The organism is Streptomyces smaragdinus (genome assembly GCF_009604385.1).
Classification (GTDB): domain Bacteria; phylum Actinomycetota; class Actinomycetes; order Streptomycetales; family Streptomycetaceae; genus Streptomyces; species Streptomyces smaragdinus.
Map to the genome: position 1 here is coordinate 115,343 of NZ_WEGJ01000005.1, position 57,466 is coordinate 172,808.

Annotated in this window: 48 protein-coding genes and 2 pseudogenes (2 of these 50 cut by a window edge); 15 read left to right on the forward strand and 35 right to left on the reverse strand. The window is 71.9% G+C overall.

What is annotated here, in order from left to right; genetic code table 11:
- The 5 genes from SRB5_RS10940 to SRB5_RS10960 form a co-directional block, all read right to left on the reverse strand.
- A protein-coding gene (locus tag SRB5_RS10940) for a glycosyltransferase family 2 protein (protein ID WP_323377700.1) crosses the window boundary here: on the reverse strand, positions 1–545 show its beginning. 1,285 nt of this gene lie to the left of the window's left edge; 545 of the gene's 1,830 nt are visible here — the first part of the coding sequence; it begins with the start codon at positions 543–545; its stop codon lies off the left edge, out of view.
- A 156-nt stretch (positions 546–701) separates the two neighbouring features.
- Positions 702–1,901 (reverse strand): hypothetical protein, encoded by a 1,200-nt coding sequence (locus tag SRB5_RS10945; protein ID WP_153451398.1) that lies wholly within the window; start codon positions 1,899–1,901, stop codon positions 702–704.
- Complete coding sequence (locus SRB5_RS10950; protein ID WP_153451400.1) at positions 1,894–2,493, reverse strand: DUF6114 domain-containing protein; 600 nt, start codon at positions 2,491–2,493, stop codon at positions 1,894–1,896. The genes SRB5_RS10945 and SRB5_RS10950 overlap by 8 nt, the downstream gene beginning before the upstream one ends.
- Before the next feature lie 89 nt (positions 2,494–2,582).
- Entirely contained in the window at positions 2,583–3,215 is a 633-nt protein-coding gene (locus tag SRB5_RS10955) for a DUF6230 family protein (RefSeq protein WP_153451401.1), read from the reverse strand.
- 479 nt (positions 3,216–3,694) lie between these two features.
- Complete coding sequence (locus tag SRB5_RS10960; RefSeq protein WP_153451403.1) at positions 3,695–4,675, reverse strand: tetratricopeptide repeat protein; 981 nt, start codon at positions 4,673–4,675, stop codon at positions 3,695–3,697.
- A gap of 196 nt (positions 4,676–4,871) precedes the next feature.
- On the opposite strand from SRB5_RS10960, the gene SRB5_RS10965 reads away from it, so the two are divergent.
- On the forward strand, positions 4,872–5,495 hold the full coding sequence (locus SRB5_RS10965; protein ID WP_153451405.1) for a TetR/AcrR family transcriptional regulator: 624 nt from the start codon (positions 4,872–4,874) through the stop codon (positions 5,493–5,495).
- A 33-nt stretch (positions 5,496–5,528) separates the two neighbouring features.
- On the opposite strand, the gene SRB5_RS10970 is transcribed toward SRB5_RS10965, so the two are convergent.
- From SRB5_RS10970 to SRB5_RS10980, 3 genes are all read right to left on the reverse strand, one after another.
- Positions 5,529–7,229: an acyl-CoA mutase large subunit family protein gene (locus SRB5_RS10970; RefSeq protein ID WP_323377701.1), complete on the reverse strand. Its 1,701-nt coding sequence runs from the start codon at positions 7,227–7,229 to the stop codon at positions 5,529–5,531.
- Between the two features lie 162 nt (positions 7,230–7,391).
- Positions 7,392–8,393, reverse strand: a complete 1,002-nt coding sequence (locus SRB5_RS10975) for a PepSY domain-containing protein (protein ID WP_153451406.1) — start codon at positions 8,391–8,393, stop codon at positions 7,392–7,394.
- A 50-nt stretch (positions 8,394–8,443) separates the two neighbouring features.
- Positions 8,444–8,902, reverse strand: coding sequence for a PepSY domain-containing protein (locus SRB5_RS10980; protein WP_153451408.1), 459 nt, complete (start codon positions 8,900–8,902; stop codon positions 8,444–8,446).
- Between the two features lie 130 nt (positions 8,903–9,032).
- On the opposite strand from SRB5_RS10980, the pseudogene SRB5_RS10985 reads away from it, so the two are divergent.
- A pseudogene (locus SRB5_RS10985) lies at positions 9,033–9,212 on the forward strand (response regulator); the annotation flags it as partial.
- Between the two features lie 161 nt (positions 9,213–9,373).
- Complete coding sequence (locus SRB5_RS10990) at positions 9,374–9,682, forward strand: ATP-binding protein (RefSeq protein WP_407703905.1); 309 nt, start codon at positions 9,374–9,376, stop codon at positions 9,680–9,682.
- A 4-nt stretch (positions 9,683–9,686) separates the two neighbouring features.
- On the opposite strand, the gene SRB5_RS10995 is transcribed toward SRB5_RS10990, so the two are convergent.
- The 8 genes from SRB5_RS10995 to pta form a co-directional block, all read right to left on the reverse strand.
- Positions 9,687–10,169, reverse strand: a complete 483-nt coding sequence (locus SRB5_RS10995; RefSeq protein WP_153451410.1) for a MarR family winged helix-turn-helix transcriptional regulator — start codon at positions 10,167–10,169, stop codon at positions 9,687–9,689.
- Positions 10,170–10,274: 105 nt separating this feature from the next.
- Positions 10,275–11,030: an AIM24 family protein gene (locus tag SRB5_RS11000; protein WP_323377702.1), complete on the reverse strand. Its 756-nt coding sequence runs from the start codon at positions 11,028–11,030 to the stop codon at positions 10,275–10,277.
- A complete protein-coding gene (locus tag SRB5_RS11005; RefSeq protein ID WP_153451413.1) occupies positions 11,027–11,680 on the reverse strand; it encodes an AIM24 family protein in 654 nt (217 codons plus the stop codon). Before SRB5_RS11005 ends, SRB5_RS11000 begins: the two co-directional genes overlap by 4 nt.
- Positions 11,680–12,318 carry an AIM24 family protein gene (locus SRB5_RS11010; RefSeq protein WP_323377703.1) on the reverse strand — a complete coding sequence of 213 codons (639 nt, stop codon included), beginning with the start codon at positions 12,316–12,318 and terminating at the stop codon, positions 11,680–11,682. Before SRB5_RS11010 ends, SRB5_RS11005 begins: the two co-directional genes overlap by 1 nt.
- Positions 12,319–12,408: 90 nt before the next feature.
- Positions 12,409–12,756: a DUF3817 domain-containing protein gene (locus tag SRB5_RS11015; protein ID WP_323377704.1), complete on the reverse strand. Its 348-nt coding sequence runs from the start codon at positions 12,754–12,756 to the stop codon at positions 12,409–12,411.
- A 123-nt stretch (positions 12,757–12,879) separates the two neighbouring features.
- On the reverse strand, positions 12,880–14,304 hold the full coding sequence (pyk, locus tag SRB5_RS11020; protein WP_153451414.1) for a pyruvate kinase: 1,425 nt from the start codon (positions 14,302–14,304) through the stop codon (positions 12,880–12,882).
- A gap of 35 nt (positions 14,305–14,339) precedes the next feature.
- Entirely contained in the window at positions 14,340–15,503 is a 1,164-nt protein-coding gene (locus tag SRB5_RS11025) for an acetate kinase (protein ID WP_153451416.1), read from the reverse strand.
- Positions 15,504–15,519: 16 nt separating this feature from the next.
- Positions 15,520–17,643, reverse strand: a complete 2,124-nt coding sequence (gene pta, locus SRB5_RS11030) for a phosphate acetyltransferase (protein ID WP_323377705.1) — start codon at positions 17,641–17,643, stop codon at positions 15,520–15,522.
- 370 nt (positions 17,644–18,013) lie between these two features.
- On the opposite strand from pta, the gene SRB5_RS11035 reads away from it, so the two are divergent.
- Complete coding sequence (locus SRB5_RS11035; protein WP_153451417.1) at positions 18,014–19,039, forward strand: 6-phosphofructokinase; 1,026 nt, start codon at positions 18,014–18,016, stop codon at positions 19,037–19,039.
- Here SRB5_RS11035 and SRB5_RS11040 read toward each other — a convergent pair.
- The 5 genes from SRB5_RS11040 to SRB5_RS11060 all read right to left on the reverse strand — a co-directional run bounded on the left by SRB5_RS11040 (position 19,036) and on the right by SRB5_RS11060 (position 24,594).
- Positions 19,036–19,878 (reverse strand): carbohydrate ABC transporter permease, encoded by an 843-nt coding sequence (locus SRB5_RS11040; RefSeq protein WP_323377706.1) that lies wholly within the window; start codon positions 19,876–19,878, stop codon positions 19,036–19,038. The genes SRB5_RS11035 and SRB5_RS11040 overlap by 4 nt on opposite strands.
- Positions 19,879–20,805 carry a carbohydrate ABC transporter permease gene (locus tag SRB5_RS11045; RefSeq protein ID WP_407703899.1) on the reverse strand — a complete coding sequence of 309 codons (927 nt, stop codon included), beginning with the start codon at positions 20,803–20,805 and terminating at the stop codon, positions 19,879–19,881.
- Positions 20,802–22,160, reverse strand: a complete 1,359-nt coding sequence (locus SRB5_RS11050; RefSeq protein WP_153451419.1) for an extracellular solute-binding protein — start codon at positions 22,158–22,160, stop codon at positions 20,802–20,804. The genes SRB5_RS11045 and SRB5_RS11050 overlap by 4 nt, the downstream gene beginning before the upstream one ends.
- Before the next feature lie 134 nt (positions 22,161–22,294).
- Entirely contained in the window at positions 22,295–22,996 is a 702-nt protein-coding gene (locus SRB5_RS11055) for a response regulator (protein WP_153451421.1), read from the reverse strand.
- Entirely contained in the window at positions 22,993–24,594 is a 1,602-nt protein-coding gene (locus tag SRB5_RS11060) for an ATP-binding protein (RefSeq protein WP_153451422.1), read from the reverse strand. The genes SRB5_RS11055 and SRB5_RS11060 overlap by 4 nt, the downstream gene beginning before the upstream one ends.
- A 119-nt stretch (positions 24,595–24,713) precedes the next feature.
- Between SRB5_RS11060 and SRB5_RS11065 the strand changes: the two genes are divergently transcribed.
- The 4 genes from SRB5_RS11065 (at position 24,714) to SRB5_RS11080 (ending at position 29,685) form a co-directional block, all read left to right on the forward strand.
- Positions 24,714–26,096, forward strand: a complete 1,383-nt coding sequence (locus tag SRB5_RS11065; RefSeq protein ID WP_323377707.1) for a cation:dicarboxylate symporter family transporter — start codon at positions 24,714–24,716, stop codon at positions 26,094–26,096.
- A 96-nt stretch (positions 26,097–26,192) separates the two neighbouring features.
- Positions 26,193–27,290: a hypothetical protein gene (locus tag SRB5_RS11070; protein ID WP_153451424.1), complete on the forward strand. Its 1,098-nt coding sequence runs from the start codon at positions 26,193–26,195 to the stop codon at positions 27,288–27,290.
- Positions 27,291–27,356: 66 nt separating this feature from the next.
- Positions 27,357–27,785 carry a DUF4259 domain-containing protein gene (locus SRB5_RS11075; RefSeq protein ID WP_153451426.1) on the forward strand — a complete coding sequence of 143 codons (429 nt, stop codon included), beginning with the start codon at positions 27,357–27,359 and terminating at the stop codon, positions 27,783–27,785.
- A 283-nt stretch (positions 27,786–28,068) separates the two neighbouring features.
- Positions 28,069–29,685: an IS200/IS605 family accessory protein TnpB-related protein gene (locus tag SRB5_RS11080; protein ID WP_407703900.1), complete on the forward strand. Its 1,617-nt coding sequence runs from the start codon at positions 28,069–28,071 to the stop codon at positions 29,683–29,685.
- Between the two features lie 5 nt (positions 29,686–29,690).
- Here SRB5_RS11080 and SRB5_RS11085 read toward each other — a convergent pair.
- The 5 genes and pseudogenes from SRB5_RS11085 to SRB5_RS11105 form a co-directional block, all read right to left on the reverse strand.
- A pseudogene (locus tag SRB5_RS11085) lies at positions 29,691–30,731 on the reverse strand (maltotransferase domain-containing protein); the annotation flags it as partial.
- A 225-nt stretch (positions 30,732–30,956) separates the two neighbouring features.
- Entirely contained in the window at positions 30,957–31,574 is a 618-nt protein-coding gene (locus SRB5_RS11090) for a TetR/AcrR family transcriptional regulator (RefSeq protein ID WP_153451428.1), read from the reverse strand.
- 221 nt (positions 31,575–31,795) lie between these two features.
- A complete protein-coding gene (locus SRB5_RS11095) occupies positions 31,796–33,127 on the reverse strand; it encodes a hypothetical protein (RefSeq protein WP_153451429.1) in 1,332 nt (443 codons plus the stop codon).
- The gene (locus SRB5_RS11100) at positions 33,127–33,732 is read right to left on the reverse strand and encodes a hypothetical protein (RefSeq protein ID WP_228389951.1); all 606 of its coding nucleotides are present in this window, start codon (positions 33,730–33,732) and stop codon (positions 33,127–33,129) included. The genes SRB5_RS11095 and SRB5_RS11100 overlap by 1 nt, the downstream gene beginning before the upstream one ends.
- A complete protein-coding gene (locus SRB5_RS11105; RefSeq protein ID WP_153451431.1) occupies positions 33,729–35,885 on the reverse strand; it encodes a right-handed parallel beta-helix repeat-containing protein in 2,157 nt (718 codons plus the stop codon). The genes SRB5_RS11100 and SRB5_RS11105 overlap by 4 nt, the downstream gene beginning before the upstream one ends.
- A gap of 153 nt (positions 35,886–36,038) precedes the next feature.
- Between SRB5_RS11105 and SRB5_RS11110 the strand changes: the two genes are divergently transcribed.
- Entirely contained in the window at positions 36,039–36,662 is a 624-nt protein-coding gene (locus SRB5_RS11110) for a DUF4328 domain-containing protein (RefSeq protein ID WP_194292898.1), read from the forward strand.
- Between the two features lie 49 nt (positions 36,663–36,711).
- Here SRB5_RS11110 and SRB5_RS11115 read toward each other — a convergent pair whose 3' ends face one another.
- The 5 genes from SRB5_RS11115 to SRB5_RS11140 form a co-directional block, all read right to left on the reverse strand.
- A complete protein-coding gene (locus SRB5_RS11115; RefSeq protein ID WP_323377709.1) occupies positions 36,712–38,268 on the reverse strand; it encodes a M4 family metallopeptidase in 1,557 nt (518 codons plus the stop codon).
- Between the two features lie 178 nt (positions 38,269–38,446).
- On the reverse strand, positions 38,447–41,071 hold the full coding sequence (locus SRB5_RS11125; RefSeq protein WP_407703901.1) for a M4 family metallopeptidase: 2,625 nt from the start codon (positions 41,069–41,071) through the stop codon (positions 38,447–38,449).
- A 367-nt stretch (positions 41,072–41,438) separates the two neighbouring features.
- A complete protein-coding gene (locus tag SRB5_RS11130; protein WP_153451434.1) occupies positions 41,439–41,945 on the reverse strand; it encodes an ATP-binding protein in 507 nt (168 codons plus the stop codon).
- Positions 41,946–42,182: 237 nt separating this feature from the next.
- On the reverse strand, positions 42,183–42,950 hold the full coding sequence (locus SRB5_RS11135; RefSeq protein WP_153451436.1) for an enoyl-CoA hydratase/isomerase family protein: 768 nt from the start codon (positions 42,948–42,950) through the stop codon (positions 42,183–42,185).
- Positions 42,951–43,065: 115 nt separating this feature from the next.
- A complete protein-coding gene (locus SRB5_RS11140; RefSeq protein WP_153451438.1) occupies positions 43,066–44,271 on the reverse strand; it encodes a L,D-transpeptidase in 1,206 nt (401 codons plus the stop codon).
- Between the two features lie 436 nt (positions 44,272–44,707).
- Here SRB5_RS11140 and glgX point away from each other — a divergent pair, with 436 nt between their 5' ends.
- From glgX to SRB5_RS11160, 4 genes are all read left to right on the forward strand, one after another.
- Positions 44,708–46,897 (forward strand): glycogen debranching protein GlgX, encoded by a 2,190-nt coding sequence (glgX, locus tag SRB5_RS11145; protein WP_323377711.1) that lies wholly within the window; start codon positions 44,708–44,710, stop codon positions 46,895–46,897.
- Between the two features lie 110 nt (positions 46,898–47,007).
- Entirely contained in the window at positions 47,008–48,216 is a 1,209-nt protein-coding gene (locus SRB5_RS11150; RefSeq protein ID WP_228389967.1) for an MFS transporter, read from the forward strand.
- A gap of 67 nt (positions 48,217–48,283) precedes the next feature.
- Positions 48,284–50,089, forward strand: a complete 1,806-nt coding sequence (locus SRB5_RS11155) for an ABC transporter ATP-binding protein (RefSeq protein WP_153451441.1) — start codon at positions 48,284–48,286, stop codon at positions 50,087–50,089.
- A complete protein-coding gene (locus SRB5_RS11160; protein ID WP_153451442.1) occupies positions 50,086–51,936 on the forward strand; it encodes an ABC transporter ATP-binding protein in 1,851 nt (616 codons plus the stop codon). Before SRB5_RS11155 ends, SRB5_RS11160 begins: the two co-directional genes overlap by 4 nt.
- Positions 51,937–51,948: 12 nt before the next feature.
- On the opposite strand, the gene SRB5_RS11165 is transcribed toward SRB5_RS11160, so the two are convergent.
- Together SRB5_RS11165 and SRB5_RS11170 are read right to left on the reverse strand one after the other, a co-directional pair.
- The gene (locus SRB5_RS11165) at positions 51,949–52,617 is read right to left on the reverse strand and encodes a ribonuclease H family protein (RefSeq protein WP_153451444.1); all 669 of its coding nucleotides are present in this window, start codon (positions 52,615–52,617) and stop codon (positions 51,949–51,951) included.
- Positions 52,618–52,661: 44 nt separating this feature from the next.
- Positions 52,662–53,237 carry a TIGR03086 family metal-binding protein gene (locus SRB5_RS11170; protein ID WP_153451445.1) on the reverse strand — a complete coding sequence of 192 codons (576 nt, stop codon included), beginning with the start codon at positions 53,235–53,237 and terminating at the stop codon, positions 52,662–52,664.
- Between the two features lie 108 nt (positions 53,238–53,345).
- Here SRB5_RS11170 and SRB5_RS11175 point away from each other — a divergent pair, with 108 nt between their 5' ends.
- Complete coding sequence (locus SRB5_RS11175) at positions 53,346–55,085, forward strand: GAF domain-containing sensor histidine kinase (protein WP_153451447.1); 1,740 nt, start codon at positions 53,346–53,348, stop codon at positions 55,083–55,085.
- 6 nt (positions 55,086–55,091) lie between these two features.
- Here the strand turns inward: SRB5_RS11175 and SRB5_RS11180 are convergent, their stop codons facing one another.
- Positions 55,092–55,805 (reverse strand): response regulator transcription factor, encoded by a 714-nt coding sequence (locus tag SRB5_RS11180; RefSeq protein ID WP_323377712.1) that lies wholly within the window; start codon positions 55,803–55,805, stop codon positions 55,092–55,094.
- 276 nt (positions 55,806–56,081) lie between these two features.
- Here SRB5_RS11180 and SRB5_RS11185 point away from each other — a divergent pair, with 276 nt between their 5' ends.
- Positions 56,082–56,663: an Rv1733c family protein gene (locus tag SRB5_RS11185; RefSeq protein ID WP_153451449.1), complete on the forward strand. Its 582-nt coding sequence runs from the start codon at positions 56,082–56,084 to the stop codon at positions 56,661–56,663.
- A gap of 485 nt (positions 56,664–57,148) precedes the next feature.
- On the opposite strand, the gene SRB5_RS11190 is transcribed toward SRB5_RS11185, so the two are convergent.
- Positions 57,149–57,466, reverse strand: the 3' portion of a protein-coding gene (locus SRB5_RS11190; protein WP_153451450.1) for an LPXTG cell wall anchor domain-containing protein. 246 nt of this gene lie beyond the right edge of the window; 318 of the gene's 564 nt are visible here — the last part of the coding sequence; its start codon lies beyond the right edge, outside the window; it ends in the stop codon at positions 57,149–57,151.

Genomic DNA, 57,466 nt, shown 5'->3' on the forward strand with positions numbered 1-57,466 from the left:
ACGCCCAGCTCCGCGCAGAGGGCGCGGGCCCCGGCGTCGTCGCCCTCGTCCAGCAGCCAGACGTCGAGGGGGCCGTCGTGGGTGAGCCTCACCGCGGCCGTGAGGGTGGCCCGGACCATGGCGAGGGGTTCCTTGCCCGGGACGTACGTGGTCAGGAACGCGACGCGGGTGTCCTTCTCCGGGCGGACCGGGACGGGGTCGCAGGCGACCATGGTGGCGTGGGCGATCGAGACGACGTTGACGAGCCTGAAGGACTCGATCAGGAAGATCGAGACGAGCATCACGGCGTCGGCGACCAGGAGCCAGAGGGGGGCGCCCTCGCGGTCGGTCCAGTGGCTCGGCCACACCAGGTACAGCAGCAGCACCAGGGAGAGGCAGGGTGCCACCGCCATCAGGGCCACGGCTCGTATTCGGTGGGGCTCCTTGTCGAGCAGGCGGGTCGTCGCGACCCGGTAGCCGCCGATTGCGGGGCGGGGGTCCTGGAAGTCCCCGGCCAGGCGGCTGTATTTGCTGTAGTCGAAGCCCTCTGTGCCCTCCGGCCGCACGATCCCCTCCGGGGTAAGTACGATTCTGCGATCACGTCTTACCCAACGTGAGGAGCCGGGCTCGGGCGAATTGTGGGGGGCCGTTCGTGTTGTCCGGCGAACGCCGAAGGGCGCCACCCGGGTGGGTGGCGCCCTCCGACATCGCTTCGCGCGGGGTTACTCGATGCTCTGCAGCATGTGCAGGCTCAGCGTGCCGCCGAACTGGCCCGCCTGCTTCACCGTGACGTTGGTGAAGATCGCCAGGGGGACGTCCAGGGGCGGGGGAGCCTCGGGGCTGAAGGTGACCGGGATGAGGCCGAAGAGGTTGCCCTTCAGGGACTCCGTGTACATGGTCACCGTGCCGTTCCGGATGGTCGACGTGGTGCCCTTGGGAGTGCGGACGTGGGAGGTCTTGTCGCCGGGGCCGGTGACGGTCTGGTGCAGGTCCTTGATGTCCACGCCGTTGGAGGCCGTGAACTTCAGGACCTTCTTGACCTGGCCCGAGTACGTCTTGACCTCGACGATGCCGTGGTACTTCAGCCCCTTGAGGGTCAGCACGGAGCTGTTCAGCGTCCACGCCTCGTCGGGCAGCAGCGGGATGTCGGTCTCGAGCTTCGCGTTGGCCAGCGCCTCCGCGTCGAGCTCGGGGCACGGGAAGCGCGGCTTGCCGTCCTCGCCCGTGACGGCCCCGCCGGTCTCGTCGACCGGGTCGGTGGCCGTGGCCTTGGTCGCCTCGGAGAGCTCCTTGACCTCGGCGCCGGCCTCGGCCGCCGCCTCCCGGATGTCCGTCTCGGTCCCGGCCGACGCGGCGGCGGTGTCCGTCGTGTCGGCCGCGGGCTTCTCCGCGGTGGTGTCCGCGGCCGTCGTGTCCGTGGTGTCCGCCGCGGGCTCGTCCGGGCCGTCCAGGAGGTCCGTGATCGCCGGGACGATGCCCAGCGGGTCCAGGACGCTCTTCGACTCCGTCGGCTCGGGCGCCGGGGTCTCCGCGGGCGCCGCCGCCTCCGGCTCCGCCTGGGTCTCCGTCGCCTCCGGGGCGGGAGTCTCCGCCGCCGGCGCGTCGGCCTCCGGTGCCGTGGTCGCCGTCGGCGCGGGCTCCGGCTTCGCCGTGTCGTCCGGCGCCGGCGTCGGGTCCTCCTCCGGCGCCGCGTCGGGCGCCGTGACGCAGGGGCCCGGGGCGAAGGGGATGGCCGGGTTGTCCTCGGCCGCCGCCGGCTTCGGCGTCAGCGTCAGGCCCAGCAGCACCGCCGTCGGCATCGAGGCCAGCGCGGCGGCCTTGCCGGCGGGCAGCCGGTATCTGCTGAAGAGCGACTTGCGCACGGCCGCGTGCCGCGGGCCGCCTTGCACCGCGTCGTCGTGGCCGGTGTGCTCGCTACGCATACTTTCCCCCACCGGGAGCCTTGGTCACGGAGATGGTCGCGCTGCTGCGCACCGGGCCGGCCGGCGGCTCGGGACGCTCGTCGGCGGGCTCGGCCGGCTCGTCGGCGGTCGCACCGGGCGGCAGCTCCTCGCCGGGCCCGTACGTCTCGTCCGGACCGCCCGCGGCCGGACCCTCCGCCGCCGGCTCCTCGGCCGGCGCGGCGGGGGCCCAGGAGATGGCGAGCGCGCCGCCGATCATCGCCAGCAGGAAGCCGATGAAGTAGCCGCCGAGGTTGGTGGCCGGGAGTGACACGAGCGCCAGCACGATCGCGGCGACACCGGCGAAGACCCGGACGATGGCGTGGAACCAGAGGGTCAGCCCGAGGGTGATCAGCAGCACCCCGATGACCAGCGCGCTGGCCCCGGCGGGGGAGCCGATACGCACGCTCAGTGTCCCGAACTGCAGGTTGTGGTACGGCAGGTAACCGATCGGGATACCACCCAGCAGGGTGAAGAGTCCCGCCCAGAAGGGCCGACTGCCGCGCCAGGCGCGGAAACGCAGCCGCCAGTAGCGCAGCCAGTATTCGTCCTGACCGGGAGAATCGACGCTCATGGAAAAACAGCTCCCTGGAACGGCAAAGCAAAGAATGTGGGCGAGAGGCGGGGACGCGGACCGCGTCCCCGCCCTCGGGGTCTAGCGGATCAGTAGCACTCGTTCTTGCCCAGGTTCAGGCGAAGCTTGAGGCCGCTGAGCTTGAAGGTGCCCGCGCTGGTGGCCCAGGCGGTCTGCTTCACGTCGGTCAGGATGGCCCGGTCGGCCTCCTGCGCGAAGCCGCCCTTCTTCGCCATCTGGTCGCCGGACTGGATGCCCGGGCCCTTCGACGACTGGCCGGCCGCGACACCGATGTTGATGTTGCGGAACTCCGCGTCGGCGTCGAGCGCCGAGGAGTCGATGTAGATCTTCTTGGCGGCGACCGGGGTACCGCCGTCACCGGCGGTCAGCTTCATGGTGATGGCCCCGAGACCGGGGATCTCCGTCACCACGGACTGACACATGTTCGTGATCTCGGCCGAGTTGAAGCCGGAGACCGCGACCGGGTGGTGAGCGCCGGCCTTGCCCTCGAGGTCAGTACCGGCGTCCAGAGAGCCGTACTGCACCATGCCGTGGCCGTCGAGCTTGCCGGCCGTGACCTTGAACTCCTGACCGGACACGGCGAACGAAGCCGCGAGCGCGCCCTGCGCCAGGGCCACGCCTATCGCCGCGGTCGCGGCGACCGACGGGACCATGACGACGGCGAAGCGCTTCCATCTGGTCCCACCACGCACCTGGGACATACGTTCCTCCTTCTCGGACGTACGGGAAGGAGAACGCCGCAGACCGGCGCGGGCTTTCTTCCGCCCCAGCACCGGCGATCCACTCCCGAGCGACAACCGCCGGCCGTACGTTGCGTACGGCCTGAATGAAGACAGGCGCCGCCGGTTCGGGCGGCGACCCCCCTGTCCGCTCGGTGGGGTTCCCTCGCCTGGGTTCGCGGCGATGCCGGGCCGTGGTCGGGGGACCGAGCTCAGGCGATCGTGGTGCATGTTCCGGTGCCGCACAAGGGGTTCGTTACCAGCGAGTAACGCCCCCGTGTCGATTTACCGAGTCCGGTGCGGGGCGCGGGTACGGAACGTTGCGGGCCATGACGACAAATCGACGGGGCGGATTCGCCCAAGACCGGACAAGAGGGCCGGTGGTACTCACCGTGGGTAACGGCGGCCGAAATTATTAAGATTTGGCAAACTAGCGGCCGCCGTTATCCGGAAGTTATCCCTCAGAAGAGCACTCGCGAGAGCGCCGCGCGCGCCCGTACGACCCGCGGATCGTCGCCGCCGATCACCTCGAAGAGCTCCAGCAGCCGCACCCGCGCGGCCTGCCGGTCGTCCCCTGACGTGCGGGCCACCGTGTCCACGAGCCGCCCGAAGGCGTCCTCGACATGACCGCCCACCAGGTCCAGATCGGCCGCCTGGAGCTGGGCCGCGACGTCCTTCGGGTCGTCCGCCGCGGACTTGCGCACTTTCTGCGCGTCCAGGCCCTCGATCCGGCGCAGCAGCAGGGCCTGGGCGAGGCCCAGCTTCGCCTCCGTGTTGCCCGGGTCCTCCGCCAGGACGTTCTCGTACGCCTGGACCGCGCCGCCCAGGTCGCCGCGGTCCAGCGCCTGTGCGGCGGCCGTCAGCGGGCCGTCGTGCGGACCGGCCGGGGCCTCGCGCTCGGCGGGGGCCTCGCCGCCGGCGGCGGGCATGCCGACGATGCCGAACTGCTGCTCGGCGACCTCGATCAGCTGGTCCAGGACCTGGCGGATCTGCGGCTCCGGCGTGACACCGGTGAACAGCGGGACGGGCTGGCCCGCCACGATCGCGACGATCGCCGGGATGCCCTGGATGCCGAGCTGCTGGCTGAACGCCTGGAAGACCATCTGGTTGGCGTCGACGTCGATCTTCGCGAGCACGAAGCGGCCGGCGTACTCGTCGGCCAGCCGCTCCAGCACCGGGCTGAGCTGCTTGCACGGCTGGCACCACTCGGCCCAGAAGTCGATGACGACGGGGACCTCGGTGGAGCGCTGCATGACCTCCTGCTGGAAGGTCTCCTCGTCGACGTCGATGACCAGCGGGGCATTCCCCGCCGGTGCCCCGCCGGCCGCCTGCTGCCGCTCGCGCTCCGCGCGGGCGTGCTCGGCCTTCTCCCGGGCCTCGGCGGCCGCCTTCACCGCGGCGAGGTCGACGGCGCCGCTCATGGACATGTTGCGTGGCTGCATACGTCCATCCTCCCCGATGTCCGGCCCTGCCGGGCCCAGCCCCCGTCGGTTGGCGGGAACGCGGGCCGGACAAGGGGCGGTTTACGCCCATTTGTAGCTGAGCCGGGTCCCCACCCGGCGGCGTGCGGTTGTCGCTCGGTTTCGCTACGAGTCGTAGCGTATCTCATCCGGGCTACTCCGGGGTAAGGTCCGCGGCATGAGCCAGAGCACAGATCCGGGGGTCCCGGTCGAGGGGCGTCGTACGGGGCGGCCGCGCAGCGCCGCCGCGGACCGGGCGATCCTGGCCGCCACCCGGGCGGCGCTGGTCGAGCTGGGGTGGAGCCGGCTCACGCTGGGCGACGTGGCGTCGCGGGCGGGGGTGGCGAAGACGACGCTGTACCGGCGGTGGCCGGGGAAGAACGAGCTCGTGGTGGACGCGCTGGCGGAGCTCTTCGACGGGCTGGCGCTGCCGCCGGACGGGGGGAGTCTGGAGGCGGACATCGTGGGCGTCGTGCTGCGGTTCGCCGCGCTGCTGGAGCGGCCGGAGGTACGGTCCGCGCTGATGGCGCTCATCGCGGAGGGGGCGTACGACGCGGCGCTGCGCGACCGTATCCGGTCGGCGATCGTGAACCGTCAGAAGCGGCTGGTCCTCGAGGGCCGGGCGCGGGCGGTCCACCGCCGCGAGATCCCCCCGGCCCCGGAACCGGGTCCCCAGGCGGACCTGATCTTCGACGTGATCGCGGGCACGGTGGTCCACCGCGCGCTGGTCAGCGCGGAGCCGGTGGACGAGACGTGGGCATCGGCCCTGGCAGCGCTGGTGGCGGCGGGGCTGCGGGGTTAGCCGTGGGCGCGTGCACCCGTAACGCGACGGACGTCAGAAGCCCGCCGGCTCCGTGTAGACGCCCCACTCCGCGCGCAGCGCGTCGCAGATCTCGCCCAGCGTCGCCTCCGCGCGCACCGCGTCCAGCATCGGCTCGATCATGTTCGACCCGTCCCGGGCGGCGCCCAGCATCGCGTCCAGGGAGGCCTTGACCCGCGCCTCGTCACGAGCGGACTTCCGGGACCCCAGGGCCCGCACCTGCTCCCGCTCCACCTCGTGGCTGACCCGCAGGATCTCGAGGTCCCCCGTGACCGACCCGGTGTGGCAGTTGACGCCGACGACCTTCTTCTCGTCCTTCTCCAGCGCCTGCTGGTACCGGAACGCCGACTCCGCGATCTCCCCGGTGAACCACCCGTCCTCGATCCCCCGCAGGATCCCGGACGTGATCGGCCCGATCGGATGCCGCCCGTCGGGGTGCGCCCGCAGCCCCCGCTCCTTGATCTGCTCGAAGATCCGCTCCGCGTCCGCCTCGATCCGGTCCGTCAGCTGCTCCACGTACCACGAGCCGCCCAGTGGGTCGGCGACGTTGGCGACGCCGGTCTCCTCCATCAGCACCTGCTGCGTGCGCAGCGCGATCTCCGCCGCCTGCTCGGACGGCAGCGCGAGCGTCTCGTCGAGGGCGTTGGTGTGCAGCGAGTTCGTCCCGCCCAGGACCGCCGCGAGGGCCTCGACCGCGGTCCGTACGACGTTGTTGTACGGCTGCTGCGCGGTCAGCGAGACCCCGGCCGTCTGGGTGTGGAAGCGCAGCCACTGCGCCTTGTCCGTCCGCGCCCCGTACACGTCCCGCATCCAGCGCGCCCAGATCCGGCGCGCGGCGCGGAACTTGGCGATCTCCTCGAAGAAGTCGACGTGCGCGTCGAAGAAGAACGACAGCCCCGGCGCGAACGTGTCCACGTCCAGCCCGCGCGACAGGCCCAGCTCCACGTATCCGAAGCCGTCGGCGAGCGTGTACGCCAGCTCCTGCGCGGCCGTCGAGCCCGCCTCGCGGATGTGGTAGCCGGAGACCGAGAGCGGCTTGTACGCCGGGATCCTGACCGCGCAGTGCTCCATCAGGTCGCCGATCAGCCGCAGATGGGGCTCCGGCTCGAAGAGCCACTCCTTCTGCGCGATGTACTCCTTGAAGATGTCCGTCTGCAGCGTGCCGTTGAGCACCGCCGGGTCGACGCCCTGGCGCTCGGCGGCCACCAGGTACATGCAGAAGACCGGCACCGCCGGGCCGGAGATCGTCATCGACGTCGTGACGTCACCGAGGGGGATGTCCTTGAACAGGACCTCCATGTCGGCGGCCGAGTCGATCGCGACCCCGCAGTGGCCGACCTCGCCCAGCGAGCGCGGGTCGTCGGAGTCGCGGCCCATCAGGGTCGGCATGTCGAACGCCACGGACAGCCCGCCGCCGCCGGCGCCCAGGATCATCTTGTACCGCTCGTTGGTCTGCTCGGCGTTGCCGAAGCCCGCGAACTGGCGGATCGTCCAGGTACGCCCGCGGTAGCCGGTGGCGTACAGCCCGCGGGTGAAGGGGAACTCGCCGGGCCAGCCGATGCGCTCGAACCCGTCGTACGTGTCGCCGGGGCGCGGGCCGTACACCGGCTCGACGGGGTCGCCGGAGAGCGTGGTGAAGTCCGCTTCGCGGGTGCGGGCGGCGTCGAAACGCGCCTGCCAGCGGCTGCGACCTGCGTCGATGGCCTCGGGGTTCACGATCCGCCTCCTGAAGTACTTGGACGTCCTAGTAATTGTCGCTGGTTAACGCTCGCTTACGCAAGCGCCGTCCCGGGTGGCTCCGGACACGTCGCGGGGACACACGGGGCGGGGCGGGCCCGGACCGGACCCGCCCCGCCTGTGCCTGTGCCCGTACGCGGGTCAGCGGGCGCTCGCCTGGGGGACGAGGCGGCCGGTCGCGGCGGAGTAGTTCTGCTGGATGGAGTTGCCGCCGCTCCACGAGGTCGCGGCCCACTGCTTCGCGCCGGCGTCGTACACGATCTGCGAGGGGGTGCGGCCGGCGTCGGAGATCCGGTCGGACACCGCGGCGGCGCCGGTCCGGGAGGCCGCGGCGTTGCGCAGGTCCGTCATGTTGACCTGCGTGTTCACGGTGTCGCGCAGGATCTTGGCGTTGCCCGGGTCGACGACGACGCTGTGCAGCTTGCCGTCGTCGCCGAGGATGTCGACGTTCCAGCGGGCGTAGCCCATGTCCGACTCCAGGCTCTCGGAGACCATCGTGCCGTCGTGCCGCTTCAGCGCGGCGGTCCGCGCCTCGCGCGCGTTGACCTTGGCCGCGTTCACGGTGTGCCGGATCTCCGTCGGGTACGGCAGCTTCTCGTCGACCTTGACGGACGACTTCGCCCAGTCGCTGCTGTCGCCCTTCGAGGCGTACAGCCCCATGAAGATCGCCGCCAGCGCGGCGAGCGCGGCGGGCAGCAGCCAGCCCAGCCTGCGCTTCCTGGGCGGAGCGGCGGCGGCCTTGCCCGTGGTCCGCGCGGTGCCGGCGTACCGGGTCTCGCGCGGCGGTACGGTGCTCCGCCCCTCGTACACGGGCTCCTGCGCGGAATGCGCCGTGCGTTCCGGGCCGGCGGCCGGGGCCGCTCTCGCCCGCGCCTCGCGGTCGGCGGCGGCCTTCGCTCTCAGCTCGGCGGCCTCCTCCGCCCGCTGTTGTTCGGCCGCCGACGCGGCGCGCGGCGTTCCGGTGGACCGGACTTCGCGTACGGGCACCGTGGGTGCGTCGCTCGCGCGGCCGGAGACCGGCTTGGTGGTCGGGTCTTCGCTCGGCTGTTCGTACGGGTGGCTGCCCGGCGTGCCGGCCCGGCGGGACGTCGACTCGGGGTCGTCGCCCCGTCGGGAGGGGCTCGGGTTCTCAAAGCTGGTCATGCCTCCCAATGTCCGGGAAGAACGATCAACCGCAACCCGTGGCCCTACGCTCAGTGATGGCCGTGCCGGTCCGGGGCCGGAACAGCGGTCCCACGGGCGTCGACGGTCACCCTGTGCGACTTTCCGTCCCGTCCGGCGACCTCGATCTCCCACTGCCGGGCACCCTCGCCCTCGAACTCGAGGGACGTGATCCGGCCCGGTACGAGACGCAGAGCCGCCCGTGCCGCCTCGTCGGCGGTGACGGGGGCCTGCGGGGCGCCGGTGCGGCTGGAGCGGGGGGAGGGGGAGGCGGAGCGGCGGTCGTCCCGGCGGCGGCCGTCGTCGCGCCCGCGGTCGTCCCGTGCCCGGTCGTCGCGGACGTCGGTGCGCGGGCTGTCGCCCCGTACCGGCGCGGCGGCCCGCTGCCGCTGCGGCCCCGGTGACCCGTCGCCGGTGACGGCGACCGCGGTGACGGTGCCGGCCGTGAGCACGGCGGCGGTGACGGCGGCGAGCAGAATATTGCGGTTCATGGGGCTTCCTCCGGTCTGGCTGGTCTTCCACCGGTTCGCCGGTGACAAAGAACAGCGTGCGGAACAGTCGCTGAAGGCATGCTGAAGAACCCTGAAGACCGCTTCAGGAACGCCCTGTCACCCTGGGGTCATGCGCCTGCTACTGGTCGAGGACGAGCACCGCCTCGCCCGCTCCCTGGCCCGGGGGCTGACGGCCGAGGGATTCGCCGTGGACGTCGTCCACACCGGCACGGACGGGCTGCACCGGGCGACGACCCTCCCGTACGACCTGATCCTGCTCGACAACATGCTGCCCGGCCTCAACGGCTACGCGGCTCGCCGCGGACCTGCTGCTGGCCCGCCTCGACGCCGGCGAGCGCCCCGGTGGCACTGGACGCGCTGGTGCGCGAGGCGGCCGCCCGCCGGGAGGGGGTGAGCGCCGGGGAGCTGGAGGCGGTGTCCGTGCCGGGGTTGCGGGGGCAGCTGGCGCGGGTGCTGGGGAATCTGCTGGACAACGCCCGGCGGCACGCGGCCCGTACGGTCGAGGTGTCCCTGCGGCGTGACGGCCCCACGGCGGTGCTCGCGGTGTGCGACGACGGGCCGGGGGTGCCGCCGGAGCAGCGCGAGCGGGTGTTCGAGCGCTTCGTCCGGCTGGACGACGCCCGCAGCCGGGACGACGGCGGAGCCGGACTGGGGCTCGCCATCTGCCGCGACGTGGTCACCCGGCACGGCGGCACCGTCACGGCGGGCACCTCCGCCCTGGGAGGCGCCCGCTTCGAGGCCAGGCTGCCGGCCCCCTAGGCACCTAGGGCCGGGACCGCTGCCCGCGCAGATGACCCGCGACGGGCAGCAGCGCGTCGTGCAGGGCGTCCAGCTGCTCGGGGGTCAGTATGTCGATGAAGTGACGCCGCACCGAGGCCACATGGTGCGGGGCCACGCGCTGCATCAGATGCCAGCCGTCGTCCGTCAGCACCGCGAACAGCCCGCGCCGGTCGGACTCGCAGGCCGTACGGCGGACCAGCCCCGCGGCCTCCATCCGGGTCACCTGGTGGGACAGCCGGCTCTTGGACTGCAGCGTCGCCGCGGCGAGATCGCTCATCCGCATCCGCCGCTCGTCGGCCTCCGAGAGGTTGACCAGGATCTCGTAGTCGTTGTTGGTCAGGCCGAAGGGCTGCAGGTCCCGCTCCAGCTGGTACATCAGCAGGCGGCTGACCTCGAGATGGGTGCGCCAGGCACTCTGCTCACCGTCGGTGAGCCAACGGGTCTCGGTCAAGGACTCTGCGGTCATCTCGGTCGGGCACCAATCCCTCGGATCCGGCAACGGGCGTCAGCCGACACCCGGTCGAACGTGCTGTGCGCACGTTCGACCGGTCGTGTCATGGCTGAGTATGGCCTACAAACCGAACCGTCTCTGCAAGTCGCCGAGCTGACCCGGCAGTCGCGGAACGCCCGGTTGACCCCCGCCGGGCACCCCGGCCTGCTGCGGGGTGGCCCCCGTGGCCCGCTCGGCCATCAGCGTCTCGGTCGACTGCAGCAGCACCGTACCGGCGCCAATGAACTCGAACTGGTGCTCTTCGCCGGAGACCCCGCCGATGCCCGTGAGCTGGCGCAGTCCGCCCATCACACCGCGCAGGTACTGGTGGTCGTAGTGGTGGCACGGCGCCGGGCAGTCCGCCCAGCCGACCAGGGCCTGCGGATCGACCCGGATCGGCGGTTCCATGAAGACCACGGGCCCGTTGGACGCCGCGACGAACTTCCCGGTCCCGATCAGGGTGAGGAAACCGGGGATGATCGACTGCTTCAGGGAGAGCGTCGGCTCGAAGGCGAGCAGGTTACCCGAGCGGATCGTCAGATTGCCGTTGTCGAGATCGAACGAGTTGACGTCGAAGGCCCGATCGGCCAGCAGCATCTTGCCGTTGCCCTCGGCGACCACCCAGTCCGAGGCGTGCAGCGGGGAATGGAAGCTGGTGGCCACCAGACGGTCGAGCCGGCCGTGGCCGATCCCGTCGAAGCTGATCTGCCCGTAGTAGGCGATCATCTTCCCCTTCTGGAGGAACCACTGCCCCTTCACATCCACGCTAAAGGCGTAGTTGTTGACGTTGTCATTACTGGGCAGCGTGTTGACGTCGTGGACGACGGGACCGCTCACAGCTTCTCCTCCGACGCCTGGACGTACACCGTGCCGTTGCCCGACAGCTCGAGCTGGAAGGCCTCGCCGGAGCCGCGGCCCACCATGTCGCGCCAGCCGAGCGCGGTGGAGAGCTTGTTGCGTACGTCATCGCCGCGGTGCGCCACATACGCCTGCGGGTCGACGTGCACCGGCCGCTGCGGGGTGATCGGCAGCTCGAACACGCCGCCGTGCGCCATGACCGCGACCGAGCCCTTGCCCTTGAGGGTCGTGGTGAACAGTCCCTGGCCCGTGACCTGGCCGCGGACCATGCCCATCACGCCGCCCTGGGAGCCCATGAACATCGTCCCCTGCTGCAGCGAGCCGTCGAACGCCAGCAGCCGGTCGGCCTCGACGTACAGCGTCTCGCCGTTCAGGTCTATGACGTGCACGTGATGCCCGCCGTGGCCGAACATCACCGTGCCGCTGCCCTCGACGGTCATCAGCGGCGTCGCCTCGCCGGCCACCCGGCGGCCGATCATCGAGGCGATGCCGCCCTGGCCGCCCTGCATGTTCGGGGTGAAGTTGACGTCGCCCGTGTACGCGAGCATCGCGCCGCGCTGGCTGAACATCCGCTGTCCGGGTGTCACCTGGGCGCGGACCATCTTGGAGTTGACGGAGGTGAACGGCATCACACATCACCCCCGATGGTGTTGCGCTCGCTGGGCTGTACGTAGACGAGGCCGTCGCCCTCGAAGCGGATCTGGAACGCCTCGCCGCCGCCCTCGCCGATGATCGTCCGGAAGTTGATCCCGGACTGGAAGTTCTGCTGGAGGTTCCCCTGGTGCGCGACGTACGCGCCGGGGTCGACCTGGAGCGGCAGTCCGGGCGCCACCCGGAGCACCACGGCCGGGCCGTCCGACATGATCGCCGCCTGGCCGGTGCCCTCCACGGTCGTGGTGAAGAGTCCGTTGCCCTGCGCGGCGCCGCGCAGTCCCGTGAAGCTGGTCCCCGTACGCAGGGCGCCGTCGGTGCACAGCAGATTGCTGGACTCGACGTACAGCTTGTCGCCGTGCAGCTGGACGAGGTTGATCTCGCTCGCCCGGTCCGCGAAGAAGCAGGTCCCCTGCCCCTTCACCTCCATCATGACCATCTGCTCGCCGGTCAGCCGGCGGGTGACCATGCCCCGGACCCCCTCGCCCCCACCCGTGAGTTTCTTGAACGCCATCTGGCCGTCGTACGCGACCATGGCGCCGTTCTTCGCCTTGACGGTATCGCCGTGCAGATCGACGGCGAGCACCTTGCTCCCCTGGAGCCTGAACTGAGCCACGGTGTGACGCTAATGCCCGGTGGAGGGCTTGGCCAGGGACTTCGGGATGTTGTGGAGGGACTGGGTTATTCCGGGGACAACCCCAGGACCTCAGGCCTCGGCGGCGGCTTCCGCGCGGCCGCGGGCGGCGATGACGCTGTCGGCCTCGTAGCGCTTGAGGAGCTTGTCGCCGTACAGGCCGCCGAACGGCAGGACCGCGAGCAGGAAGAAGAAGGCGACGCGCTTGAACGGCCACTTGGCGCGGTTCCACACGTCCGCCAGCTGGACCAGGTAGAGCGTGAAGAGGATGCCGTGCAGCGCGCCCAGCGGCATCACGAGGTTGATGTCCGAGATCCGGCTGAGCAGCGAGCCGAAGATCAGCAGCGCGGGGAAGGAGAGCGCCTCCGGTACGGAGATGAGGCGCAGGCGGTGCAGGGCGGAGGCGGTCTTCGTGTCCACGATGAACCTTCGGTCGGGGGTCCGGCGGGGCTTGTGCGGCGTTTCACAAGCTCAGGCCATTGTCGCACGCGGCGGACCGGACCCCGTCCGGAGGGGGGCGGGCCGGAGCCCGCCCCCTCGGCGTCAGCCGTTCTCGCCCAGGTGGTGGACCCGGACCATGTTGGTCGTACCGGGGACACCGGGCGGGGAGCCCGCCGTGATGATCATGGTGTCGCCGTCGGTGAACCGGGAGAGGCCGCGCAGCTCCGCGTCCACCAGGTCGACCATGGCGTCGGTGTTGTCCACGTACCGCGTCAGGATCGGCTCGACGCCCCAGCTCAGCGTCAGCTGGTTGCGCGTCGAGGCGTCGGTGGTGAAGGCCAGGATCGGCTGGCAGGCGCGGTAGCGGGAGAGCCGCCGCGCGGTGTCGCCGGACTGGGTGAACGCCACCAGCGTCTTCGCGCCGAGGAAGTCCGCGATCTCGCAGGCCGCGCGGGCCACGGAGCCGCCCTGGGTGCGCGGCTTCTTGCCCGGCACCAGCGGCTGCAGACCGCGCGACAGCAGCTCCCCTTCGGCCGCCTCGACGATCCGCGACATGGTCTTGACGGTCTCGATCGGATACTTGCCGACCGACGACTCGGCGGACAGCATCACCGCGTCCGCGCCGTCCAGGATGGCGTTGGCCACGTCGGAGGCCTCGGCGCGGGTCGGCCGCGACGAGTTGATCATCGACTCCATCATCTGGGTCGCGACGATCACCGGCTTGGCGTTGCGCCGGCACATCTCGATCAGCCGCTTCTGGACGACCGGGACCTTCTCCAGCGGGTACTCCACCGCCAGGTCGCCGCGGGCGACCATGACGGCGTCGAAGGCCATGACGACCTCCTCCATGTTCTCCACGGCCTGCGGCTTCTCGACCTTGGCGATGACCGGGACCCGGCGGCCCACCTCGTCCATCACCCGGTGCACGTCGCGGATGTCGGAGGCGTCGCGGACGAAGGACAGGGCCACCATGTCGGCACCCAGCCGCAGCGCGAAGCGCAGGTCCTCGATGTCCTTCTCGGACAGCGCGGGGACGTTGACCGCGACACCGGGCAGGTTGATGCCCTTGTGGTCGGAGATCACCCCGCCCTCGATCACGATGCAGCGGACCTCGGGCCCGGCGACCTCGGTGACCTCCAGGGCCACCGCGCCGTCGTTGATCAGGATCCGCTCGCCCGGCGAGCAGTCGGCGGGCAGGCCCTTGTACGTGGTCCCGCAGATGTGCTTGTCACCGGGGACGTCCTCGGTGGTGATGGTGAACTCGTCGCCCCGCTCGAGCTCGACCGGGCCTTCGGCGAAGGTCTCCAGCCGGATCTTCGGGCCCTGCAGGTCGGCGAGGACACCCAGGGGCTTCCCGGTCTCCTCCGACGCCTTGCGGACACGGCGGTAACGCTCTTCGTGTTCGGCGTGGCTGCCGTGGCTGAAATTGAAACGTGCCACGTTCATGCCCGCTTCGACCAGCGACTTCAGCTGCTCGTAGGAGTCGACGGCGGGACCCAGGGTACAGACGATCTTGGCTCGGCGCATAACGACGATCCTATCGGTTTGTTCCGGCGCGAAATTTACTTGGGTCTGTTCTGTGCCGCGAGGGAGTACGCCTGGGTGGCGATCTCGAGTTCCTCGTCGGTCGGTACGACGGCCACGGCCACCCGGGAGCCCGCCGCCGACACGATCCTCGGTGATCGCGCACGGACGGCGTTCAAGACCGGGTCCAGCTCCACACCGAGCGCCCGCAGGTTCTGCGTGCTCGCCTCGCGGACCGCGGCGGAGTTCTCGCCGACCCCGGCGGTGAACGCGATGGCGTCGACCTCGCCGAGGACGGCGGTGTAGGCACCGACGTACTTGCGTATGCGGTGGCAGTAGACGTCGAACGCCAGCCGCGCGGACTCGTCGCCCTCGCCTATCCGGCGGGCGATCTCCCGCATGTCGTTGTCACCGCAGAGTCCGACGAGTCCGCTCCGCTTGTTCAGCAGGGTGTCGATCTCGTCGGTGGACATCCCGCCCGTTCGGGCGAGGTGGAAGACTACCGCGGGGTCGATGTCGCCGCTGCGGGTACCCATGACCAGGCCCTCCAGCGGGGTCAGGCCCATCGACGTCTCGACGCAGCGCCCGCGCTCCACGGCCGAGGCGCTGGCGCCGTTGCCCAGGTGCAGGACGATGACGTTCACCTCGTCCGGGGCCTTGCCCAGCAGCGCGGCGGTGGCCCGGGAGACGTACGCGTGCGAGGTGCCGTGGAAGCCGTAGCGCCGGATCCCGAACCGGTCCGCCGTCGCGGCGTCGACGGCGTAGCGGGCCGCGGCCTCCGGGATCGTGGCGTGGAAGGCGGTGTCGAAGACGGCGACCTGCGGCAGACCGGGGCGCAGGGTGCGGGCGACCTGGATGCCGGCGATGTTGGCCGGGTTGTGCAGCGGTGCCAGGGGGACGAGCTTCTCCAGCTCGGCGACGACCTCGTCGTCGATCAGGGTCGGCTCGGTGAACCGGGTGCCGCCGTGCACCACCCGGTGGCCGATGACCGCCAGCCGCTCGTCGTCCAGCCCGCTGCCGGCCGCGGCCAGCTCGCCGGAGACGATGCGCAGCGCCTCGCCGTGGTCGGCCACCGGGCCCTCGCCGATCCGCTCGACGATGCCGGAGGCCAGCCGGTCGTGACCGGCCATGTCGATCAGCTGGTACTTCAGGGACGAGGAGCCCGAGTTCAGCACGAGGGCCCGGGTGTCGGACGGCTTCATACGGATGTCCTCGCGCTCACTGCTCTCGGCCCCTGTCCTGGTCCTGTGCCTGGATCGCCGTGATGGCCACCGTGTTCACGATGTCCTGGACGAGCGCCCCGCGCGACAGGTCGTTCACGGGCTTGTTGAGTCCCTGCAGCACCGGCCCGACGGCGATCGCGCCCGCCGACCGCTGCACGGCCTTGTACGTGTTGTTGCCGGTGTTCAGATCGGGGAAGACCAGCACCGTGGCCTGCCCGGCGACCGGCGAGTCCGGCGCCTTCGTCCGCGCCACCGTGGGGTCCACGGCGGCGTCGTACTGGATCGGCCCCTCGATCAGCAGATCGGGGCGCCGGGAGCGGACGATCTCCGTGGCGGTACGGACCTTGTCGACGTCCGCGCCGGTGCCGGAGGTGCCGGTGGAGTACGACAGCATCGCCACCCGCGGCTCGACGCCGAACTTCGCCGCCGTGGCGGCCGACTGGATGGCGATGTCCGCCAGCTCCTCGGCGTTCGGGTCGGGGTTGACGGCGCAGTCGCCGTAGACCAGGACCTTGTCCGCCAGGCACATGAAGAAGACGGAGGAGACGATCGAGGCGCCCGGGGCCGTCTTGATCACCTCGAAGGCGGGGCGGATGGTCGCCGCGGTGGAGTGCACCGAGCCGGAGACCATGGCGTCGGCGAGCCCCTCCTGGACCATCAGCGTGCCGAAGTAGTTCACGTCCGCCACTACATCGTGCGCCAGCTCGACGGAGACACCCTTATGCGCCCGGTACTTCGCGTACACCTCGGCGAACCGGTCCCGCAGCGGGGACGTCACCGGGTCTATGACCTGCGCGTGCGCGGCCTGACCGGGGGCCTCGTCGGGGGCCAGGAGGGGGAGGCCGAGGCCCAGCTCGGCGATGTTCCGGCGGATCACGGCCTCGTCGCCCAGCAGCGTCAGATCGCACACCCCGCGGCGCAGGATCACCTCGGCCGCGCGCAGCACCCGCTCCTCGGCGCCCTCGGGGAGGACCACGCGGCGGCGCTGCGACTGGGCGCGTTCGATCAGCATGTGCTCGAACATCATCGGGGTGATCCGGCCGGTCGGCGCCACGCTGAGCCGGCTGGTCAGCCGGCTGCCGTCCACATGGCTCTCGAACAGTCCGACGGCGATGTCCGCCTTGCGCGGGGTGGCCGCCGTGAGCCGGCCCTCGAGGGTGGCCAGCTCGGCGGCCGTCCTGAACGAGCCGTCGTCCACCGCCAGCACCGGCGTCCCCGGGGCCAGCCGGGCGGCGAGCGCCATCGTCTCGTCCCCGGGCCGCTCGCCGAGGGTCAGCAGCACCCCGGCGATGGCGGGCGCGCCGGCCGAGTGGGCGGCCAGGGAGCCGATGATCAGGTCCGCCCGGTCGCCGGGGGTGATCACCAGCGCGCCCGGGGTCAGGGCGGGGAGGAAGGCGGGGAGCATCGCGCCGCCGAAGACGTAGTCCCGTACGTCACGGGCCATCCCGGAGTCGTCGCCCATCAGCACGCGCGCCCCCAGCGCCGTCCTGACCTGGGAGACCGTGGGCGCGGACAGCGCGGGGTCCTCCGGCAGCACGTACACCGGCACGGGCAGATGGCCGCCGAGCTCGCGGGCCGCCTGCTGGGCGTGGGCGTCGCCGACCCGGTTGACGACCATCGCGAGGACGTCGCAGCCCAGCGAGGTGAACGCGTGCAGGGCGTTGCGCACCTCGGGGACCAGCACGTCGGCGGTGTGACCCTGGCCGCCGACGACGGGGATGACGACGGCGCCGCACTCGTTGGCGAGCCGGGCGTTGAGGCTGAGCTCCGCGGGGATGCTGGTGTCGGCGTAGTCGCTGCCGAGGACGAGGACGACCTCGTAGTCGTCGGCGATGTCGTGGTAGCGCCGCACCAGCCGGGACACGAGCTCGTCGGTGCCGTGCTCGGCCTGGACGGCGGAGGCCTCCTCGTACCGCATCCCGAGCACGGACCCGGGCGCCTGCGACAGCCGGTACCGCGCGCGCATCAGGTCGAACACGGGGTCGGCCTCGTCATGCGCGAGCGGCCGGAACACCCCCACCCGCTCCACCTGCCGGGTGAGGAGCTCCATCATCCCGAGCTCAACCACCTGCCGCCCGTCACCCCGGCCCACCCCGGCAACGTAGACGCTGCGAGTCACGCTCTCTCCCGGTCACGTAGTGTCACGCAGAATGCACACAATCCCACCGCCGACGATACCTTCGCCCCGGGGGACGGTGCCCGGCGGGCTGCTTTGGGTGGGGGAGGAGTACGCCCACGGCGTGCGGTCGATGCACGGACGGAGAACCTTCACCGGCGGGGGCGGGAACAGGGGGTGAACGGACTGCCTCCCGGCACGTCCGCAAGGCGAGGCAGAGACGCAAAAGCACCCCATTACAGCCCGTCCGGCGCTTGAGGACGAGGCGCGCAGCGCCGACCGGGGTCCGGGGCGGAGCCCCGGGAGCGGTGCCCCCGCCGCCGTGGAAGAATCGACCTGACGTGCGGCGACCGACCCCCCGGAGAAAACCCACATGCGCATCGGAGTCCTGACCGCCGGCGGCGACTGCCCCGGCCTCAACGCCGTCATCCGCTCGGTCGTCCACCGAGCCGTGGCCGGCCACGGCGACGAGGTCATCGGCTTCGAGGACGGCTTCAAGGGCCTCCTGGAGGCCCGCTACCGCAAACTCGACCTCGACGCGGTCAGCGGCATCCTCGCACGGGGAGGCACCATCCTCGGCTCCTCCCGCCTGGAGCGGGCCCGCCTCCGCCAGGCCTGCGAGGAGACGGAGGACCTCAGCCGCGAGCTCGGCCTCGACGCCCTGATCCCGATCGGCGGCGAAGGCACCCTCACCGCCTCCAGCATGCTCGCGGCGGCCGGCCTCCCGGTCGTCGGCGTTCCCAAGACGATCGACAACGACATCTCCGCCACCGACCGCACCTTCGGCTTCGACACCGCCGTCGGCGTGGCCACCGAGGCGATAGACCGCCTGAAGACCACCGCGGAGTCCCACCAGCGCGTGATGGTCGTCGAGGTGATGGGCCGCCACGCCGGCTGGATCGCCCTGGAGTCGGGCATGGCCGGCGGCGCCCACGGCATCTGCCTCCCGGAGCGCCCGTTCTCCGTGGACGCCCTCTGCGCGATGGTCGAGGAGCGCTTCGCCCGCGGCAAGAAGTTCGCCGTGGTCTGCGTTGCCGAGGGAGCCCACCCGGCCGAGGGCCAGATGGACTACCGCAAGGGCGAGATCGACCAGTTCGGCCACGAACGCTTCCAGGGCATCGGCAACCGGCTGGCCGCCGAGCTGGAGGACCGCCTGGGCAAGGAGGCCAAGCCGGTGATCCTCGGCCACGTCCAGCGCGGCGGCACCCCGACCGCGTACGACAGGGTCCTGGCCACCCGCTTCGGCTGGCACGCCGTGGAGGCCGTGCACCGCGGCGACTTCGGCATGATGACGGCGCTGCGCGGCACCGACATCGTGATGGCCCCCCTGGCGGACGCCGTGACCGAGCTGAAGACGGTCCCGGCGAGCCGGATGGACGAGGCCGAATCGGTGTTCTAGCCCTTTACCGCCCCGCCCAGCGTGAACCCACCCCCCAGCCGGCGTGAGATCAGCACGTACAACAGCACCGCGGGCGACGTGTAGATGATGGAGAACGCCGCCAGCTGCCCGTAGATCACCGACCCGGTGTTCCCGAAGAACTCGAAGATGCTGACGGACGCCGGGAACTGGTCCGGCGTCAGCAGCAGCATGAAGGGGACGAAGAAGTTCCCCCACATCATGATGAACGAGAAGATCGTCACCACCACGATCCCCGGCCCCATCATCGGCAGGATGACCCGCACCAGCGCCTGCATGGCCGAGGCCCCGTCCGTCCAGGCGGCCTCCTCCAGCACCCGGGGCACCCCGTCCATGAAGTTCTTCATCAGCCAGATGGCGAACGGCAGCGACGACGCCGCCAGGAACAGCGCCGTCCCGTACATGGTGTCGATCAGATCGGTCTGTACGAACAGCCCGTACACCGGCACCATGATCGCGGTGATCGGCAGCGACGTCGTGAACAGGATGGTGAGCATGAACGGCCGGTTCAGCCGCCCCTGGAAGCGCGACAGCGGATACGCCGCCAGCGCCGCGCACACCACCGTCATCAGCGTCGCCCCGCCGCACAGCAGCAGGCTGTTGAGCAGCGGGGTGAACGTCATCTCGGGCGTCAGCACCTGGTCGAAGTTGTCCAGCGTGTAGTCGTCCGGCAGCTTCACCGTCAGCCCCGCGCCGGCGTCCAGCGACGACAGCACCAGCCAGAGCAGCGGCAGCGCGAACGCCGCCGCGGCGAGGAGCAGCGCGGCGTCGGCGGCGAGCCGGCGGGAGTTGCGGCGCACACGCGCCGTGATCCGGGGCACTCAGACCTCCGTGCGCAGCAGACGCAGATAGATCAGCGAGAACAGGGCACCGACGACGAGCAGCAGCAGGGCCACGGCGGTCCCGTAGCCGATCAGGTTGTTCTTGAACGCCTGCTCGTACATGAACAACGGCAGGGTCTGGCTGCGGTCGCCGGGCCCGCCGCGCGTCATCGCCCAGATGAGGCCGAAGACGGACAGTGTCTGCAGGGTGTTGAGCATCAGGTTGGTCCCGATGGAGCGGCGGATCATCGGCAGCGTGATGTGCCGGATCCGGCGCCAGCCGTTCGCGCCGTCGACCTCCGCGGCCTCGGTGATCTCCTTGGGGATCTCGGCGAGCGCCGCGTTGTAGACGAGCATCGAGAACGCCGTGCCGCGCCAGATGTTGGCGAACGACACCGCCAGGATCGGCAGCGTGTACAGCCAGTTCTGGTCGGGCAGATGGAGGTGGCCCAGGATCTCGTTGAGCGTGCCGTCGCGGCGGAAGTACGCGTACAGCAGGAAGCCCGCCACCACCTCCGGGACCACCCAGCAGGTGATCACGACGGCGCCCGTGACGGTCCGTACCGCCTTGGAGGCCCGGACCATCAGCCCCGCCAGCGCCAGCCCCAGGGTGTTCTGGCCGACGACCGACGAGACGAACGTGAAGACCAGGGTCAGCTTGACGGCGTTGACGAACCCGTCGTCGCCGAAGGCGGTACGGAAGTTCTCCAGCCCCACGAACGACGACTCCGCCTGCCCGCTGAGCTGCAGATCGGTGAACGCGATCCAGACGCAGTACGCGATCGGGCCGGCCAGGAACAGCAGCAGCAGGACCAGCGAGGGGCCGACGGGCAGCCCCCGCAGCAGGGCGCGCAGCACCGGGCGCGGCGCCCGCGCCCCGGGCGCCGCGCCGGCGGCGGCGCCCGGGGACCCGACCGTCGCGGTCACTGCCGGACTACCTGGCCCTCGGCGATGGACTCCAGCTGCTCGTCGTACGACTTCGCCGCGTCGTCCACTGCCGCGTCACCGGTGGTGACCTGCTCCATCGCCTCCTGGATCGCGGTGGAGACCTGCGGGTAGACGGGGAGCGCCGGACGGTAGTGGGTGTCGGCGACCAGGTCCGTGAAGAACTTGATGCCGGGCACGTAGTCCTGGTACTCCGGGTCCGCCGCGACGTCCTTGCGGACGGCGATCTGGCCGTTGGCCATGGTCAGCCGGGTGCAGTTCTTCTGCGACTGGGCGATCTTCATGAACTCGAACGCGAGGTCCGGGTTCCCGGCGTTGGACGGGATGGCCCAGGTCCAGCCGCCGGACATGGACACCCGGCCGGGTGCCTGGCCGTTCTGGGTGGGCATCGCGGTCTGGCCGAGCGCCTCGGTCCACTCGGGCCACGGCTTCGCGCCGGTCTCCTGCCAGTTGTTGCCCATCCAGGAGCCGTCGAGGTCGATGGCCAGCTTGCCCTGCGGGAACCATTCGGTGGCGACCTTGGTGCCGGCGTTCGGGTCGAGGGCGTCCTGCGGGTCGGGGCCGAGCTTCTCCTTGAACACCGTCTCGACGAATCCGAGGGCGTCCTTGAAGCCCTGGCTGCCGGCCACCCACTTCTTGGCGCTCTCGTCGTACAAGGTGTCCTCGGTGCCGTACAGCAGCATCTCGAAGCCCTGCATGGAGGCGGCCTCGCCGACGGCCTTGCCGGTGTAGATGTTCAGCGGGATGACGTCCGGGAGCTCCTGCTTGACCGTGCGGGCCGCGGACAGGACGTCGTCCCAGTTCTTCGGCTGCCAGTCGGCCGGCAGGCCCGCCTTCTCGAAGAGCTCCTTGCTGTACCACAGGCCGCGGGTGTCAGTGCCGTCCGGGACGCCGTAGGTCTTGCCGTCCTGGCCGCGGGCAGCCGTCTTCGCCGTGTCGATGTACTGGTCCCAGTCGGGCCACTTCTTCAGATAGCCGTCCAGGGGCGTGAGTAATCCGGCGGTGATGTCGGAGTTGATGAGGAAGGTGTCCTCGTACACCAGGTCGGGGGAGGTCTTCTTGGTCCGGATCATCTGCTGGACCTTGGTGTAGTACTGCTCGTCCGGCACCTTCAGCGGGACGAGCTCGACCTTCTTGTCCGGGAACTTCTCCTCGAACTCCTTCTTCACCGCCTCCAGTTCGCGGTCGAAGATCTTGTTCTTGGCGTCGGTGGAGCGCTTGTACTGGACCTTGACGGTGTCCTTGTCACTGCCGGAGTCGCTGCCGCAGGCGGTCAGCGCGGTGGTGGCGAGTGCGGCGGCCAGGATCAGAGGGATGGAGCGCGGGAGTGGGCGCATGGGAGCAAGACCTCCTGGGGCGGCTCGGGTTGAACGCTCGGAAGGCTGCGGGGAACGTAAGCGCGTACTACCGGTGGGTCAAGAGGGTTCGCAGGGGATTGCGACAACGTTGTACTGCCCTTTTACGCCCGCGGTCATGCCTGGTCGGGGCGTGATCCCGTCCAGCGGTAGCGCAGTTCGGGGCGGCCCACCTGGCCGTACTGCGGGGCCCGTTCGGCCCGGGCGGTGTCCACCAGATGCTCCAGATAGCGGCGGGCCGTGATCCGCGAGATGCCCAGCCCGGTGCCGGTCGCGGAGGCCGTCAGGCCCGTCGCGCCCGCGTCGCGCAGGGCCGTGGTCACGGCGGAGAGGGTGGGCGCGCTGAGGCCCTTGGGCAGGGCGGCCGGCTGCGGGGTACGGAGGGTGGCCAGCGCCCGGTCGACCTCGTCCTGGCCGCCGGCCTCGCCGCCCGCCGCCTCGCGGAAGTCCCGGTAGCGCTCGAGGCGGTCGCGCAGGGTGGCGAACGCGAACGGCTTGAGGACGTACTGGACCACCCCCAGCGACACCCCCTCGCGCACGACCTCCAGATCGCGCGCCGAGGTCACCGCGATGACGTCGGCGCGGTGTCCGGCGGCCCGCAGGGCGCGCAGCAGGCGCAGGCCGTGGCCGTCGGGGAGGTAGAGGTCGAGGAGGATCAGGTCGACGGCGGCGTCCGGTTCGGCGAGCGCCCGTACGGCCGCCGCGCGGGAGTGCGCGACCGCCGCCACGGTGAAGCCCGGGACGCGTTCGACGTACAGCCGGTGGGCGTCCGCCGCCACCGGGTCGTCCTCGACGACCAGCACCCGCAGCCCGGTCATCGCGCGGCCCCTTCCAGCGCGGCGGCGGGCCGCGGCACCCGTACGGTGAACTCCGCGCCGCCCCCCGCCGCCTCCGTCACGGTCACTGTCCCCCCGGCGCGGCGCACCGCCTGGCGGACCAGCGCGAGGCCCAGCCCCCGGCCGCCGCCCTTCGTCGAGAAGCCCCGGGTGAACACCTCGTCCGCCTCCGCTATCCCCGGCCCCGTGTCCGCCACCGCCAGCAGCAGCTCCCGCTCGTCCGCGCGCGCCGTCACCGTGACCCGCGCGCCCGCGCCGGACTGCTGGGCGGCGTCGAGGGCGTTGTCGATCAGATTCCCCAGCACGGTGACCAGGTCCCGGGCGGTCAGCGCCGGCGGCAGCACCCCGTCGTCGATCCGGCTGCCGGGGGCCAGCTCCAGCTCCACGCCGCGCTCACCGGCCTGCGCCGCCTTGCCCAGCAGCAGCGCCGCCAGCACCGGCTCGGCCACCGCGGCCACCACCTGGTCGGTCAGCGCCTGGGCCAGCGCCAGCTCCTGGGTGGCGAAGCCGACGGCCTCCTCCGTACGCCCGAGCTCGATCAGCGAGACGACGGTATGCAGCCGGTTCGCCGCCTCGTGCGCCTGCGAGCGCAGGGCCTCGGCCAGCCCGCGTACGGAGTCCAGCTCGCCGGCCAGCGCCTGGAGCTCGGTGTGGTCCCGCAGGGTGACGACGGTGCCGCGGCGGAGGCCGCCGGACACCGGCGAGGTGTTGACGACCAGGATCCGCTCCGCCGTCGGATGCAGCTCGTCCACCCGCGGCTCCGCCGCCAGCAGGGCGCCGGTGAGCGGCGGGGGGAGGGCGAGGTCCGTCACGTACCGGCCGACCGGGTCGTCCGGTACGCCCAGCAGCTCCCGGCCGGCGTCGTTGACCAGGGCGATCCGCCGCTGGCCGTCGAGCAGCAGCAGCCCCTCGCGGACACCGTGCAGCGCCGCCTGGTGGTACTCGTACAGCCGGCTGAGCTCGGCGGCGTTCATCCCGTGGGTGTGCCGGCGCAGCCGCGCGTTGATCACATACGTGCCCGCCCCGCCGAGCGCGACCGCCCCCAGCGCCACCCACAGCAGCGACACGACCTGCCGGCGCACCTCCTCGGTGATCCGCTCCAGCAGGATCCCGGCGCTGACCAGCCCGACGACCTTCCCGTCGGCGTCCGTCACCGGCGCGACGACCCGTACCGACGTGCCGAGCGTCCCGGGATACGTCTCGCCGAACGTCTCCCCGCGCAGCGCCCGCTCCCGGTGGCCGACGAACCGCTCGCCGATCCGGTCGGGGTTGGGGTGGGTGTAGCGGGTGCCGTCGGGCGCCATGATCGTGATGAACGTGACGCCCGCGTCGTGGCGTACCTCCTCCGCGTACGGCTGGAGCAGCGCGGAGGGATCGGGGTCCGCCAGCGCCGCCGTCACCACCGGCGAGTCCGCGACCGACACGGCCACCGCCCGGGCCCGCTCCTGCGCCGAGCGCTCGGCGCGGGCGTGCTCGCCGAAGTACACGTACACCGAGCAGCCCGCCACCACGGCGGTGATCAGGACCACCTGGATGACGAACAGCCGGCCGGCGAGGCTGCGGGGGAAGGGCACGCGCATGGTAGTCAGTCTGCCTTTGCTGTGCGCGGTGAACTCAATGAACGCAACAGTGACCCCACTCACACCTGGATGGATAGTCGCCGGGACCCCCGAAACGACGACCTCACCAGGAGGCCACCGTGTCCGCGCAGCCGTCCGGGACGACGCACGCGCCGCCGCCACACGCCAGGCGGGACCGTACCCACTATCTGTATCTGGCGGTGATCGCGGCGGTGCTCGCCGGCATCGCCGTCGGGTTCGCCGCGCCCGACTTCGCCAAGGAGCTCAAGCCCCTGGGCACCGGCTTCGTCAATCTGATCAAGATGATGATCTCGCCGATCATCTTCTGCACGATCGTGCTCGGCGTCGGATCGGTCCGCAAGGCCGCCAAGGTCGGCGCGGTGGGCGGCCTCGCCCTCGGCTACTTCATGGTCATGTCGACCGTCGCCCTCGCGATCGGCCTGGTCGTCGGCAATCTGATCGACCCGGGCTCCGGCCTGCACCTCACCGAGGCCACCAAGGGCGCGGGAGCGGAGCAGGCGGCGGGCGCCGCCGAGTCGACCACCGACTTCCTGCTGGGCATTGTGCCCACCACCCTGGTGTCCGCCTTCACCGAGGGCGAGGTGCTGCAGACGCTGCTGGTGGCGCTGCTGTGCGGGTTCGCGCTGCAGATGATGGGCAAGGCCGGGCAGCCGGTGCTGCGGGGCGTGGAGCACATCCAGCGGCTCGTCTTCCGGGTCCTCGCGATGATCATGTGGGCGGCGCCGGTCGGCGCGTTCGGCGCGATGGCCGCCGTCGTCGGCGAGACCGGTATGGACGCGCTGAAGTCCCTCGCCATGATCATGCTCGGCTTCTACGCCACCTGCGTGGTCTTCGTCTTCGGTGTGCTCGGGCTGCTGCTGCGGACGATCGCCGGGATCAGCCTGTGGCCGCTGCTCAAGTATCTGGGGCGCGAGTTCCTGCTCATCCTGTCCACGTCCTCCTCCGAGTCGGCCCTGCCGCGGCTGATCGCGAAGATGGAGCACCTGGGCGTGTCCAAGCCGGTCGCCGGCATCACCGTGCCGACCGGGTACTCCTTCAACCTCGACGGCACCGCGATCTATCTGACGATGGCCTCCCTGTTCATCGCCGAGGGGATGGGCGACCCGCTGAGCATCGGGGAGCAGGTCTCGCTGCTGCTGTTCATGATCGTGGCGTCCAAGGGCGCCGCCGGAGTCACCGGCGCCGGACTCGCCACGCTGGCCGGCGGGCTCCAGTCGCACCGGCCGGAACTGGTCGACGGCGTCGGGCTGATCGTCGGCATCGACCGCTTCATGAGCGAGGCCCGGGCGCTGACGAACTTCGCGGGCAACGCGGTGGCGTGTGTCCTGGTCGGTACCTGGACCAAGGAGATCGACCGGGCGCGGGTGGACGAGGTCCTCGCCGGACGGCTGCCGTTCGACGAGACGACCCTGCTGGACGACGTGCCGGCGGCCGGTGTGCCGGCGCAGGCGTCGTTGGAGAAACGGTCCGCGGACGCCTGATTCACCACCGGCCGAAATGCGTCGGGCCCCCTTGCCGAGCCGGGGGCCCGGCGTTTTACCCTCGCCGGGCAACCGATGATCAACGAGGGGAAGACGATGGAACTGTCACGCCGGGGACTGCTGAGGACGGGCGGCACCGTCGCCGCGGGGCTCGCGCTGACCGGTCTCACCGGACGGGCGCACGCCGCGGCCCAGGCGCTGCCCGCCACGCCGTCCTTCGATCTGGCCGACGGATCCGACGCGTTATTCATGCACAAGACGTCGTGGTGCCCGACCGTCATGCAGAGCGCCGGCTACGACCACCTCAACAAGCACTGGTACGTCGCCCAGGTGATGTACAACCCGGGCGACGGCGTGTCGCACGCCACCCGGCTGGCCCAGGGCGACATCGCGATCACCAAGCTGAGCGCCGACGGCTCCACGAAGCTCGGCCGGATGTATCTGCGCGGCTTCGGCCACGGAGCCCAGTTCGGCGTCGAACCGACGGCCGCCGGATCCGCCCCGTATCTGTGGATCGAGTACGACTCGCAGCTCAACGCCGCCGGCACCACCGGATTCGGCACGAAGGTCTGCCGCATCCGCTATCTGGGCCCGCCCACCGCCGAACCGCCGCGCAGCTTCCACTGGGACGACGCGCAGGACCGCGCCGACATGGACTTCCGCGACCGCACCCCCGACCCGCTGCAGCTGCCGGGGACGGGCAGCACGCTGTCCTCGCCGCGGGCGGTGGTGGACATGCAGCACCGGCGGCTGCTCGTACGCTTCGGCCGTAACGGGCAGACGCAGGCGGCCGTATGGGATCTGGCCAAGGCGGTCGCCGCGCCGCTCGGGGCGCCGCTGCTGCTGCGGCAGAACCTGCCCGCGCCGGTGTACGACTCGCAGGGGTTCTGTCTGTACGGGTCGTGGATGTACATGCTGGAGGGGGAGTCCTACAAGAGCGGCGGGCCGGCGGACACGACCGATGTGGGGACGACGTACATCACGAAGGTCGACCTCAACTCGGCGTACTCGGAGCGCGCGTTGACGCGGGCGCTGAAGAGCCTGGTCTTCCGGGAGCCGGAGGGGATGAACATCATGCTGGTCCCGGATCCGGCGGCGGCCGGTGCCTATCTGCCGCGGCTGAGTTTCGGGTTCGCGTCGGGGGACGAGGGGGACCGGCGGGTGAACATCGCGTACAAGGACGCACTGGTGTAGTCCCGCTGGAATTCGGTGTTTTGCCTGGTCAGGGTGATTGTCAGTGGCCCCTGTCAGCATGTGCGTATGGGTACGTGGGGCATGGGGCCATTCGACAACGATCACGCGGCGGACTTTGCCGGTGACCTCGACGAGCTGCCCGCCGACGAGCGGCTGGGGGCGATAGAGAAGGCGCTGCTGATGGCGGCCGAGGGGGAGGGCTATCTGGACGGCGATCTGGGGGACCACGCCGTCGCGGGCGCGGCGGTGATCGCCGCCGGGCTGCCGGGCGGGGATCCGCTGGGGGTGTACGGGCCGGAGGAGCCCATGGCGGAGATACCCGGGTGGATCCCGGCGCTGGCGGTGCGGGCGCTGGACCGGGTCGTGGGGGAGGAGTCGGAGCTGGCGGAGCTGTGGGACGAGAGCGGCCGGGGGCAGCAGTGGCGTGCGGTCGTACGCCGGCTGCGGGCGGTGCTCGACGGGCCGGGGCCCGAGCAGGAGGGGCTGTTCGGCTGATCGCCCCGGGCTCTTACCCCGGGCTCTCAGCTCGGGCGCAGCCATACCGTCGCCAGTGGGGGGAGGGTGAGGGTGAGGCTGGTGGGGTGGTCGTGCCACGGGACGTGGTCGGGCTTCAGCGGGCCGGGGTTGGAGCTGTTGGCTGATGAGTGTGTATGGGTGAGCGTGAGTGTGCCGGAGTGAGTGTGTGGCGTCTGTGGGTTTGTCTGATGGGGTGACTTTTGTGGTCCGGGGTCGTTGATCACGGGACTGGGCCGGGTTGATCTGGGTGGGGGGTGGTGTGGTGCGGGTGTTGGCGGAGTCGTTCGTGGTGGCGGGTCCGTCCGGGGTGTCGGTGCGTACCCGTCTGAAGCACCTCACGCCGGGGGACGTGGAGGTGCTGCGGCAGGTCGGCGCGCATCTGGGTTCGCTGGCGTCGGCGGACCTGAAGCAGCGTTGTGCGGACGGGACGGCGCATTCGGCGGAGTCGTGGGCGGTGCGTAAGCGGGCGCTGACCGGGAAGTCGTCGTCGCGGTGGGCGAGGTCGATCACGAAGGCGTCGCACGATCAGTGGGGACTGGCCCGGCGAGGGCAGCACGCACACATCCAGAACCTTCAGGCCGGCATCGCCACGATCTCGCACCGGCTGTCGCTGCCGATCGGCGCGAAGGGCAGCAAGCAGGCGCCGGGCGGTTACGGCTCCCAGCGGGAGTGGTTCGCCAAGTCACGCCGCCTGCGGGTCCTGCGGGACCGGCTCGACGCGCAGCGTGCCGATTACGAGGCGGGGCGGGTGCGGGTGGTACGCGGCGGAAAGGGACGCGCCCGCAACCGCCACCACCTGGAGCAGGCGGGACTGACCCGGGAGCAGTGGCGTGCGGGGTGGGAGGCGGCGCGCTGGTTCCTGTCGGCGGACGGGGAGAGTGGGAAGCGGTTCGGGAACGAGACCATCCGCGTCACACCGGGCGGGGACGTCAGCATCAGGCTGCCCGCCCCTTTGGCGCATCTGGCGAACGCCCCTCACGGCCGTTACACCCTCAGCGGTCCGGTCGCTTTCGCGCACCGGGGCGACGAGTGGGCCGACCGCGTCACCGCGAACCGGGCTGTCGCGTATCGCGTCCCCTTCGAGCCGTCGCGCGGACGCTGGTACGTGACCGCCGCCTGGACCCTCCCACCGGTGCAGGCGGTGCCGCTGGCGGCGGCGGTTGCCGGGGGTGTGGTGGGGGTGGACACCAACGCCGACCACCTTGCCGCCTGGCGCCTCGACCCGCACGGCAACCCCGTCGGCGAACCCCGCCGCTTCGCCTACGACCTCACCGGCCCGGCCACACACCGCGACGCACAGATCCGCCACGCGCTGACCCGGCTCCTGCACTGGGCCGACCGGCACCACCTGGCGGTCGCGGTCGAGGACCTGGACTTCACCGCCGAGACCACCCGGGAGAAACACGGCCGGCGCAAACGCTTCCGGCATCTGATCGCGGGGATGCCGGTGGCGCGGCTGCGGGCGCGGCTGGTGTCGATGGCCGCCGAACTCGGCATCCCGATCGTCGCGGTCGACCCGGCCTATACCTCACGCTGGGGCGCCCGGCACTGGCAGAAGCCCCTCACCACCAGCACACGTACACCGACTCGTCACGATGCCGCTGCGGTGGCGATCGGACGACGCGCCCTCGGGCACCGTATCCGGCGACGGACGGCACCGCCCCCTGCCCACCGGAGCGATGGACAGGGGCATCGGACCGCCCAGGCCGGACACGACACCCGACGGCGTGAGGAAACCCGCCCCCGGACCCCCGGACCACGGACACGATCCGTGCCACCGGACCCCGGGCGAAAGCAGGCGACCAGGACACCCAACACCGTTCGGGATGTCCGCAGCGAGCAGGAATGGATCCAACACCCACTCCTGCTCACTGAATAGGAACGGTAGATGTCCTGGTACTTCTTCGGCGGGTTCTCGGCGTACGCGACGGAGCCGTCCGGGCGGCGGCGGAACCAGTCGGGGTGCTTCTCCACCCACGGGTGGTCGGGGGAGCACTGCAGCGCGAAGTCCAGCGCCACCTCGAGGCCGTGGGTACGGGCGGTCGCCACGAAGTGGTCGAAGTCGCCGAGGGTGCCCAGCTCCGGGTGCACCGCGTCGTGCCCGCCCGCCGCCGAGCCGATCGCCCACGGGCTGCCGGGGTCGTCCGGGCCGGGGGAGAGACTGCCGCCGGGGCCCTTGCGGTACGCGGACCCGATGGGGTGGACGGGCGGGAGATACACCACGTCGAAGCCCATCGCCGCGACGCCCGCCAGCCGTTCGGCGGCGGTGCGCAGGGTGCCGCCGGTGGTCCCCGCCGCGCCCTCGGAGCGGGGGAACAGCTTGTACCACGCGCCGTACAGCGCCCGTTCGCGCTCCACCAGCAGCGGCAGCGACCCGGAGGCGGTGACGTGCTCGCGCAGCGGATGGCGGGCCAGCAGCCCGACCACCGCCGGATCGAGGGCGGCGGCCAGCCGTTCGGCGACCGGCCAGGTCTCCTCGCGCAGTGCCTGTGCCACGGCCAGCAGCGCCGGCCGGTGCACCCGCGGCACCCCGCGGGCGGCGCGCTCGTGCAGCAGCGCGCCCTCCTCCAGCACGAGGTCGGGGTCCACGCCGGCCGGCACCTTGATCTCCGCCGCCCGGCGCCAGGACGCCAGCGGATCGCCCCAGGCCTCGACGCGGTACGTCCAGCGGACCTCGGCGGTCGGCGTGACCTCGGCGCCCCAGCGGTCGGTGCCGGGGGCCAGTTCGCGCATCGGGGTGTACGGGCCGGGGCGGCCGGCCGGATCGACGAGCACCACGTTCGCCCCGACCGCCTCGTGCCCCTCGCGGAACACCGTGGCGGTGACGTCGAACGACTCACCGGTCACGGCCTTCGCGGGGCGGGCCCCGCAGTCGACGCGGGGGCGGACGTCGAGGACGGGTATGCGGCCGGTCTGCGCGGACATGGGATCACCTGGCGTCACGGTTCGGGGGCGTGGAGCGGTGACAGAGGGCGTGCGGGGTCGCAGGGGGGACTGCGGGATGCGGTCGTGCCACGGCGAGTTCCGGCCGTGTGTGAACTACTCGTCCGTAACGAGTGGGGGCGTTGTGGCCCCGTATGGGACATTAACCGACCCGTTGGACCTCGGCGAGACCCGTCGTAGGTTTGGCCGGTCTGCATCGCTCCGCGGCTACGGGTCCAGGGTGCGGGCCAGATAGGCGTGCAGGAGGACGCGGATCTCGGGGATCAGGGCGGGGTCGCCGGCCCGGTCGGTGCGGAACGCCAGCTGGAGCAGGGCGTCCGCGGCCTCCACCGCGACCAGGCAGGCGCGGCGGAGCTCTGGGGTCGCCGGGATCTCCAGGCGGGCCCCGAGCAGTTCGCACAGGCGGTCGGCGACCTGGTGGTTGGTGGAGAAGACCGGGTCGGGGGCGCCGGGGACGCCGAAGTCGATCAGGGCGAAGCCGGGGACGGAGCGCTTCATCGCCAGGTACTCGTCGAGCATCGTGTCGATGACGGGGCGCCAGCCGCCGTCCTGCGGTCGCCCGGCCAGGCGGTCCTGGACGCGGCGGGTGAACTCGTCCAGGTTGCGGTGGGCGAGGGCGGCGGCCAGCTCGCGCTTGCCGGCGAAGAATCGGTACACCGAGCCGATCGGTACGCCCGCCCGCTCGGCGACCGCGCGGGTGGACAGCGCCTCGTAGCCGGACTCGTCGAGGAGCGCGGCGCAGGCGTCGAGGATCCGGCCCAGCCGCTGGGCGCTGCGCTGCTGGACGGGGGTGCGGCGGAGGGGGGGTGGTGGCATCCCGTCCATTGTCGCCTTACCTTCGGTCGGGGCTTTGCTTGCGGCTTGTGCCTGCGGGTTTTGTTGGCGTCGTGTGTCCGGGGACGGGCCGCAGCAGTGGCTCCGCTGGACGTGGAGACCTTGGTCTCGGTGCCGGGCTACGCTCCGCCACTGCTGCGGCCCGTCCCCTCGTTGCGTCGGCGGGTGCGGGTTGTTTTGTGCTTTGTGCCTTGTGCTTTGTGCCTTGCGTCTTACGTCTGGAGGAGCAGGGTTAGGCCCCCTGTGGTGTAGCAGATCATCAGGATCAGCAGCGGGATCTGGCCGGTGAGTGCGCGGGCCGGGGGGAAGAGGTGGACCGAGCGGTCGTGGGCGGCGATCACGCCGAGGACGTGGCCGGTGACGATTGCGGTTACCTGGAGCGTGGCGAGGCCGGCGGGGGAGAGTGGATCCGCAGGTGGGGCGGGATTGTCAGTGCCCCATGCGATGGTGACTGTGCGTGGGGCTTCGGTGGCTAGGAGTGAGAAGTAGTGGGCGATCAGATAGCCCGTGGCGATGGGCAGGAGGGAGTGGGCGAAGGCGGGGACGGGGCGGGTGGTGAGTTGGTCGCCGCGGGAGATCAGGCGGGCGGCGTGGGCGCAGGCGGTGTAGAGCACGGCGACGAGGAGACAGGCGGTGGCCAGGCCCGCGGTGGCGGCTCCGGTCCGGCCGAGGGAGGAGGTCTGCAGGGTGTTGATCCACCAGGGGGCGGCGGAGAAGCCGTCGTAGGCCGTGCTGCCCAGCATCACGCAGACGGTGGCGGCGAGTCCGGGCGCGGCGGGGACGGCGTCCAGGCTGTGGAAGGGGTTGCGCAGCACGATCCGGCGGTCGCCGGGGCGTCGGCCGAGGGGGGAGAGATGACCGAGGAGGGCGGAGTACGTCTCGAAGGCGTCGCCGCGGTCGAACCAGCGCGCGCCGTACCGGGCGGCGCAGGCGAGCTGCACGGCGGTGTAGCAGGCGAGGAAGGTGAGCAGGGTGGTGCGGGAGGCGGGTTCGGGTGAGGCGAGTTCCAGCCAGGTGAAGGCGAACAGTCCGGCGGCGGCGGGCCAGTAGCCGAGTCCCCCGGGCAGCGGGCGGCCCGCGTGGATGTCGCGGTGGAGGAGGCGGCAGCCGGCGGCGTGCAGGGCGCGCAGGGGGTTGAGCGGGCGCCAGACGGGGCCGAGGAGGAGGGAGGCGGGGACGAGGCCGACCCAGAGGAGGACGTAGACCGCGCCGGGGGCCGGGTTGCGGTCGGGGTCGTCGGGGCCGAGGAGGAGGTGGGCGGCGACGAACAGGGCGGCGGCGAGGCCGAGGACGCGCAGGGTCCGGCGCAGCGGGCGGCCGTCGAGGGCCCGTTGCAGGACGGCGGGCAGTGCGCGGCCGGCGGTGGCGCCGGCGAAGCGGGGGGTGGGCCACAGGAGGCCCAGCGCCAGGAAGGAGACGAACAGGGCGGCGAACGCGCCGGCGTAGGCGTAGAAGCCGGAGATCGGCAGGTCCTGGCGCCCGCCGATGCCGTGGGCGAGCAGCACACCGGCGCCGGTGTGGGGCGCCGTCGGTGGCAGCGGCATCAGCGGACCAGGAGTTGGGTGAGGATCAGCTCCGACTCGTGGGTCTCCACCTCAAAGAGGCCCGTGCGGTCGACGGTGAACGACAGCGTCGTGGCCCGGCCGGCGGCGAGGGCGGTGGACGCGTCGACGCCGTGGACGTGGAGCTCGTCGGCGCGGTCGGTGGTGACGACGAGGGCGACGCGGTCACCCCGGTCGAGCTCGATCCGGCCGGGGGGCGGGGTGACCTTTCCGCCGGCGACGGTGATGCGCACGGTCTTGTCGGGGAGGCCGTCGTCGGGGGTGTCCTGGGCGCCGCTGCCGTTGCTGCCGTCGCCGTGGTCGTCGTCGTGCAGGTCGCTGCCCGACTCGTCCGGGGGCTGGGTCGCCGGGTCGACGGGGCCGGTCGCCGTGTCGTGGCTGGTGCCGGGCTTGTGGTGGGTGGTCGGACGGGAGCAGCCGGCCGCCGTCAGGGCCGCGGCGAGCACCAGGGCGAGGACGAGCGTACGGGTGCGGCGGGCGGTGGCGCGGCGTCCGTGGGTCCGGGGCGTGGAGGCGTCGCGGGCGGAGGCGTGGTGCGTGGAGGCGCGGTGTGTGGGGGTGAGGTGTGTGGGGGTGCGGTGCGTCATGCGGTGGCAGCCTTCGGGTCAGGGTCAGGGTCGGGGCCGGGGTCGGTCGGGCCGTCGTCGGTGGCCGGTGCGGTCGCGGCCGGGACGGGCTGCTCCGTCCCGGCGTCCGGGTTCACGCCCTGGTCCGGGTCCACGTCCGGGTCCGGCGCCGCGTCCGCGTGCAGCGGCTGGCGGGCCGCCGCGACCACCGCCCAGAGCACCCAGACGATGCCCACGAGCGTGCGCAGCCACGCCGGGCCGAGCGGTGTCCACGGGATCAGCACGACCGTCTTGTCGAAGGCGTCGAGCAGGGTGAGCACGCCGAGCCCGACGGTCACCCAGCCGAACACCGTCCGCTGCTCCCGCAGCCGCCACCCCGTCACACCCCACCACAGCCCGAGCAGCAGCAGCGCCACCGGAGGGATCGCCGTATGCGCGTACGAGCTCGCCGACCCGATCACGTCCAGCACCAGCCCCGCCAGCCCCACTCCCGCGGCGGCCGTCCCCCACCGGTCCCGGCGCAGGGTGCGCCACCACAGCATGCCGCCCACCAGCGCCAGCACCGCCGCCACCGCGAGCGCGATCTGCGTCTCGACCCGCTCGACGCCCCGCGCCCCGTACCAGTCGCACCCGGCAGGCAGCTTGCGCGCCTTGACGTCGTACTCCGCGCACACCAGCAGCTGCGCCAGCTTCACCGGCTCGCCGACGATCCGGTCGCTCCCGCCCGAGACCTCGCCGGGCGAGGAGCCGCACGACGGCAGGGTCGGCGGGTTGCTCGGCCCCGAGAGGTCCGACCAGCAGTTCCCCTCGCCCTGCCCGTCCCACCACACGGACGTCTTGTTCGGCCGCGAGTTGCCCTGCCGGTCCACCCCGAGGTGGTTGCCGATGTAGCGGTTGTGGTGCGAGGTGTCCCACTGCTTGCCGACGCTGTTCTCGCCGCGGATGAACGCCGGCACCGAGTGCAGCACGAACGCCGTGCGCTGCTGCCCGTAGATCCAGTTGTCCTCGAACAGGTTGTAGTTCCCGCCGGCCGTGATGACGCCCGACCCGACCGGCACCGAGATCTGCGGGCACACCACGCCCTTCTCGTAGCCGCGTTCGGCCGGCGGCTTGGCGCAGGTGCCGTCCCGGACGTACCGATAGTAGTCCAGGTTGTTGTCGTGGATCAGATTGCGTTCGAACTTCGCGTGGTCCTGCGGCAGTCCGGGATGCCCGGGGAAGGCGCTGTCCATCGTGGCGCCGGCCATGTTGTGGTCGAACTCGTTGTCGTGCGCCCAGACCGAGTTACCGGCGGTGCCCGAGTAGCCGACCATGTTGTGGTGGCTGCGGCAGCCCGTGATCTCCATCGAGTAGCGCTCGACGTCGTAGCCCCGGCCGCTGTTCACGTCGGACGCGCTGCCCGGGTAGATGCCCGAGTCGCCGTTGCCGTACGACTCGCAGTCCTTGTACAGCCCGTGGTCGCTGGCGAACGTCAGGAAGCCGTACTCGTCGTTCCACCGGGTCAGCACGTCGTCGATGACGAACCCGTCGCCGGCCAGGATGTAGAGGGAGTTGAACGTGGACCGCTGCGCGGTGAAGTTCCGGAAGTAGATCCCGTCCGAGCCGTCCGCCCGGATCACGTTCAGCTTGGTGTACTGCCCGTCGATGATGACGTCGCCGCGGCTCGCGCCCGTCCCCTCGATCTGCAGGTCCTTCTTGCCGAGGATCGCGATCAGGTTCTGGTTCGCGGGGCACTGCTTCTGCTGCTCGTACGACAGGATCTGGTACCCGAACGACGAGTCCGGCGCCTTCAGCTCCGCGCACTCCCCGCCGGGTTCGTGCTGGGTGGGCTCCTCCTGATAGAGCCCCGGCAGGATCGCGATGTTCGTGCCCGCCTCGTCGACGGCGTCCACGGCCTCCTGCACATGCCGGAACCCGTCGTCCTGGCACCGCTCGAAGAGCCGCAGATTCCGCTCCCGCAGCTCCGCCGGGAACCCGGCCACCCGCCGCTCGAAGTCGGCCCGGTCCGACTTGCACACCAGCAGATCGGGCTCCCCGTCCCGGTACTCGGGCACGCTCCCCGACCCGTCGGGAAACCCGACCGGCCGCTCCTCGTGCGCCGCCGCGGGCGCGGCTCCGGCGAGCACAACCACACACGCCGCCAGGGCTGTCAGGGCCTTACGGATCCTCGGCATGGCGGCAGAGTAGAGCAATGTTCACGTTTCCGGGACCCCGTCGGCAGCACGGAAAGCGGACGGTGGGAACCCGGCTCCGCGCGGCTGGTCGCCGGTGTCGCGGACACCGGTAGGCTGCGGCTCCGTTTCGTCGAAAACATGGAGGTGGGGGGCATGACTCAGGAGGAATCGACCGTATTGGTCCAGTCGGCGCCGCGGCCGGCCATGGTGCCGGTCGTCGGTGCCGCGTGCTGGACCGTCGCCCTGCTCGGCGCGAGCGCGGCGGCACAGCTGCTGATCCTGCAGACCAACATCACGGTGTGGGCCGACGAGCTCGACGCCACCGCCGCCCGGAGTCAGTGGGAGGACACCGACCTGCTCCAGGGGCTGGCGATCGTCTTCACCGCGTCGGCGTTCCTCGTGTGGTTCAGCCGCTGCTACACCAACGCCGAGCATCTGAGCCCCGGGAGCCAGCGGATGCGGCCGGGCTGGATCTATCTGAGCTGGCTGATCCCGTTCCTCAACTGGTGGCTGCCCAAGCGGATGGCCGATGACATCTGGCGGGCCTCCGCGGCGGGGCCGCGCATACTGCTCACCACCTGGTGGGCGACGTGGGTCGGATCCAGCGTGGCCGCGACCGCCGGAAGCGTGCTGGCCCTGGACGCGACCGGGGCCGCGGAGCTGCGCCCGGCCCTGGCGGCGTATCTGGCGGACGACGTCCTGACCCTCGCCGCGGCGGCGTTCGGCATCGCCGCCGTCCTGCGGCTGACCGCAGCCCAGCGACGCGCCTTCGCCTGAGCCGGGTGGGACGGCCCGGGGCCGTCCCACCCCCACGCTCCGTACGTGATCAGTGGACGTTGACCGCCGCCCACCCGCGGTCGACCGCCTGCTGCTGGGCGCTGCCGTCACCGAACAGGTCGGCGGCGGCCTGCAGCGTGGCGATCCGGGCGTCCGCGTAGTCCGTGCGCTTGGTCATGTAGACGGTCAGCGCCCGGTACCAGATCTGCTCGGCCGCGGCCCGGCCGATCCCGCTCACCGGCTGCCCGTCGAACGTCGGGCTGTCGTACGTCACGCCGTTGATCGTCTTCTGTCCGCTGCCCTCGGAGAGCAGGTAGAAGAAGTGGTTGGCCACACCCGACGAGTAGTGCACGTTCAGCTTGCCGAGCTTGACCGACCAGTAGTCCGCCGACACCCCGTCCTTCGACGGCTCGTCCATGAAGCGCAGCGGCGTGCCGTCGCCGAAGAGGTCGACCTCCTCACCGATCAGATAGTCGCCGGTGTCCTCGGAGTTGTCCGCGGAGAACTCCACCGCGGTGCCGAAGATGTCGGAGGTCGCCTCGTTGAGCCCGCCGGACTCCTTCGAGTAGATGAGCCCCGCGGTGGCCGCGGTGACACCGTGCGACATCTCGTGCCCGGCGACGTCCAGCGCGGTCAGCGGGTGGGTGTTCTCGATGCCGTCGCCGTACGTCATGCAGAAGCAGGAGTCCTGCCAGAAGGCGTTGACGTAGTTGTCGCCGTAGTGGACCCGCGAGTACGCGGCCTGCCCGTCGTCCGCGATGCCGTTGCGGCCATGGGTGTTCAGGTAGTAGTCCCAGGTCGCGGCGGCGCCGTAGTGGGCGTCGACCGCGGCTGTCTGCGGGTTGGTCCCGGTGCCGTCGCCCCAGGTGTCGTCGGCGTCGGTGAAGGCCGTGCCCTGGCCCTTGGTGGCGTGGTTCAGGTCGTACGTGGTGTGCCCGCCGCGTCCGGCGTCGGTCAGTACGAAGCCGCCGTCGACCGCGGTCGTGCCCAGGGCCACCGTGCCGGCGTACATCGAGTTGCCGGTGCCCTCCGACCGGACCGCCTCGTACGAGTACAGCTCCTTGCCGTTACGGGCGTCGGTGATCGTGTGCAGCTCGCTCGGGGTGCCGTCGGCCTGGGTGCCGCGGGTGACGGTCTCCCACGCCAGCACCGGCTTGTCGGCACCCGCCCAGACCACCTTGCGGGAGTCGCCGCCCGGGGTCACGCTCGCCTTCGTGTCGACGGCCGGGCTGCCCCTGAGCTTCTTCGTGACGCCGAGCGCCCTGCCGTCCTTGCCGGTGTGGACGACCAGGTCGCCGCCGAGCACGGGCAGTCCAGCGTACGTGCGCTCGTAGCGGGTGTGGACGGTGCCGTCCCGGTCCTTCAGCACGTCGCGTACGACGAGCTGTTCCGACGCGCCGAGCTTCAGCGCCTTGGCCGTGGCGGCCTTTCCGGCGTCGGCGGACTTGATGAGTGCGGTGCGCTCGCCCGGCGAGAGCTTCGCCGGCAGCGCGCCCGGATCGGGCTGCGCCGGGGCCGCGCCCGCGGGGCCGCCGAGGGCGGTGAGTCCGGTGGCGAGCAGGGTCGCTGTCGCCAGGGCTACCGCCGTACGGGGTGGGATACGCACGCTGGAACTCCTTTGCTGCGGATGCTGCGAACAGATGTGCGCGGGGGGCAACGGAGGAGCCTGCCATGTCACGGCGCCGCGGAACAGGGGGCGAGCGGGGAAAACGCGAACCGGCGCCGCCCCCTGGGGGAAGGACGGCGCCGGTGGTGAGCGGTGTGTCCGTAACGCCCGGCCGCTGCTAGAAGGTGAGCTTCCAGCTGTTGATGTAGCCGGTGTCGAGCGAGGCCACGTCCTGGACGCGCAGCTTCCAGACGCCGGCCGCGGTCTCACTGGAGGCGTTGACCGTGTACTGGGCGATCACGTCGTCGGCGGAGCCGTCGCCGGAGTTCTTCAGCCGGTAGGCGGTGCCGTCGGGGGCGATCAGGTCGATGACGAGGTCACCGCGGTAGGTGTGGACGATGTTGACGTCGACCAGCAGGGCGGACGGCGCGCTGCCCGTCACGTCCACCGTGATCGGCGACTCGACCTGGCCCCGGTCGGGGATGTTGTAGTCGGCGGTGTTCTCGAACACCCGCGGCGTGGGGCCGCCGCCACCCGCCGACCACTTCCAGCTGTCGATGTAGCCGATGTCACCGCCGGCCACGTCCTGGACGCGCAGCTTCCAGGTGCCGGTCGCGACCTCGCTGGAGGCGTTGACGGTGTAGGTGGCGATCACGTTGTCGGCGGAGCCGTCGCCGGAGTTCTTCAGCCGGTAGGCGGTGCCGTCGGGGGCGACCAGGTCGACGACGAGGTCACCGCGGTAGGTGTGGATGATGTTCACGCTGACCTGGAGGTTGGCCGGCGCGTTGCCCGCCATGGTGACGGCGATCGGGGACTCCACCGTGGAGTAGTCGCTGATCGCGTAGTCGGTGGTGTTCTCGAACTCCGTCTGGGTGCCGTCACCGACGGTCCAGGCGAAGGACGCCGTGCCCGAGCTGTTCGCGGTGTCGCGCACCGTGACGGTCACGTTGGACGAACCGAGGGTGGTCGGCGTACCGGAGATCAGACCGGTGGAGGCGTTGATCGACAGGCCGGCCGGCAGACCGGTCGCGGCGTAGGTCAGCGCGCCCGGGTTGGTGGACGTGGCCTGGATCTGCAGGGTGTCCGGCTGGTTCTGGACGGAGGACTGGGCACCGGGGTTGGTGACCGTGACACCGTCGACGATCCGGGCGCCGACACCGATGCCGGCCCAGGCGTTGGCGACGTTGTTGTACGTCACGCTGCCCTGGCCGAAGAGCTCGGCGGCGGCGGCGAGCGTGCCCGTACGGGCTGCGGCGTAGTTGGTGTTCGAGGTGAACTTGGTGGTCAGCGCGCGGAACCAGACCTTCTCGGCGTTGGCCCGGCCGATACCGGTGACCGGCAGACCGTCCGCGGTGGGGCTGTTGTACGAGACGCCGTTGACCACCTTGGCGCCGGAGCCCTCGGAGGCCAGGTAGAACCAGTGGTTCGCCGGACCGGACGAGTAGTGCACGTCGATGCTGCCGATGCCGGAGTACCAGTTGTCCTTGGACGCGCCGTCCCTGGACGGCTTGTCCATGTAGCGCAGCGGGGTGCCGTCGCCGTTGATGTCGATCTCTTCGCCGACGAGGTAGTCACCGACGTCGTTGGGGTTGTTCGCCGCGAATTCGACGCCCGCGGCGAAGATGTCGGAGGTCGCCTCGTTCAGACCGCCGGACTCACCGGAGTAGACGAGACCGGCGGTGGCCGCCGTGACACCGTGCGACATCTCGTGCGCGGCCACGTCGATGGACGTCAGCGGGTGGGTGTTGCCCGAGCCGTCGCCGTAGGTCATGCAGAAGCAGGAGTCCTGCCAGAAGGCGTTGACGTAGCCACTGCTGTAGTGGACGCGGGAGTACGCGCCGACGCCGTCACCGCGGATACCGGTACGGCCGTGCACGTTCTTGTAGTAGTCCCAGGTCAGCGCGGCGCCGTAGTGGGCGTCGGCGCCGGCGGTCTCCAGGTTGGTGGGCGTGCCGTCGCCCCACACGTCGTCCGGGCCGGAGAAGAGGGTGCCGGTTCCGGAGGTGCCGCGGTTGAGGTTGTACGTCTTGTGGTTGCCGCGGGTGGTGTCGGTCAGCGTGTACGTGCTGCCGGACGCCTGGGTGCCCAGGGTGACGGAGCCGGAGTACATCGTGTTGCCGGTGCCGTTCTCGACGCCCTGGTAGCGGAACAGCTCCTTGCCGCCGGCCGCGTCGGTGATCACGTGCAGCTCGTTGGGGGTGCCGTCCTTCTGCAGTCCGCCGACGACCGTCTCCCAGGCCAGCACGGGGGTGCCGGCCTCCGCCGCCCAGACGACCTTGCGGACGCTGTCGGCCGCGGTCTTGACGCTGCCCTCCTGACGGGACTCGGCGAGGGCGTATGCCTCGGCGCTGTCCGCGGACTCGGCGGCCGTCGTGGTGGCAGGCGCGATATCCGACTTGTGCGCCATGGACACGCCCTTGAGCTTGCCGCCCTTGGCCTCCGACACGACCATGTCGCCGCCCAGCACGGGCAGACCCTTGTACGTGCGCTCGTAGCGGGTGTGCGTCGTGCCGTCGGCGTCCTGGACGATGTCACGGACGACGAGCTTCTCCTGGGCGCCGAGGCCGAGCTGCCGGGCCTTGTCGGCCTTGCCGGCGTCGGCGGCCTTGATCAGCTCCGTGCGCCTGGCGGGGGAGAGCTTCGCGGGAAGCGTTCCGGCGTCGGCCTTTTCCACGACCTTCGCCGGAGCCGGGGTCGCCTGCGGTGAGGGTGCCGCCGTCGCGGTGCCGAGCCCGGTCGCGGCGAGTGCTGCTGCCGCGAGCAGGGCCAGCGCCGCCGTCCGGCGTTGGGGGGTGCGCGTCACTCGGACTCCTTCTGCCGGGCCGCCGCGCCCTGTGGGGCGGGCGGCCTGCTACGGACCGAACGGCCGGTCGTGGCCGGTCGGGCAGAACAAGCGGTGGTGCGGATTGCGGGGAAGCCCAACGGGCTGACGGAAGAATCCCACTACGACACGTACATGTCATGTACCGATCCGTAGGTTGGCCGGATCTCGCGCGTCGTGCGTGAATGTGCGTTCGCGTACGAGAGATGCCAGGTCGGCGAAGGTGAAGCTGAGGCGCTCGGAACGGATCGTTCCTGCCCCGCGCGGGGCTCCGGGCCGGAAATCGACGGTGTGAGGGGTGGGTGTTGTGACGGGTGACAGAGATGACCCGCGTGCTCCGGCCGCCGTCCTAACGCTCGGGCACCCGCATCTCGAACCAGGTGCACTTCCCGCGCGGCAGCAGATCCACGCCCCAGCGGTCCGCGAGCTTGTCGACCAGGAACAGTCCCCGCCCGCTGGTGTCCATCTCGCGTACGGGGAGCAGGCACGGCAGCCCCCGCGAGGGATCACGCACCTCGACCCGGATCCAGCCCCGGCGGCGCGCCATCCGCAATCCGAACGTCCGGGCGCCGGTGTGCCGGACGGCGTTGCCGACCAGCTCCGAGACCAATAACACCGCGAACTCGGTGAGCTGCGTGTTCAGCCCCCAGGCCCCCTGGGCCACGGACTGGGCGAGCCGGCGGGCGGTGGCGGCGGACTCGGGCCGCGACGGCAGCCGGACCTCGTCGACGGAGGGGTCGCCGCACAGCTCCAGCGCCCGGGCCGCCGCGTCGTCCGCGGCGCCGCCAGGCCGGCGCGGGCGCGTCACCGCTTGCGCCTGCCGCACTGGCTGCTGCGTTCCCTCCGGTCCCGCCATGCCCCCCATCATGGCCGGGCGCGACGGATCGCGGAGGGGTTCCGGTCGATTCGGTCGACCGGAACCCCTCGTTCCGAACCCGGCTCCAGGCATATGCCAGAAGCATCTCTATGTCGGAGCAGGTGAGTTGACCTGCGCAAACACCGGGCTGTCCGGGGGTGGTGCGCGGTGGACGCGCGTCAACTCCTTAAGGTTCTCTTAAGGTTGCGTCAAGTCACCACCCGGACGGCCGTCCCTCTAACGGAACGTGGCCTTGCCCGGTCCGTCCTCCACGAAGCTGCGCATCCCGGTCTCCCGGTCCTCGGTGGCGAACAGTCCCGCGAACCAGTTCCGCTCGATCGCGAGCCCCGTCTCCAGGTCCGTCTCCAGCCCCGCGTCCACCGACTCCTTCGCCGCGCGCAGCGCGATCGCCGGCCCCGCGGCCAGCCGCGCCGCCCACGCGTGCGCCTCGGTGTACACCTCGGCGTCCGGCACCACCCGGTCGACCAGGCCCATGGCGAGGGCCTCGGGCGCCTTGACCATCCGGCCGGTGAAGATCAGGTCCTTGGCCTTCGACGGGCCGATCAGCCGGGGCAGCCGCTGGGTGCCGCCCGCGCCCGGGATCAGGCCGAGCAGGATCTCCGGCTGGCCCAGGCGCGCCGACTCGCCCGCGAAGCGGACGTCCGCGCACAGCGCGAGCTCGCAGCCGCCGCCCAGCGCGTACCCGGTCACCGCGGCGACCACCGGCTTGGGGATCTTCGCCACGGCGGTGAACGCGTCCTGCAGGCCCCGGGCCCGCGCGACCATCGCCGCGTGGTCCATGACCTGCATCTCCTTGATGTCGGCACCGGCCGCGAAGACCTTCTCGCCGCCGTACACGACGACCGCGCGGACATCCTCCCGGCGGGTCGCCTCCCCGGCCAGCTCCCGGATCCTCTCCTGGGTGGCGATGTCGAGCGCGTTCATGGGCGGGCGGTCCAGCCGGATCGTACCGACGCCTTCGGAGACCTCGAGATGTGCAGTCATGCACCAGAGGTTAGCGGTCACTAACGTCCGCGAGCCCGGTGCGCTTGCTCACACCGGACACGACGAAGCCCGGCACCGCGGGGCGCCGGGCTTCGTTACGGTCGGTCGGGGGCGGTCAGCTCTGCGGAGCCGTCCACTCGTCCCACGACAGGTTCCAGCCGTTCAGACCGTTGTCGGGCTGGACCGTCTTCTCCTCGGAGTTCTTCACGACCACCACGTCGCCGACGATGGAGTTGTTGAAGAACCAGGCCGCCGGCATCGCGTTGTTCCCCGCGCCGCGGACGTCCTGCAGACCCACGCAGCCGTGGCTGACGTTCGCGGAGCCGAAGGTGGCGGCGGACGCCCAGTAGTTGCCGTGGATGAACGTGCCCGAGTTGGACAGCCGCATAGCGTGCGGCACGTCCTTGATGTCGTACTCACCCTTGCCGTCGTCGTCGGTGAAGCCGACGGTGGCGCCGTTCATCCGGGTGACCTTGAGCCGCTCGGTGATCACCATCTGGCCGTTCCACGTCGGGTTCGACGGGGCGCCGGAGGTGATCGGCATGGTCTTGATGACCTTGCCGTCGCGCTCGATCGACATCTGGTGCGTCTTGGAGTCGACGGTGCTCACCTGACGGCGGCCCACCGTGAAGCTGACGTCCTTGGCCTGCTTGCCGTAGACGCCCTTCTCGGCCTGGACGCCGTCGAGCCGCAGGCTCAGCGTCACCTTGGTGCCGGCCGCCCAGTAGTCCTCCGGGCGGAAGTCCAGGCGCTGGTTGCCGAACCAGTGGCCCTCGACCTCGACCGGCGGGTCGGCGGTCACGGTGATCCCGCTCTCCACCGCCTCACGGTTCTTGATGGCGCGGTTGAAGTTGATCGACACGGGCATGCCCACGCCGACCGTCTGGCCGTTCTCCGGCGTGAAGTAGCCGATGAAGGTGTTGGCGGGGACGACGGTGGTGAAGCTCGCGGTCTTGGCGGACGCCAGCCCGTCCTTGTCCTTCGCGATGGCGTTGACCTTGTACTTGGTCTGGGTACGAAGGTTGCCCTTGGGCTGCCACACGGTGTCGCCGGCGCTCAGCTCGCCCTCGACCTCGGTGCCCTTGGAGTCCGTGACCTTGACGGTGACGAGCTTGCCCTTGCTGGCGCTGATCTTCAGCGCGCCCTCGGTCGCGACGTTGTCGGTGCCGTCCTTGGGCGAGATCGACACCACGGCCTGCGACTCCTTCTTCGCGGACGAGCCGCTGCCGCCGCCGGTGCCCGCGCCGTCGCCGGAGTCCGAGTCACTGCCGCCGCACGCGGCGCCCAGCACGAGCACCATCCCGGCGAGCAGCGCCGTCATGCCCCGTCGTGTCCGTGATCCGCGGCGGGCGGCCCATCCGCCCGCTATTCGATCCCTGTTCAAAACCGCGCTCTCCCCTCGAGTGCCCGCCGGTCTGCACCCCCGTGCACACGTACATTCTTCGACTAGATAACCATACGGAAAGAGCGTTCAGGCCCCCGCTGTGTCACCGTTCGGTCCCAAGTCACAGGCGTTTCAAGGGAAGCGGGAAACCCACCCGTCACCAGGGGCGCGACGCTCTCCCGGGCGTTCGTACGGGCGCCGGCGGGACCGGCCCGGACCGCAGCGGTGTTCGGACGCCGCCCGGACGGGCAGAAAAGGTAGGAGGACGGGACACCCCGGAACAGAACCGAAATACAACCGGAACCCAAACGGAACCGGCAGGAGACCTCCCGGGGTGCGGACCGAAGCCACCGCGAGCCGCCGGAGGCCCCACGTGTCGAGCGCGCCCGAGGACGTCCGGACCCTGCCGGGAGCGCCGGCCCCGACCGCCCTGTGGCCGGGGGACCCGCGGGAGCTCGGCGCCCGCTTTTGCCGCGGCCCCGGCGGCACCGAGGGCACCGGCTTCGCCCTCTGGGCGGGCGGCGCCGAGGCCGTCGACCTCTGCCTCTTCGACGACGACGGCCGCGAGCGCCGCCTGCCGCTGACCGGCCCCACGGACGAGGTCTGGCACGGCTTCGCCCCGGGAGTGCGCCCCGGCCACCGCTACGGCTACCGCGTGCACGGCCGCTGGGACCCCTGGACCGGCGCCCGCTGGAACCCGGCGAAGCTGCTGCTCGACCCGTACGCCCGGGCCGTCGACGGCGAGTTCCGCCACGCCCCGCAGACCTTCGGCCACGTACTGGGCTGGCCCCAGGCCCACCTCGCCGACACCGTCCGCGACGACCGCGACTCCGCCCCGTACGTCCCCAGGGGCGTGGTGGTCCGGGACGCGGCGGCCGGCGCGTGGGCCGACCGCCCGGGCACCCCCTGGGCCGACACCGTGCTCCACGAGCTGCACGTCCGCGGCTTCACCCGGCTCCACCCCGCCGTCCCCGAGCGGCTGCGGGGCACCTACGCCGGGCTGGCCCACCCCGCCGCCACCGGCCATCTGCGCGCGCTCGGGGTCACGGCCGTGGAACTCCTCCCGGTGCACCAGTTCGCGCCGGAGGGGACGCTGCTGGGGCGCGGGCTGACGAACTACTGGGGCTACAAATCCGTCGGCTGGTTCGCCCCCCACGCCGGCTACGCGGCCACCGGCACCCGGGGGGAGCAGGTCACCGAGTTCCGCGCGATGGTCCACGCCCTGCACGCCGCCGGGATCGAGGTGATCCTCGACGTCGTCCACAACCACACCGCCGAGGGCAGCGAGCTCGGCCCCACGTACAGCCTGCGCGGCATCGACAACCGCGGCTACTACCGCCTCGCCCCCGACGCCCGCCGCTACGCCGACGTCACCGGCTGCGGCAACACCCTGGACGCCCGGCGGCCGCAGGCGCTGCGGCTGATCACCGACAGCCTGCGGTACTGGGTGACCGAGATGGGCGTCGACGGCTTCCGCTTCGACCTCGCCGCCGCCCTGGCCCGCACGGAGCGCGACGTCGACACGCTCGCCCCGTTCCTCGCCGCGATCGCCCAGGACCCGGTGCTGCGCCGCGTCAAGCTCATCGCGGAGCCGTGGGACGTGGGCCCCGGGGGCTATCACCTCGGCGGGTTCCCGCCGCCGTGGTCGGAGTGGAACGACCGCTACCGGGACGCCGTCCGCGACTTCTGGCGCGGCGCGCTGCCCGACGTACGCGACCTCGGCTACCGGCTGACCGGCTCCTCCGACCTGCACGACCGGGCCGGGCGCCGCCCGCGGGCATCCGTGAACTTCGTCACGGCCCACGACGGCTTCACGCTGCGCGACCTGGTCTCGTACGAGCACAAGCGCAACGCCGCCAACGGCGAGGGCAACCGCGACGGCACCGACGACAACCGGGCCTGGAACTGCGGCCACGAGGGCGAGACGGACGACCCCGCGGTCAACGCCCTGCGCCGGCGGCAGATCCGCAATCTGCTCGCCACGCTGCTGCTGTCCACCGGGGTGCCGATGCTGACGGCGGGCGACGAGATGGGGCGGACGCAGCGCGGCAACAACAACGCGTACTGCCAGGACAACGAGGTCAGCTGGGTGGACTGGTCGCTGCTTCGCGATCCGGCCTGGCGCCCGGTGCGGCGGCTGGCCGCCCGGCTGATCGCCCTGCGCCGGGCCCATCCCGTGCTGCGCCGGGACGCCTTCTTCTCCGGACGGCCGCAGGAGGGCGTGCGGGATCTGGCCTGGTTCACCCCGGCTGGATGTGAAATGAGCGAATCGGACTGGTTTGCCCCGACAGTCGCGTTCGGTATGTACCTCTCCGGCCGGGACCTCCCGCAGTGCGACCCCCGCGGCCGTCCGGTATCCGGCGACAGCTTCCTCGTGCTGTGCCACGCGGGTGCCGGGCCGGTGGAGTTCGTGCTGCCGGGAGAGCCGTGGGCCAGGGCGTACGAACTGGTCGTGGACACCTCCCGCGAGGACCAGTCGGCGGCCCCCGGGACCCGGCATCCGGGCGGCGGGCCGATCGCCGTGCCGGAGCGGTCCGTTCTGGTGCTGCGGGCCCTGCTGTAAAGGATTTGCGTGAACCCTGTGGTCAGGGCAAGCATGTCGTCCAAATGACAAGTACCTCCCGGGACAAAACGCACATAGCATCCCCGGATCTCCAGGCCCCCCGCGCCGGCCTGTGGTCCCGGGACTTCTCCTTCTTCTTCGCCGCCCGCGGCATCGCCCGCCTCGGCGACATGATGGCGCCCGTCGCGCTGGCCGCCGGGCTGGTGCAGCAGGGGTACGGGGCCGGGGCGGTCGGCGCCGCGATGGCCTCGATGACCGCCTGTTTTGCCGGATTCGTCCTCTTCGGTGGGGTGCTCGCGGACCGCTTCGACGCCCGGGGGCTGATGATCGGCTCCGATCTGGTGCGCGTCGTCACCCAGGCCGTGATGGCGGGACTGTTCTTCGCCGGGGACGTCGTGCTCTGGCAGGTCTGTGTGCTGTCCGCCGTCAACGGGATCTGCGGCGGCCTCTTCCAGCCCGGCATCGCCAGCGTGCTGCCCCGTATCGCCCACGACGTACAGGGCGCCAACGGCGCGGTGCGTACGGTCGAGGCGGTGATGTCGCTGTTCGGCCCCGCCGCCGCGGGCGCCCTCGTCGGCTTCACCCAGCCGGGCGGGGTGTTCGTCGTGCACGCCGCGACGTACGCGCTGAGCGCCGGCTGCCTCACGCTGCTGCGGCTGCCGCCCCGGCAGGCGCACCCCGAGGCCGCGGTGAAGGAGCGGGCCTCCTTCCGCGCCGATCTGGTCGAGGGCTGGCGGGAGTTCAGCTCGCGCACCTGGATGTGGGGCGTGATCGTCATCTGGATGGCGGCCTCGGTGCTCTGCTGGGGCCCGACGATCCCGCTGATCGCCACCGAGGTCGTACGCGAGCACGGGCCCGGCGTGTACGGCCTGATCAACTCGGCCATGGGCGTGGGCGCCGCGATCGGGGCGGTGGCCGCGATGCGGTCCCGTCCGGTCCGGCCGCTGCGGGCCGGGTCGGCGGCGCTGCTGTGCTGGTGGCTGATGCCGGCGTCGGTGGCGCTGGGCCTGCCCGTGCCGCTGATCGCCGTGGGCAGCGCGCTGTGCGGCATCGCGATGGCGTTCTGGGGCGTGATGTGGGCGACGGCCATCCAGACCCAGGTCCCGCCCGGGGTGGTCAGCCGGGTGCACGCGTACGACGTGGCCGGATCGCTGGCCATGCAGCCCGTCGGCCAGGCGCTGGCGGGTCCGGCGTCCGGCCAGTTCGGCACCCGGGAGGTGCTGGCCGCGAACGCCGTGTTCGCCCTCGTCACGGCGGTGGCCCTGCTGTCCGTACGGGCGATCCGCACCCTGCGCCGGGTGGAGCGCGCGGTGGGCTGAGGGGACGCCGCGTAAGTGGCGAAAACCATGTGGAGCCTGTCGCTCCCGGACCATAGGGTCGGTCTCGATGCCTGATACAACGAAGGTCGCGGACGCCGACAGATCCGCGGTGCGCTCCCTCCTGCGCCTTTGGCCCTATGTCCGTCCCGTCCGGACCCGTGTGAGCGTCGCCGCCGGCGTCGCGATCGTCGCGTCCTGCACGGGCCTGCTCATCCCGCTCGTCCTGAAGTGGATCGTGGACGGTCCCGTCGCCGACCGCGATCCGGCCGGGGTGTGGTTCGGCGGCGGGCTGCTGCTGGCGCTCGGCTTCGGCGAGGCGGCCCTGTTCGGGCTGCGGCGCTGGCTGGTGGCCCGGCCGCTGGCGGGGGTCGAGGCCGCGATGCGTGCCGACCTCTACCGGCATCTGCAGCGGCTCCCGGTGTCCTTCCACGACCGGTGGGCGTCGGGGCAGCTGCTGTCGCGCGGTACGACTGACCTGATGCTGCTGCGCATGTTCCTCGCCTTCCCGCTGACGTTCCTGCTGGTCAACGGCGTGACGATCCTGGTGGGGTTCGCGATCCTGCTGGCCCAGGAGTGGACGCTCGGGCTGATCCTGCTCGGGCCGGTGCTGCCGCTGGTGGTGCTGTGCTCGACGTTCGAGCGGAAGTTCTCGCTCGCGGCGCGGAAGGCGCAGGACCAGGTCGGCGATCTGACCACCGTGGTCGAGGAGTCGGTGCTCGGCATCCGCGTGATCAAGGGCTTCGGCCGGCACCGCAGCCAGGCCCGCGCCTTCCACGACCTCGCCCACCGGCTGCGCGGCACCGAGCTGCACAAGGCCCGGCTGCTCGCCGGCATCTGGGCGCTGATCATGGCGCTGCCGGAGCTCGCCATCGGCGTCGCGCTGATCGTCGGCACCACGCAGGTCGCGGACGGCGAGCTGTCGGCGGGCACCCTGGTGGGCTTCCTGTCCACCGCCCTCGCGCTGCGCTGGCCGGTGGAGTCCATCGGCTTCCTCCTCGCGATCAGCAACGAGGCCGCGACCGCCGCCGACCGCTACTTCGAGGTGATGGACGAGCCCGAGGCCGACGCCGGGGACGCCGCTCTCGTCCCGTCGCCCCGCGCGGCGGGCCCCGCCGGCGGGGACGCCGGGCTACGGTTCCACGACGTCACGTTCACCTTCCCGGACGCCGACAGCCCCACCCTCGAGGGCATCGACCTGCACATCCGCTCCGGCGAGACGATGGCCCTCGTGGGCGCCACCGGCAGCGGGAAGACGGCGCTCACCGCCCTCGTACCGCGGCTGCACGAGCTGACCGCCGGGCGCATCACCCTTGACGGGCACGACATCCAGGACATGACGCGCGACGAGCTGCGCACCCTGGTCGCCGTCGCGTTCGAGGAGCCCACGCTGTTCTCCGCCACCGCCGGGGAGAACGTCCTGATGGGCGCCGACCTCGAGGGCGCCGCCGGCGACGAGGCGCTGCGCCGCGCGCTGGACGTCGCCCAGGCGGGCTTCGTGGACGACCTCCCCGAGGGCGCCGGCACCCAGGTCGGCGAGCAGGGCCTCAGCCTCTCCGGCGGCCAGCGCCAACGCCTCGCGCTGGCCCGCGCGATCGTCGGCCGGCCCCGGTTCCTGGTGCTGGACGACCCGCTGTCCGCCCTCGACGTGCACACCGAGGCCCTGGTCGAGGCGGCGCTGCGGCAGGTCCTCGCCGAGACCACGGCGCTGGTCGTCGCGCACCGCCCGTCGACGGTGCTGCTCGCCGACCGGGTGGCCCTGCTGTCCGGCGGCCGGATCACCGCGGTCGGCACCCACGAGGAGCTGCTGCACGGCAACGACGAGTACCGCCGGCTGATGTCCGGCGCCGAGCCGCGGAAGGAACTCGCCCGATGACCACCACGGCACCGGAACAGCAGGACGAGAGGGCCGGCGGCGAACCGGCCGGCCACGGGGACCCGTTCGACCAGGACGTCCTGCCCGCCCCCCGCGGCGCCTCGCTGAAGCTCCTGCGCTCCCTCCTCGCCCCGCACCGCGGCAGGGTCGTGGTCGCCGCCGTACTGATCCTCCTCCAGCAGGCCGCCGTCCAGGCCGGACCGCTGCTGGTGGCCATCGCCATCGACCGGGCCGTGCCCGCGCTGAAGGACGACGACAGCGGCCCGCTCGTCATGGTCGGCGCCGCCTACCTGCTGTGCGCGCTGGCGTCGGGCGTCCTGCAGTTCGCGTTCGTACGGGCCGCCGCCCGCGTCAACCAGGACGCTCTCCTCGACCTGCGCGCCCGGATCTTCCGCCACGCGCAGGCCCTCTCCGTCGACTTCCACGACCGCTACACCTCCGGCCGGCTCATCTCGCGCGCCACCAACGACGTCGAGGCCCTGCGCGAACTCCTCAGCGAGGGCCTCCAGGAGCTCATCGCGCTGATCCTGGCGACCGTCTACATCGGCGCCATGCTCCTCTATCTGGACCTCGGCCTCGGCGCCGCCGCCCTGGCCTCGTTCGTCCCGCTGTATCTGGCGATCCGGCGCTTCCAGAAGCGCTCGATGCGCGTCTACAAGGAGCGCTCCACGGCCATCGCCGCCGTGATCGTCAAGTTCGTCGAGACGATGAACGGCATCCGCCCGGTCCAGGCGTTCCGCCGCGAACAGGCCAACGACGGCGGCTTCCACCGCCTCAACCGGGTGCACGAGCGTGTCAACGGCGACTCCATCCTGGAGATGGCCCGCTACGTCGTCTCCTCCCGGCTCACCGCCAACGCGGCGATCGCCGCCATCGTGGTGTGGGGCGCGTACCGGGTCGCCGACGGCGGGCTGGCGCTGGGTGTGCTGGCGGCGGCCGTGCTGTACCTGCGGCGGCTGTACGACCCGATCGACCGGCTCGGGATGTTCCTCAACTCCTACCAGTCCGCCGCCGCGTCCCTGGAGAAGATCGCCGGCCTGCTGGCGCAGGTCCCCTCGGTCCCCGAGCCCGCGGCCCCGGCCGCCCTCGGCGAGCGGCCCGCGGACGTTCCCGGACGCGAGGTCGTGTTCGACGGGGTGAGCTTCGCGTACCGTACGGGCGGCGAGGTGCTGGCGCCGTTCGACCTGACGATCCCCGCCGGGCAGACCGTGGCCGTCGTCGGCTCGACGGGCGCCGGCAAGTCGACCCTGGCCAAGCTCCTCGCCCGGTTCTACGACGCTTCCGAGGGCCGGGTGCTGCTGGACGGCACCGATCTGCGGGACGTGGCCGGGGCGGAGCTCCGTCAGAGCGTCGTGCTCGTCACGCAGGAGGCGTTCCTGTTCTCCGGCACCGTCGCGGAGAACATCGCCCTCGGGCGGCCGGACGCCACCCGCGAGGAGATCGAGGCCGCGGCCCGGGCCATCGGCGCCCACGAGTTCATCGCCGCGCTCCCCGACGGCTACGACACCGACGTCCGCAAGCGCGGCGGGCGGATCTCGGCGGGGCAGCGCCAGCTGGTGTCATTCGCCCGGGCGCTGCTCGCCGACCCGGCGGTGCTGATCCTGGACGAGGCGACGAGCTCCCTGGACATCCCCGGCGAACGGGCCGTGCAGCGCGCGATGCACACGGTGCTGCGCGGGCGCACGGCCGTGGTGATCGCGCACCGGCTGTCGACGGTGGAGATCGCCGACCGGGTGCTGGTGATGGCCCACGGGCGGATCGTCGAGGACGGCACCCCGGCCGACCTGATCGCCGACCGGGGGCGGTTCGCGGAGCTGCACCAGGCGTGGCGGGACAGCGTGGTCTGACCCGCCGCCGGCTCAGCGGGAGGCGCACTCCACGTGGCCCCAGCCGCCGGCGTTCTTCGCGATGACGGTGCCCTGCCCGTACGACTTCCCGCAGTGGCACCAGCCGGGGAACCTGGCCTTCACGGTGGCCGTGCGTGCCTTCTTCGCCGGCGCGCTCGTCGCCGACCCCGCCGCGGGCCGGGTGCGCGCCGCCTGCGGTACGGGCCGGGGCGAGCCGTACGCCGTGCCCGCGGCCTCCTGGCTGTCCGCGCAGTCGCTCGCCGCCTGGTCGGCCACCGCGTTGTACGGGTCGCCGTCCGTCTGATGCGCGCGCACGTGCACGATCCGTACCTCGCGCCCGTCGAGGAGCTTGTCGATGGCCTGGATCAGCTCCAGATTCGCCACCGGCTTCCCGCCCGCCGTCTTCCAGCCGCGCCGCCGCCAGCCCGGCAGCCAGGTGGTGACCGCGTCCCGCGCGTACGTCGAGTCCATCCGGACCTCCAGCGCCGCCGCGGGGTCGGTGGCCTCCAGCAGCCGCCGCAGGGCGGTCAGCTCGGCGACGTTGTTGGTGGCCCGCCCCAGCGGACCGGCCTCCCAGCGGGCGACCTCACCGTCCGCCCCGGCCAGACACCAGGCCCAGGCGGCCGGCCCGGGATTCCCCTTGGCGGCACCGTCGCACGCCGCAACGCTCACATCGGACATCCGGCGATTCTGTCACCCCCGGGGCTCGGGCCCGTACAGCGGTGTCAGACCTTCCGCCCCAGCAGCCCCAGCAGCCGGGTCTGGGCGTCCGCGTCCGGCGCCGTCGGCACCGCCGGGGCGAACATGCCGCTCGCCGCCAGGTCCGCCGCGTACGGGGTGGTCTCCCGGAGGCTGAACTCCGCCAGCTCCCCGGGCATCCGCTCGTCGGCGCCGATCGCCCGGGCCAGATCCCAGCCGTGCACCGCGGCGTCCGTCGTCATCTGCGCGCAGTACGCCTCGCCCGTGACGTCGCCGAACGACAGGTGCACCTCGCGCTGCAGCGCCCCGGCGGCGGAGAACGCCGCCAGTGCCCCGGCCGCCGCCCGGTCCCAGGCGGCCACCGGATCGTCGCCCAGCAGATCGCCGTCGAACCGGTCGCCGACCTCCGCCGGCGTCGCGCCGTCCGTGACGATCGGCGGCACCCACAGCTGCTCCACCGTCAGATGATTGACCAGCTGCCGCACCGACCACTCGGTACACGGCGTGGCCGCGTCCCACTGGTCGGGGCGCACGGCGTGCACCCGCTGGGTGAAGAAGTCGAGGGCCTCGGCATGACGGCGCAGTGTCTCGTTCCGGGACATGGGCCCGATTCTAGGAGCGGACCCCGATAACGTAGGGATACCGGTGCGAACGGCGCGGGTTCACCACCTGACCGGACGACACGGCCGTACGCCGGCGGAGGGTGGGCGATGGGTGCCGACAGGCGGCAGGACGCGGGGACGTTCCCCCGGCCGCAGCTCGATCAGCTGCTGGGCGAGCTGCAGTTGCGGACGGCCGAGGTGCGCGGCGCCCGCGACCGTATCCACGGCCTGCTCGAGGCGGTCCTCACGGTGGGCAGCGAACTCGACGTCCGCCAGGTGCTGCGGCGCATCGTCGAGGCCGCGGTGGTGCTCGTCGACGCCGGGTACGGGGCGCTGGGCGTCGTCGGCGACCAAGGGACGCTCGCGCAGTTCGTCACCGTCGGCGTCGGCGACGAGGAACGCGCGCGGATCGACCGCGAGCCCGACGGCCACGGTCTCATCGGCGAGCTGATCCGCCGGCCCCAGCCGCTGCGGCTGGAGGAGATCGCCGACCATCCGGCGTCCGCCGGCTTCCCCGCCGGGCATCCGCCGATGCACTCCTTCCTCGGGGTGCCGATCCGGGTGCGCGACGAGGTGTTCGGCAACCTCTATCTGACGGAGAAACGCGGCGGCGGGACGTTCGACGGCGAGGACCAGGCGGTGCTCAGCACCCTCGCCGTCGCCGCCGGCGTCGCCGTCGAGAACGCCCGGCTGTACGAGCAGACGCGCCGCCGCCAGCGCTGGCTGGAGGCCGCCGGCGAGGTCACCAACACCCTGCTGTCCGGCGCCGACCAGTCCGTCGTACTGGAGCTGATCGTCGAGCGCACCCGCTACAACCTGGACGCCGACCTCGGCACCGTCGCCCTCCCGGTCCCCGCGCCCGTCCCCGGCCCCGGTGCCCACCCCGGGGAGCTGCGCGTGGCCCTCGCGCTGGGCCTGGGCGGCGAGCGGCACGTCGGCCGGGTCATGGGCGCGCAGGGCACCCTCGCGGGGCTGGCGTACTCCACCGCGGAGCCCGTCAGCAGCCCCGACGTGGACACCGACCCGCGCACCCGGTTCAGCCGGCTGCGCGGCGCCGGGCTGGGCGCCGCCGTCGCCGTCCCGATGGGCGGCGCGCACGGGCTGCGCGGCGTGCTGATGCTGGCCCGGGCCAAGGGCAAGCCGTCCTTCGGGGCGGACGAGACGGCCCCGCTGCTGGCCTTCGCCGGCCAGGCGGCCCTCGCCATGGAGCTGGCCGAACGGCGCAGCGACGCCGAACAGATAGCGCTCTACGAGGACCGCGACCGCATCGCCCGCGATCTGCACGACATGGCCATCCAGCGGCTCTTCGCCACCGGGATGACGCTGCAGTCCGCCATGCGTTTCGTGACCTCGACCGAGGGCGAGGAGCGGCTGCTGCGCGCGGTCGACGACCTCGACGAGACCATAAAGATCATCCGCACCACGATCTTCGGCCTGCGCGCCCACCAGCCGGGCCCGCAGCTGCGGGGCCTGCGGGTACGGGTGTTCCAGACCGTCGAACAGGCCGTCCCCGCCCTCGGCTTCACGCCCACGCTGCGCACCGAGGGCCTGGTCGACACCAATGTGCCGGCCGCGATCGCCGACCAGGTCGTCGCCGTCCTCGGTGAGGCCCTGTCCAACGCCGCCCGCCACGCGCACGCGTCGGCGGTCGGCATCGCCCTCACGGTGGGCGCCGACCAGCTCACCCTGACGGTCACCGACAACGGCGTGGGCATGCCCGAGCGGGGCCGGCTGAGCGGGCTGAAGAACCTCGCGGAGCGCGCGGGCCAGCTCGGCGGCGAGTCCCTGCTCTCCACCCCGGAGGGCGGCGGCACCCGGCTGGTGTGGCGGGTACCGCTGCCGCCGTAGCCGGGCTCAGTGCGGCTGGTGCGCGCCGCTCTGCCGCGGGAAGGAGGCCTGGCTGGCCAGGACGGCGGCCTGGATGCGGCGTTCCACGCCCAGCTTCGCCAGCAGCCGGGAGATGTGGTTCTTCACCGTCTTCTCCGACAGGTACAGCTGCTTGCCGATCTGCCGGTTGGTCAGCCCCTCGCCGATCAGCGCCAGGATCTCCCGCTCCCGCGGCGACAGCCCCGCCAGGGCTTCGCCGGCCGGCTCCGGCTCGGGTTCGCCGCCGCGCAGGGAGCTCATCAGCCGCGCCGTCGTCGCCGGGTCCAGCATCGACTGGCCGGAGGCGACCGTCCGTACCGCCGACACCAGGTCCGAGCCCTTGATCTGCTTGAGCACATAGCCCGACGCCCCGGCCATGATCGCGTCGAGCAGCGCGTCGTCGTCGTCGAACGACGTGAGCATCAGACACGCCAGGTCCGGCATCCGCGAACGCAGCTCCCGGCAGACGCTGATGCCGTCGCCGTCCGGCAACCGCACGTCCAGCACCCCCACATGGGGCCGCAGCGCCGGGCCGCGGGCCAGCGCGTGGGCGGCGCTCGCCGCCTCGCCGACCACCGTGATGTCGGGCTCGGAGTCCAGCAGGTCGCGCAGACCCCGGCGTACGACCTCGTGGTCGTCGAGCAGGAAGACACGGACCGGGTCGTCCGCGCTGAAGCGACGTGCCGGGATCGGTTGGGTCACGGTGGCTCCTCGGGGCGGATCGGGCCGGGGTCGGGCTCGCGCGCTTCAGCCGGCCGGGGCCGGCCCCGGCGTTGCCTCGTCGTTGAAGTGCTCCCGCACAGATCCTGGGCGGAAACACCCTTTCGGTCTAGGGCCGAACGGGTCCCCGATCGCGGCCGGCGGGGAGCTCACGGCGGGGCGGTGTCGCACCAAGTGTGTGTATTCGGTCTCTTTGAGGGGGACCGAGCTACCACCTCGGACTGCCCGGTGCGACACTCGAATTGGGGAGCGTGGGCCATGAAGACCAGACTGCTGATGTGGCGCTGGCGGAGCAATCCGCTCCGCCGGCGGTCCGACGTACTCGAGGCGTGGATCGTGCTGGCGGCCGCCCTGTTCGCGGTCGTGGCCGGCGGGTCGGCGGGGATCGCGGCGGGCAGCGGCGTGCACGACTATCTGCTGGCGCAGGCGAAGGACCGGCGCCAGGTGGGCGCGGTGCTCGTCGGGGACCCGGAGACGTCGCGGCCGGGTGCCGACGAGGTCCACCGGAGCAGGGAGCGGGCGACGGTGCGCTGGACCGCCGCCGACGGCTCCGAGGTCACCGCCACCGCCCGGGTGCCGCGCGGGCTGCGCGAGGGCGACCGGGCGCGGGTGTGGACGGACACCGCCCGGCAGCGGATCGCCACGCCCCCGCCGGGCGCCTTCGACGCCGGGCTGCAGGGGGTGCTCGCCGGGGTCTCGTCGGCCGCCGTGATCGTGGCGCTCGCCTGGCTGGCCCGCCGGGTGGCCGGGGTGCGGCTGGACCGGGCGAGGCTGCGGACCTGGGAGTGCGAATGGGCCCGGGTGGGCCCGGAATGGCGGCGCAAGCGCGGCACGTGGTGAGCGGCGCGTCCGGTGTACGGGTACGCGGAAGGGCCCGTGTCACGCAGCCCCGCGATCCAGCTCGCGAAGCCCGCGTCACACGGACCCGGGGAGGGCCGTGACGGCTGTTCGGGACGCGACGTCCGCCGACCAGGTCTTCGGCGGAGGCCACCGGCCGCCACGGCCACCCCGCGATGCAGCCTGCCCGCTCCCCGGCGGCCGGCACAGGGGCCGGGCGGGATACGGCGGGAGGGCCGAACGGCCCCCGTACGCCTGACCCGGCGCCCGGCCGACGCTTGCGGACACGACTCGGGCCGGTCCGGACGCACACCCCCCAGCAGCGTCCGGACCGGCCCATCCCCCCCCAGTGCCACGGATTGCCGAGGCCCGCCCAGCATGCCCGGCGGTGCGCCGGTGCGCATGGGGCCGAACGGCCCTCCCGGCGGCCCGTGCGGGGGCGCGCGACGCGATACGGGCGCACGCCCCCCGGGGTCGGCGGCCGTCGGTCAGCTGCGGCGCCGGCGGGCGTGCAGGACGCCGGCCACGCCGAGCAGGGTGACCCCCGTCCCGGCGGCGCCCAGGGCCACCACGGTGTCCGAGTCGCCGCCCGTACGGGCGAGTTCCTTCGCCGGCGGCGCGGCCGGTCCGCGGTCACCGGTGGACGGCGTCGGCGGCCGGTCCGGGGTCTGCGGCTGCTCCGGCTGTCCGGGCCGCTCCGGCGGGGTCTGCGGCTCCTCGGGTGTCGTGGGCTGCTCCGGCGGCTCCACGTTCCGTACCGGAGGAGCCGGCGGCTCCTCGCCCCGGCCGGCCTGGGCTCCCGGGCC

What these genes read in the sequence shown, in the direction of transcription:
- SRB5_RS11050 (WP_153451419.1), bottom strand. Translation starts at nt 22,160, where the DNA reads ATGCGCCCACTCCCGCGCTCCATCCCTCTGATCCTGGCCGCCGCACTC.
- SRB5_RS11100 (WP_228389951.1), bottom strand. Translation starts at nt 33,732, where the DNA reads ATGACGCACCGCACCCCCACACACCTCACCCCCACACACCGCGCCTCC.
- SRB5_RS11135 (WP_153451436.1), bottom strand. Translation starts at nt 42,950, where the DNA reads ATGACTGCACATCTCGAGGTCTCCGAAGGCGTCGGTACGATCCGGCTG.
- SRB5_RS11155 (WP_153451441.1), top strand. Translation starts at nt 48,284, where the DNA reads ATGCCTGATACAACGAAGGTCGCGGACGCCGACAGATCCGCGGTGCGC.
- SRB5_RS11005 (WP_153451413.1), bottom strand. Translation starts at nt 11,680, where the DNA reads ATGCCGTTCACCTCCGTCAACTCCAAGATGGTCCGCGCCCAGGTGACA.
- SRB5_RS10980 (WP_153451408.1), bottom strand. Translation starts at nt 8,902, where the DNA reads ATGAACCGCAATATTCTGCTCGCCGCCGTCACCGCCGCCGTGCTCACG.
- SRB5_RS11110 (WP_194292898.1), top strand. Translation starts at nt 36,039, where the DNA reads ATGACTCAGGAGGAATCGACCGTATTGGTCCAGTCGGCGCCGCGGCCG.
- SRB5_RS10995 (WP_153451410.1), bottom strand. Translation starts at nt 10,169, where the DNA reads ATGACCGCAGAGTCCTTGACCGAGACCCGTTGGCTCACCGACGGTGAG.
- pyk (WP_153451414.1), bottom strand. Translation starts at nt 14,304, where the DNA reads ATGCGCCGAGCCAAGATCGTCTGTACCCTGGGTCCCGCCGTCGACTCC.
- SRB5_RS11025 (WP_153451416.1), bottom strand. Translation starts at nt 15,503, where the DNA reads ATGAAGCCGTCCGACACCCGGGCCCTCGTGCTGAACTCGGGCTCCTCG.
- SRB5_RS11070 (WP_153451424.1), top strand. Translation starts at nt 26,193, where the DNA reads ATGGAACTGTCACGCCGGGGACTGCTGAGGACGGGCGGCACCGTCGCC.
- SRB5_RS11170 (WP_153451445.1), bottom strand. Translation starts at nt 53,237, where the DNA reads ATGTCCCGGAACGAGACACTGCGCCGTCATGCCGAGGCCCTCGACTTC.
- SRB5_RS11095 (WP_153451429.1), bottom strand. Translation starts at nt 33,127, where the DNA reads ATGCCGCTGCCACCGACGGCGCCCCACACCGGCGCCGGTGTGCTGCTC.
- SRB5_RS11090 (WP_153451428.1), bottom strand. Translation starts at nt 31,574, where the DNA reads ATGGACGGGATGCCACCACCCCCCCTCCGCCGCACCCCCGTCCAGCAG.
- SRB5_RS10955 (WP_153451401.1), bottom strand. Translation starts at nt 3,215, where the DNA reads ATGTCCCAGGTGCGTGGTGGGACCAGATGGAAGCGCTTCGCCGTCGTC.
- SRB5_RS11185 (WP_153451449.1), top strand. Translation starts at nt 56,082, where the DNA reads ATGAAGACCAGACTGCTGATGTGGCGCTGGCGGAGCAATCCGCTCCGC.
- SRB5_RS10945 (WP_153451398.1), bottom strand. Translation starts at nt 1,901, where the DNA reads ATGCGTAGCGAGCACACCGGCCACGACGACGCGGTGCAAGGCGGCCCG.
- SRB5_RS11165 (WP_153451444.1), bottom strand. Translation starts at nt 52,617, where the DNA reads ATGTCCGATGTGAGCGTTGCGGCGTGCGACGGTGCCGCCAAGGGGAAT.
- SRB5_RS11055 (WP_153451421.1), bottom strand. Translation starts at nt 22,996, where the DNA reads ATGACCGGGCTGCGGGTGCTGGTCGTCGAGGACGACCCGGTGGCGGCG.
- SRB5_RS11075 (WP_153451426.1), top strand. Translation starts at nt 27,357, where the DNA reads ATGGGTACGTGGGGCATGGGGCCATTCGACAACGATCACGCGGCGGAC.
- SRB5_RS11035 (WP_153451417.1), top strand. Translation starts at nt 18,014, where the DNA reads ATGCGCATCGGAGTCCTGACCGCCGGCGGCGACTGCCCCGGCCTCAAC.
- SRB5_RS11140 (WP_153451438.1), bottom strand. Translation starts at nt 44,271, where the DNA reads ATGACGGCGCTGCTCGCCGGGATGGTGCTCGTGCTGGGCGCCGCGTGC.
- SRB5_RS11060 (WP_153451422.1), bottom strand. Translation starts at nt 24,594, where the DNA reads ATGCGCGTGCCCTTCCCCCGCAGCCTCGCCGGCCGGCTGTTCGTCATC.
- SRB5_RS10965 (WP_153451405.1), top strand. Translation starts at nt 4,872, where the DNA reads ATGAGCCAGAGCACAGATCCGGGGGTCCCGGTCGAGGGGCGTCGTACG.
- SRB5_RS11130 (WP_153451434.1), bottom strand. Translation starts at nt 41,945, where the DNA reads ATGGCGGGACCGGAGGGAACGCAGCAGCCAGTGCGGCAGGCGCAAGCG.
- SRB5_RS11160 (WP_153451442.1), top strand. Translation starts at nt 50,086, where the DNA reads ATGACCACCACGGCACCGGAACAGCAGGACGAGAGGGCCGGCGGCGAA.
- SRB5_RS10975 (WP_153451406.1), bottom strand. Translation starts at nt 8,393, where the DNA reads ATGACCAGCTTTGAGAACCCGAGCCCCTCCCGACGGGGCGACGACCCC.
- SRB5_RS10960 (WP_153451403.1), bottom strand. Translation starts at nt 4,675, where the DNA reads ATGCAGCCACGCAACATGTCCATGAGCGGCGCCGTCGACCTCGCCGCG.
- SRB5_RS11105 (WP_153451431.1), bottom strand. Translation starts at nt 35,885, where the DNA reads ATGCCGAGGATCCGTAAGGCCCTGACAGCCCTGGCGGCGTGTGTGGTT.
- SRB5_RS10950 (WP_153451400.1), bottom strand. Translation starts at nt 2,493, where the DNA reads ATGAGCGTCGATTCTCCCGGTCAGGACGAATACTGGCTGCGCTACTGG.
- SRB5_RS11175 (WP_153451447.1), top strand. Translation starts at nt 53,346, where the DNA reads ATGGGTGCCGACAGGCGGCAGGACGCGGGGACGTTCCCCCGGCCGCAG.